Below are 56,671 nucleotides of genomic sequence, written 5' to 3'. Positions count from 1 at the left end.
CCGTGCGGGTGGAGATGCCGAACACCGCGGCCGCGGCACCCATCTCGTAGGTGACCACGTGCGCGTCGGCGTCGCAGAGCACCTCCTGGCCGGGCTCGCACACCAGCCGCATGCCGATCTGGTTGCCCATCGTCCCGGACGGGACGAACAGCGCCGCCTCGTGGCCGAACAGGTCCGCGACCCGCTCCTCGAGCGCCCGGATCGCCGGGTCCTCGCCGTAGACGTCGTCGCCCACCTCGGCCTCGGCCATCGCCCGGCGCATGCCGGGGGTGGGGCGGGTGACGGTGTCGGAGCGGAGGTCGATGAAGGAGGTCATCCCGTCAGGCTTTCCGGCCCCGCTGCAGGGGCCCGCCGTGAGCGTGCGAACGGTGGGGGGCAGCGGGGTCCTTCATCCACGCAGCATCTCCGCCACGAGGAAGGCCAGCTCCAGCGACTGCCCGGTGTTCAGCCGCGGGTCGCAGGCGGTCTCGTACCGGCTGTTGAGGTCCTCGTCGCTGATCTCCATCGCCCCGCCGAGGCACTCGGTGACGTCCTCGCCGGTGAGCTCGACGTGGATGCCGCCGGGCCAGGTGCCCAGCGCGCGGTGCACGTCGAAGAAGCCGAGGACCTCGTCGACGATGCGGTCGAAGTGCCGGGTCTTGTAGCCGGTCGAGGACTCGTGGGTGTTGCCGTGCATCGGGTCGCACTGCCACACGACCTGGTGGCCGCTGGCGGTGACCTTCTCCACGATCGGCGGCAGGACGTCGCGGATCTTCCCGTTGCCCATGCGGCTGATCAGCGTCAACCGGCCAGGGACGCCGTGGGGGTCCAGCCGCTCGACCAGCTCGGTGGCCTGCTCCGGGGTGGTGGAGGGCCCGATCTTGACGCCGATCGGGTTGGCGATGCGGGACATGAACTCCACGTGCGCGCCGTCGAGCTGGCGGGTGCGCTCGCCGATCCACACGAAGTGCGCCGAGGCGGCGTAGGGCCGGCCCTCGTGCACCCGCAGCAGCGCGGCCTCGTAGTCGAGGATCAGCGCCTCGTGGCTGTTGTAGAGCTCGACGCCGCGCAGCGCGCTGTCGTCGACCCCGCAGGCCTTCATGAACGCCAGCGCCCGGTCGATCTCGCGGGCGATGACCTCGTAGCGGACACCGGCCGGCGAGTTGGCGACGAAGTCCTTGTTCCAGTCGTGGACGGCGTGCAGGTCGGCCAGGCCGCCGTGCGCGTAGGCGCGGATCATGTTCATCGCCGCGGCCGAGTTGGCGTAGGCGCGCACCAGCCGGTTCGGGTCGGGGATGCGCTTCTCGAGCACCGGCTCCAGCGAGTTGACCATGTCGCCGCGGTAGGACGGCAGGCCCAGCGCGTCGGTGTCCGACGAGCGCGGCTTGGCGTACTGCCCGGCCACCCGGCCGACCTTGACCACCGGCACGCTCGCGCCGTAGGTGAGGACGACGGCCATCTGCAGCAGCGTGCGCGTGGTGCTCTGCAGGTGCGCGTCGGTGTTGAGGTCGAAGGTCTCCGCGCAGTCCCCGCCCTGCAGCAGGAAGGCCCGCCCCTGGGCGACCTCGGCCAGCCGGCCGCGCAGCTCGTCGACCTCGCTGGGCGCCACGATCGGCGGCACGGACGACAGCGTCGTGAGGACGCCGTCGAGGGCGGTGCGGTCGGGCCAGGTCGGCTGCTGGGCGGCGGGGAGCTCGCGCCACCGGTCGAGGCCGGGCACCGGCTGCGGGGAGGGGGACAGGCTCACGCCGTCGAGGGTACGGCGGTCCCCCGCCTCACCCGAAGAACACCTCGGCCTCGGCGTACCGCTCCAGCGGCACCAGCTTGAGCCGCGCGGTGGCCTCCGCGATCGGCACCGGCACGACGTCGGTCCCGCGCAGGGCCACCATGACACCGGAGTGCCCCTCGTGCAGCGCGCCGACCGCGGCCAGGCCGAACCGGGTGGCCAGCACCCGGTCGAACGCCGAGGGCGTGCCGCCGCGCTGGATGTGCCCGAGCACCACCGCGCGCGCCTCCCGGCCGGTGCGCTCCTCCAGCAGCGCGGCCAGCGCCGCGCCGATGCCGCCGAGCCGGACGTGCCCGAAGGCGTCGCGCTCGCCGGTGGCGGTCACCAGGTCGCCGTCGGCCGGCCGGGCCCCCTCGGAGACGACGACGATCGGCGAGTAGCCGGACTCGAAGCGGTGCAGGCAGTGCGCGACCACGGCCTCGACGTCGAACGGGCGCTCGGGCACCAGCACGACGGTGGCGCCGCCGGCCATCCCCGCGTGCAGCGCGATCCAGCCGGCGTGCCGCCCCATCACCTCGACGACCAGCGTGCGGTGGTGGCTGTCGCCGGTGGTGTGCAGCCGGTCGATGGCCTCCATCGCGACGCCGACCGCGGTGTCGAAGCCGAACGTGTAGTCGGTGCCGTCGAGGTCGTTGTCGATCGTCTTGGGCACGCCGACCACCCGCACCCCCTCCCCCGTCAGCTTCGCGGCGACGCCGAGGGTGTCCTCGCCGCCCACCGGGACCAGCGCCTCGATCCCGTGCCGCTCGAGGGTGGCCATCACCCGCGCGGGCCCGCCGTCGATGGCGTAGGGGTTGGTGCGGGAGGTGCCGAGCACGGTGCCGCCACGGGGCAGCAGCCCGCGGACGGCGGACAGGTCCAGGGGGACGGCGTCGTCGTCGAGCAGGCCGCGCCAGCCGTCGCGGAAACCGACCACCTCGTCCCCGGCCCCGATGCCGCACCGGACCACGGCCCGGATGACCGCGTTGAGGCCGGGGCAGTCGCCCCCGCCGGTCAGGATCCCGATGCGCACGACGCCTCCCGGAGGGACGAACCGCAGGTCAGCACGATCCTGCACCCATCCGTGACCGCGGTCACCGTCTGCGCGCCGGAAGCGGCAGGATCGCCGCCGTGGACCCCGCGGAGCTGCTCGCGCTGATGCCCTTCGCCGTCGCCACCGGCGTCGAGCTGGACCGGGCCGGGCCCGGGGAGGTCACCGGCCGGCTGCCGTGGGCGCCGCAGCGGTGCACAGCGGGCGGGGTGCTGCACGGCGGCGCGCTGATGACGCTGGCCGACACCGTCGGCGCCGTCTGCGCCTTCCTCAACCTCCCGCCCGGGGCGTCGACGTCGACCCTCGCCTCGTCGACGTCCCTGCTGCGCGCGGTCCGCGGCGGGACGGCGCACGCCACCGCCCGCCCGCTGCACGTCGGCCGCTCGACGGTCGTCGTCCTCACCGAGGTGACCGACGACGACGGGCGGCCGGTGGCCTCGGTCACCCAGACCCAGGCCGTGCTCGGACCCGCCTGAGTCACGGTCCGCCCCACCCGCCCCGGCCGTCCCACCGCGGCGGGTTCCGGTACAGGACCGGCCGCCTCCTGCCGACGCTGCGGCGCGGTGCCGGGTGCTCTGCCCGGGCCGGGAGGGGGACGACGTGCTCGGACGGTGGGGGATCAGGACGAAGGTGGTCGCGCTGGCCGTCGCCAGCGTGGCGGCGACCGGCGGCGCGATGGCCGGGGTGAGCGCGTGGCAGAGCGCGCGGTTCGCCGACACCACCCAGGAGTCGGTGACCGAACTGGTCGAGGAGAGCGTCGCGCGCACCGCGGCCGGCGTGCAGGACGTCGTCGCCACCCAGGGCCAGTCCACCGCCGCGCGGGTCGACAGCCAGCTCGCCGTCGCCCTCGACGTGCTCGCCCGCTCGGGCGGGCTCACCGTCGGCGGCCCCGGCGGGCCCGTGCACTGGGAGGCGAAGAACCAGCAGTCCGGCGAGGTGACGCCGGTCGACCTGCCCCGGGTGACCGTCGGCGGGCAGTGGCTCGGCCAGAACGGCGACCCGGCGCTGCCCACCGCCGTCGTCGACCAGGTGCAGGCGCTGGTCGGCGGGACCGCGACGATCTTCCAGCGCACGCCGGCGGGCGACATGCTGCGCGTGGCCACCAACGTCACCGGCGCGGACGGCCGGCGCGCGATCGGCACCTACATCCCCGCGGTCGACCCCGGCGGGCGGCCGAACCCGGTGGTCGCGGCGGTCACCTCCGGGCAGACCTACCGCGGCAACGCCTTCGTCGTCGGCTCCTGGTACGTGGCGGCCTACACGCCGCTTCGGGACCGGGCCGGCCAGCTGGTCGGGATGCTCTACGTCGGCGAGCAGCAGCAGGCCATCCCGGCGCTGCGGGAGAGCCTGGAGGCCACGCAGGTCGGCGCGCACGGGCACGTCGAGGTGTGGGGCGGCACCGGTGACCGCGCCGGCACCGTGCTGGTCAGCCCCGACGGCGCCCGCGACGGGCAGGCGCTGATCGACGCCACCGACGCCGACGGCCGCCCGTACGTGCGCGAGATCGTGGACGCCGCCCTCGGCCTGGCGGACGGCGAGCAGGCCACCGTGCACTTCACCGACGCCGAGGCCGGCCCGACCACCGCCCAGGTCGCCTACTACGCGCCGTGGGACTGGGTGCTGGTCACCCTCGCCCGGGACGCCGACTTCACCGGCCCGGTGGACCGGCTCGCCGACGGCCGCGCCGCCATGGTCACCGCGCTGGTCCTCGCCGCCGTCCTCGTCGCGCTGCTCGGCGGGGTCGTCGCCTGGCAGCTCGGCCGGCGGCTCACCGCGCCGCTGCACCAGCTGCGCGCCCGCATGGCCGAGATCGCCGACGGCGAGGGCGACCTGACCCAGCGCACGACGGTCGGAGGCGACGACGAGGTGGGCCAGCTGTCCGCGGCGTTCAACCGGTTCGTGGACAAGGTCGCCGGCACCGTGCGCGACATCGGCGGCTGCGCCCGCCAGGTGGCGGCGTCGGCGTCGGGCGTGGCCGCGGTCGCCGACGGGCTGGCCACCCGCGCCGCCCGCAGCCGCGACCAGGCGCAGGCGGCGCACACCGCGGCCAGCGACATCAGCGCCGGCGTGTCCGCGGCCGCGGCCGGCGCGGAGGAGATGGGCCTGTCGATCACCGACATCGCCCGCAGCGCCGCCGAGGCCGCGCAGGTGGGCCGGCAGGCCGCCGAGCTCGCCCGCCGGACCGAGGGCGCGATCGCCGCCCTGGGGACGAGCTCCGCGGAGATCGGCGAGGTGGTGCGCGTCATCGCCGCCGTCGCCGAGCAGACCAACCTGCTGGCGCTCAACGCGACCATCGAGGCCGCCCGCGCCGGCGAGGCGGGCAAGGGCTTCGCCGTCGTGGCCAACGAGGTCAAGGAGCTCGCGCAGGAGGCCGCCCGCGCCAGCGACGACATCGCGCGCAGGGTCGAGGCCATCCAGGCCGACACCGGTGCCGCGGTCGGCTCGATCACCCGCATCGCCGAGGTCGTGCACGCGATGAACGACCACCAGCTGACCATCGCCAGCGCGGTGGAGGAGCAGTCGGCGACCACCCGCGAGCTCACCCGCAGCGTCGCCGCGGCCGCCGAGGGCGCGGGCTCGGTGTCCGCCACGCTCACCACGGTCAGCGCCGACGCCCGCGACAGCGCCGACGACGTCGACCGGGCGCACGCCGCCGCGGTGGAGCTCGACGGGCTCTCCCAGGAGCTCACCCGCCTGCTCGCCGTCTTCACGGTGTGACGGTGCACCTCCGCGGAAGTGCACGGTGCACTTCCGCGGAGGTGCACGGGGACGGAGGCCGCCCGGGCCCGCCGCTCAGCGGGGCCGGGCGGCCTCCATCGCCTGCCAGCGGGCGAGGTTGTAGCGCGCGTCGACCAGCGCGTCGTGCGTGCCGGCGGGCTTGGGCGGCAGCTCCGGCCGGCCGAGGTCGTCCCACCGCTGCCGCAGCTCCCGGGTGAACCGCGGCACCGCCCGCGGCAGCGCGGTCATCGGCCCCCACAGCTGGGCCAGCGCCACGTGGTCGTAGGCGGCGAACCACGCCCACAGCTCGACCTCCTCCCCCGGGCCGGTGAGGAAGGCGAGCAGGTCGTCGCGGATGCGCCGGCGGCTGCGCCAGGCCCGGTCGGCCGGCGGCGGCAGCTGGTCGAGCACGTTGCGGCGCACCCACGGGATGGCGCGGCGCTCGTCGAACTCGGTGCTGACGGCGTAGAACTCGCGGCCGGTCTCGTCGACGACGCCGATCGAGACGAGGTCGATCGTCGTCCCGTCCTCGATGAACTCGGTGTCGTAGAAGAACCGCCGCACACCGCCCACCGTAGGTGCGCTCAGCCCGCCCGGCGGCCGCCCACCGAGGAGCGGCCGAACTCCTGCCCCTGCAGCGCCGCGACTTCCCGCTCGAGCTGCGGCACGCGGGCGGCCGACAGCCTGACCATCACCTTCTCCGCCACCGCCCCGGTGACCGCCTGGCGCAGCGCCGAGACGACGCCGACCGAGCGCGGCACGAACACCCGGCGGCCGCGGGTCTCCAGGTTCTCCACCAGCGCCTCGGCGCACTCCTCCACCGAGGTGTACGCGCCCAGCGGTCCCGGCAGCCGCCGGCGGGTCGCGGCGAAGGTGGGCAGCGCCGCCTCGGTGTCGCGCACCAGGTCGGTGTCGATCCAGGTCGGGTGCGCGCTGGCCACGGTGACGCCGCGGTGGGCCACCTCCAGCCGCAGCGCGTCGCCGAAGCGCTCCAGCCCGGCCTTCGCCGCGCAGTAGGCGCTCATGCCCGGCAGCACCGTGAACGCGGCGGCGGAGCTGACCAGCAGCACGTGCCCGCGCCGCTCCGCCACCGCCGGCAGCGCGGCGTGCGCGGTGAGCACCGCGCCGGTCAGGTTCACCTCGATCGTGCGCGACAGCGCGTGCGCGGAGCTCGTCATGACGGTGGTCAGCGGGGCGATCCCGGCGTTGGCGACGACGACGTCGAGCCCGCCGAAGGTGTCCACGGTCCGGGCGACGGCGGCCCGCAGCGCCTCGGGGTCGGTGACGTCGCACTCCACCCACAGGTGCTCGGGGCCCAGCTCGTCGGCGACCCGGGCCAGCAGCCCGGGCTCCAGGCCGGCCAGCGCCACCCGGGCGCCGCGGGCGGCGGCCCGGCGGGCCAGCTCGGCGCCGATGCCGCGGGCGGCGCCGGTGACCAGCACCGCCCTCCCGGCCAGCGGGGTGCGGGTCCTCCTGCGGGGCGACAGCGGCATCGGTGCTCCCTCGGGGTCTCGGCGCTCGTGTTGAGCACTGCTCAACGACGGTTGTAGCTTGTTGACCGTTGCTCAGCAAGCCGGACGTCGTAGGAGGAGCACCCGGTGACCAGCACGCTGGACAGGCCCGCCCCGGGCGCCGAGGACACCCGGGAGGTCGGGGTCGCGATCATCGGCACCGGGTTCGCGGGCCTGGGCATGGCGATCAGGCTGCGGCAGCGCGGCGAGGCCGACTTCGTGCTGCTCGAGCGGGCGCACGAGGTCGGCGGCACGTGGCGCGACAACCACTACCCGGGCGCCGCCTGCGACGTGCAGTCCAACCTCTACTCCTTCTCCTTCGCGCCCAACCCGGACTGGCCGCGCTCCTACTCCGAGCAGCCGGAGATCCAGGCCTACCTGCAGGCCACCGCCGACCGCTTCGACGTCCGGCGGCACTGCGTCTTCGGCGCCGAGGTCACCGCCGCCCGCTGGGACGACGCCGCGCGCCGCTGGGACGTCGAGACGACGGCCGGCCGGTTCCGCGCCCGCGTGCTCGTCTCCGCCGCCGGCGCGCTGGCCGACCCGAGCCGGCCCGACATCCCCGGCCTGCGCTCCTTCGCGGGCACGGTCGTGCACTCGGCGCGCTGGGACGACGGCCACGACCTCACGGGCGAGCGGGTCGCCGTCGTCGGCACCGGCGCCTCGGCGATCCAGATCGTCCCCGCCGTCCAGCCGCGGGTCGGCAGCCTCGCCGTCTACCAGCGCACGCCGCCGTGGATCGTGCCGCGCACCGACCACCCGGTGTCCCCGCGGGTGCAGCGGCTGTACCGGCTGGTCCCCGGCTTCCAGCGGCTGGTCCGCGCGGTGCTCTACCTGGTGCGCGAGTTCCTCGTCGTCGGCATGGCCAAGAACCGGCGCTTCCTCGGGCCCGTGGGCCGGGTGGCGAGGGCGCACCTGCACCGGCAGGTCCGCGACCCGAAGCTGCGGGAGGCGCTGACGCCGGACTACACGATCGGCTGCAAGCGGATCCTGATCAGCAACGACTACTACCCGGCGGTGTCGGCCCCCAACGCCGAGCTGGTCACCGCGGGCATCGCCGAGGTCCGGCCGCGCTCGATCGTCACCGTCGACGGCGTCGAGCGGCCCACCGACACGATCGTGCTGGCCACCGGCTTCCACGTCACCGACCTGCCGATCGCCCGGCGGATCACCGGCCGCGACGGTCGCACCCTCGCGCAGGTGTGGGACGAGGGCATGGTGACCAACCGGGGCAGCGCCGTCGCCGGCTTCCCCAACCTGTTCCTGCTGGTCGGGCCGAACGTCGGCGTCGGCCACACGTCGATGGTCTACATGATCGAGTCGCAGGTGGCCTACGTCGACGACGCCCTGCGCACCATGGCCGCCGAGGGCCTGGACGCGCTCGAGACCACCCCGGAGGCGCAGGAGGCCTACCGCGAGCTCATCGCCCGCCGGTCCCGCGGCACGGTGTGGCTGGCCGGCGGCTGCGGCAGCTGGTACCTCGACCGGCACGGCCACAACACCACGCTCTGGCCGGACTTCACCTTCCGCTTCCGGAGGCTGACCCGGCGGCTGGACCGCGAGAACTACGTCGGCACCCCCGCCGGCGCGCCCGCCCGCACCCCGGAGGTGGCCGCGTGAGCACGACCGCTCCCCTGCGGCTGCGCCGCACCGCCGCCGTCGCCACCCCCGACGGCGCCCTGCTGCACGCCACCGTCGACGGTCCCGACGACGCCCCCGTGACGCTGGTCCTCGCGCACGGCTGGACGCTGTCGCAGGCCGCCTGGGACGACGTCGCCGCGCTGCTCACCCCGCAGGTGGCCGACGGCCGGCTGCGCCTGGTCCGCTACGACCAGCGCGGCCACGGCCGCTCCACCTGGGGCACTGCGGACATCTCGATCGACCGGCTCGGCCTCGACCTCGCCGCGGTCCTCGACCGGCTGGCGCCGTCCGGCCCGGTCGTGCTGGCCGGGCACTCGATGGGCGGCATGACGGTCATGTGCCTGGCCGCGGCCCGGCCCGAGCTGTTCGGCGACCGGGTGCGCGGCGTCGCGCTCGTGTCGACGTCGGCCGGCGACCTGCAGTCGCCGCCGCGCACCCGCGCCGAGCGGCTCCGGCAGCGGCTCACCCCCGGCGCGCTGTCGCTCGCGCTGGCCGGCGCGCGCGTCGTCGAGCGGCTGCGCCGGCTGGTGCCGCCGGAGCACCCGCGGCACCGGGCGCTCGTGCGCGACCTGCTCTACGGCGCCGACGCCACCGACGCGATGGTGCGTGCCGGGGCCGGGATCGTGCACGCCACCACCGTGCGGGCGTTCACCGCGTTCCTGCCGGCGCTGGGCGACCACGACAAGTCCGCCGAGCTGGCCGCGCTCACCCGCGTGCCGGTCGAGCTGCTGGTCGGTGACTCCGACAAGCTGACCCCCGTGCGCCACACCCGCCGGCTCGCCGAGGCCCTGCCCGGCGCGCACGTGCAGGTGGTCCCGCGGACCGGTCACATGCTGCCGAACGAGCGGCCGTCCCTGGTGACCGCGTCGATCGCGCGGCTGCTCACCGAGGCCGCGGCGTCCCGGGCCGCCGACTGAGCGGTCCGGCCGTGCCCTCCTCCCCCGCGCGCTCCCGCCGGTCGGCCGCCGACCGGCGGGAGCAGCTGGTCGGCATCGGCCTGCAACTGCTGCCCACGACCCCGGTGCAGGAGCTGACCATCGACGAGGTGGCCCGGCGGGCGGGCATCAGCCGCAGCCTGCTGTTCCACTACTTCCCGTCCAAGCGGGAGTACTACCAGGCCGTGACGCGCGCGGCGGCCGACCTGCTGCGCGCCCACCTCACCCCGCCGGCGGACCTGCCGGCCGCGGAGCGCCCGGCGTGGATGCTCGACCGCTACGTCGGCTGGGTGGAGACCTACCGGGAGTCGCACCTGGCGTTCGTCCGCGGCGCGGCCGGCGGCGACCCGTGGGTGGCCGAGGTCTACGAGGAGACCCGCGAGGCGCTGGTCGACCTCGGCATCGGCGCGCTCGGCGGGCTCGAGGACCCGCTGCGCCGGCAGCTGGTGCGCTCGTGGTTCGCCTTCACCGAGGACCTCGTCCACCAGTGGGTGCGCGAGCCCGCGACCAGCCGCGACGAGCTGCTGGCCCTGCTCACCGACCTGCTCGGCCGGCTCCTCGACCGCTAGCCGGCGAGGGTGTCGGGCGCCCGGTCACCGGCCTCGCCGGCCGGCGGCTGCAGCCGCCCGACGACGTCGGCAGCGCTCGCGCCGGTGGCCTGCATCGACTTCTTGACGGTGGCGCCGTAGACGTCGACGTACTCCTGGCCCGACATCGTCATGATCTCGTACATGATCTCGTCGGTGATGGACCGCTCGACGAAGCGGTCGCCGGCCAGGCCCTCGTAGCGGGAGAAGTCCAGCGGCTCGCCGAAGCGCACGCGCACCCGGACCAGCTTCTTCCCGAACGGCATCCGCCGCGGCCGGTAGACCATCGCCACCGGGATCACCGGCACGCCGGTCTCCAGCGCCATGCGCGCCACCCCGACCTTGCCGCGGTACAGGCGGCCGTCGGGCGAGCGGGTGCCCTCGGGGTAGATGCCCAGCAGCCGGCCCTCCCGGAGCATCCGGAGGCCGGTGCGGATGGCGTCCTCGGCGGCCGTCGCGCTGGCGCGGTCGATGGGCACCTGCCCCGCGCCGGAGAAGAAGGCCCGCTGCAGCCACCCCTTCACGCCGGTGCCGGTGAAGTACTCCTGCTTGGCCAGGAACGTGACCCGGCGCCGCAGCGACAGCGGCATGAAGATCCAGTCCGAGGCCGAGAGGTGGTTGCTGGCCAGGATCGCGGCACCATCGGCAGGTACGTGCTCACGCCCCTCCGCCCGCGGGCGGAACACGAGCTTCACCAGCGGGCCGATGGCCACGAACTTGAGGAACCAGTAGAACAACACGCCTCCCTGTCGGGCTGCCAGACTAGGGATCCGGGTGCCCCGCCGACAATCGGCCCGCGTGTCACGTCGGCCGGACGCCCGCCCGACCCCGGAGGAGGACCACCGTGGCTGCTGACCGGCCGCTCCCCCGGGGGGCCGCGGCGTGACCGGGCCGCGGCGCGGGCGGGGTCGCCGCGACAACGGCCTGGACGCCGCGCTCTGGGCGCCGCTGCGCGACGTCGACCCGCGCGTCGGCGAGCACCTGCTCGACGTGCTGCGCGACGCCGGCATCGCCGCCTACCTCGAGCCGGCCGCCGACGTCGGGCCCTACACCCGCACCGTCTTCCTCCCCAGCCCGCCGGCCGACCGGCTGTTCGTCGACCGCACCCGCCTCGGCGAGGGCCGCTCCCTGGTCGAGCGGCACGCCGACGACCACGCCCCCGCCGGCGGCCCCGCGGCCGAGCGGCGCCCGCTGCGGCGCGACCTCGACGAGGACGCCGAGTGGACGCGCATCGTCGCCGCCTACGAGGCCGAGCACGGGCGCACCGTCGTCGAGGACGCCGACCCCGCGGAGCCCGCCGTCGTCCGGCCCGCCACGCCGCCCCCCGACGACGAGGAGGACGACCCGCTCGCCGAGGAGCACTACGAGCCCCCGCCGGCCCCGCCGGTGCCGATGCCCTCGCCCTCGACCCTGTACGCGGTGCTGCTGGCGGCCGCCGGCGTGGTGCTGGTCGGCGCGCCGGGCGTGCTGGGCCTGCGGACCGAGACCGGCCTGGTGCTCGGCGTCGCGGCCCTGGTCGGCAGCGCCGCCCTGGCGCTGTCCCGGATGCGCGACCGCGACGACGACGGCGACGACGGGGCCGTCGTCTAGCGGCGCGGGCGTCTAGCGACCGGCGCAGACCGCCGCGCGGGCGAGGTCGGCCGCACCGACCAGGCCGGCCGAGGCGCCGAGCGCCGCGGCGACCACCTTCGGGCCGGGCCGGAAGCCGCGGCCGGGCAGCGCCCGCCCCAGCCGCTCGCGCGCCGGGTCGAGCACCATGTCGCCGAGCACGCTCACCCCGCCGCCGATCACGACGACGTCCGGGTCGAGCACGCTGGCGAGGTCCGCGATGCCCTGGCCGAGCCACTCCCCGACGTCGCTCACCAGGCTCAGCGCCACCGGGTCGCCGTCGGCCGCGGCGCGGGCCACGTCCTCGCCGGTCAGCCGCGCCGGGTCGCCGTCGACGCGGTCGAGCAGCCGCGCCGCCGCGGCCGGCGAGCGGGTGGCCACCTCGCGGGCGGTGGTGGCCAGGGCGCTGCCGCTGGCGTACTGCTCCCAGCAGCCGCGGTTGCCGCAGGCGCACAGCCGCCCGTCGGGGACCACCCGCATGTGCCCCCACTCCCCCGCCACCCCGTGCGCGCCGCGCTGCAGCCGGCCGCCGGCGACGATCCCGCCGCCGATGCCGGTGCCGAGGGTGATGCACAGGGCCAGCTCCGCCCCGCGGGCGGAGCCGAAGCGGTACTCGGCCCAGGCGGCGGCGTCGGCGTCGTTGCCCACCCACAGCGGCCGCTGCAGGCGGGCGGCGAGGTCGCGGCGCAGCGAGGTGTGCCGCCAGGCCAGGTGCGGGCTGAACAGCACGACGTCGCCGGTGCGGTCGAACCAGCCGGCCGCGCCGACGCCGACCGCGGCCAGCGGGCCGCCGTGCCGGACGGCGAGCTCCTCGACCACCCCGGCGATCGCGGCCTCGGTCTCGGTCACCGACGCGGTCGGCGTCGAGCGGCGGGCGGTGTCCCGCACCGTCCCGTCCGGCGCGACGACGCCACCGGCCACCTTGGTCCCGCCGACGTCGACGCCGAGCGCGGGCAGTGCGGCGGGGTCGCTCCGGTCGCCGGCCACTCAGCCGAGCTCGATGTGCTGGACCTGCGCCGGCTCCGGCTCCGGCGCCGGGGCCGGCCCGGGCGCGGGCGGCGCCGGCGGCGTGGACACCGACCGCAGCGCCCCGGCGGCGCTGGTCAGCAGGTCGGCGAGCGCCTCGCTGACGTCCGGCCGGCGGGCGACGGCGGCCGCCCGGCACAGCGGGCACCAGCGGCAGTCCCCGCCCGGCTCGTGCTCCCCCGCCGTCCCCTCCGCGGCGGCGCCGGTCTCGGCCCAGGCCTGTCCCACCCCGGCCACCAGCCGCCGCGCCTGATCGAGCCAGTCGGCTCCCTCGGTCACCGTGTCCCCCTGTCGTCCGCCGGGCCGTCCGCCGCACTGCGCGACGGTGCCCCCTCAGCACCGTCCGCCCCGACGGCCGCCAGCAGGTCGGCCGGCCACTGCTGCGGGTCGGCGGCGAAGCCGACCACCAGCCGCGCGGCGGCGCTGCCCGGGTGGGCCAGGGTGCCCGACGTGACCACGCACCGGCGCAGCAGGGCGTCCAGGCGCAGGGAGCGGCGGGTGCCGGCGGCCGTCACCACCAGGTCGTCGTCCCAGCGGGTGAGCCGGACCCCGGCGCGCTCGGCGAAGGGCAGCGGGAGCGTCAGCCGCCAGCCGCCGTCCACGCGCTCGGGTGCGGGCACCGGCGGGACCGACCCGCCGGCCGGCCCGGGCAGGTCGGGCAGGAGCGCGGCGAGCGCCTCGGCGCCGGCCGGCTCGACCGCGGCCTCGGCGACCTCCCGCACCGGCGCGACCCCGGCCAGCGCGGCGAGCGCGGCCTCCTCCTCGGCCGCCCGGGCGACCGCCCAGTCCGCCGGCCCGCCGGGCAGCCGGCGGGCGAGCACGCCCACCGGGCGCTGCCCGTGCACGGCCAGGGCGGTCGTCGCGGCCCGCAGCGCGGCGACGGCGGAGGGCCGCGGCCGGCCCACCAGCCAGACCGCGGTCGCGGCGGGGTCGGTCAGGGGGAGCCGGTCGAGCAGCGCCTCGAGGTCGGGCAGCGCGTCGAGGGCGAGGTCGGCGGCACCCCGGCGCACCGTGCCCGCGCGGACGGCGGCGGTGCGGACGGCGGCGAGCACCCGCACCCGGGTGGTCACCACCTGCTCCAGCCACCAGCGCAGCGCGCCCGGCAGCGCGACGAGCCCCGTGGCGGCGGGCAGCGGCCCGGCGTCGAGGACGACGAGGTCGGTGTCCGGCCGCACCCGGCCGAGCGCCGCGAGGACGCCGAGCTCGCCCGCGCCGGGCAGCGGCACCACCGAGCTCGCCGGCGGCAGCTCGAGGTCGGGCACCGCAGCCGCCGGCCCGGCCACCCGCTCGGCCCACAGCGCCTCGAGCCCGGCCTGCGGCTCGGCGACGACCACCTCGACGCCCGCGGCCGCCGTCCCCTCGGGGACCGGCTGCCGGGTCACGAGCACCACCCGGCGCCCGTCCCGGGCGGCGCGCACGGCGGCCGCGGCGGCGAGGGTGGTCGTGCCGGCCCCGCCGGGGCCGGTGAGGAGCAGGGTGCGCACGCGGGTCAGCCCTCGACGCGCTTCTTGAGCTCCTTGAGCGCGGTGTCGAGGATGACCTTCTCCGCGCGGCGCTTCATCATCCCGAGCATCGGGACGCCGATGTCGACGGCGAGCCGGTAGGTCACCTCGGTGCCGCCGCCGGTCTCGCGCAGCGTGTACGAGCCGTCCTGGCGCTTCATCAGCTTGCTGGTCACCAGGGTCCAGGAGACCTGCCGGTCGTCGTCCCAGGTGTAGTCGAGGACGTACTCGTCGGTGAGGACGGTGGCGTCGATGACGAAGCGGACCCGGCGGGCGCGGCCGTCGGGCCCGCGCTCCTGCACCTCGACGGTCCGGGCCGCGTTCACCCACTGCGGATACGCCTCGAAGTCGGCGATCACGGCCATCACGTCGGCCGCCGGCGCGGAGACGACGATCGACTGGGTGGACTGCTCCGCCATGCGCTGAGGCTAGCCGTTCACCCGAAGGGTGCAGGGTGGGTGGGCCGGGCACGGCTACTCACCGGTAGCCCCAGCCGGTAGATTCGCCGGGACGTGTCCCGTGCGGGGACCGCGGGCAGCGGCGCCCCGGCCGCGCGGGGAGGAGAGGACGGAGAGTGCGCGAGTACAGCGTCCCGGCGACGACCGAGGTGGGCGCCTCGGAGGCGCTCACCGACATGCTGGCGGAGAACGTCGCCGAGCACGGCGACGAGGTCGGCCTGCGCAGGCAGCGGGACGGCCGCTGGGTCGACGTCACCTGGCGGGAGTTCGGCGAGCAGGTTGCCGGCGTGGCCAAGGGGTTGATCGCCGCGGGCGTGCAGCCCGGCGACCGGGTCGCGCTGCAGGCCAAGACCCGCTACGAGTGGACCGTCATCGACTTCGCCATCTGGACGGCCGGAGCGGTCACCGTCCCGGTGTACGAGACCTCCAGTCCCGACCAGGTCGCCTGGATCCTCTCCGACTCCGGCGCGGTCGCCGCAATCGTCGAGAAGGCGGAGCACGCCACCGCCGTCGACTCGGTCCGCGACCAGGCGCCCGACCTCGGCCCGCTGTACGTCATCGAGGACGACGCCGTCGGCACGCTCACCGCCGCCGGCGAGGCCGTCCCCGACAGCGAGCTCGAGGCGCGCCGCGCGACGCTGAACGCCGACAGCCTGGCCACGCTCATCTACACCTCGGGCACCACCGGCCGGCCCAAGGGCTGCGAGCTCACCCACGGCAACTTCCTGTTCGAGGTCGGCAACGGCATGAGCCTGCTCGACCGGTTCATGAACGTGCAGGGCTCGCTGCTGCTGTTCATCCCGCTGGCGCACGTGCTGGCGCGCGTCATGCAGGTGGGCGCGGTGAAGACCCGCACCGTCATCGGCCACACGCCGGACGTGAAGAACCTGGTCGAGGACCTCGGCGGGTTCAAGCCGACGTTCGTGCTCGCCGTCCCGCGCGTGTTCGAGAAGGTGTTCAACCAGGCCAAGGCGAAGGCCGAGGCCGACAGCCCGGTCAAGGGGAAGATCTTCGACCGGGCCGCCCAGGTGGCCATCGCCTGGTCCCGCGCCCAGGACACCGGCGGCGCGGGCCTGAGGCTCCGCGTCCAGCACGCGCTGTACGACCGGCTCGTCTACAGCAAGCTGCGCGCCGCGCTCGGCGGCCGCTGCCTCGGCGCCATCTCCGGCGGCGCCCCGCTCGGCGAGCGGCTCGGCCACTTCTTCCGCGGCGCCGGCGTCACCGTCTACGAGGGCTACGGCCTCACCGAGACCACCGCCGCCGCCTCGGTCAACCACGACCGCGCGCTGCGGATCGGCACCGTGGGGCGGCCGCTGCCCGGCGTCTCGTTCCGGATCGCCGACGACGGCGAGATCCTGATCCGCGGCGGCGTCGTCATGCGCGGCTACTGGAGGAACGAGCAGGCCACCGCCGAGGCGATCGACCCCGACGGCTGGTTCCACACCGGCGACATCGGCGAGATCGACGCCGACGGCTTCACCCGGATCACCGGCCGCAAGAAGGAGATCCTGGTGACCGCCGGCGGCAAGAACGTCGCCCCCGCGGTGCTCGAGGACCGGCTGCGCGCCCACCGGCTGGTCAGCCAGTGCATCGTCGTCGGCGACCAGCGGCCGTTCATCGCCGCGCTGGTCACCCTCGACGCCGAGGCGCTGCCCGCGTGGCTGGAGAGCAAGGGCAAGCCGGCCGACACCCCGCCGTCGGCGCTGGTCGACGACCCCGAGGTCAGGGCCGAGCTCGACGCCGCCGTCGCCGACGCGAACAAGGCGGTGTCCCAGGCCGAGGCGATCAAGAAGTACCGCGTCCTCACCACGGACTTCACCGAGGACAACGGGATGCTGACGCCGAGCCTGAAGCTCAAGCGCGCGGTGGTCATGAAGGAGTTCGACCAGGAGGTCGAGGCCCTCTACAGCCGCTGAACCGACCGGCCGAGCCCCGTCCCGCCACGCGCGGGGCGGGGCTCAGTCGTCCGCGGGCTCCAGCAGGGCGGCGAGGTCGGCGGCGATCGTCGTCCACGACCAGCGCCGCTCCACCCACGCCCGCCCGGCGGCGCCCATGGCGCGGGCGCGGGCGGGGTCGTCGAGCAGCGCGGTGACCGCGGCGGCGACCGCGTCCGCGGACCGCGGGTCGCGGACGACCGTGCCGGTCTCGCCGTCGCGCACCGCCTCCGGCGCTCCGCCCGAGGTGCCCGCGACGACGGGCAGCCCGACGGCGGCGGCCTCCAGGTAGACCATGCCCAGGCCCTCGACGTCCAGGCCGCCGCGGCGGGTGCGGCAGGGCATGGCGAACACGTCGCCCGCCGCGTAGTGCTCGGGCAGCCGGTCCGGGGGCACCGGGCCGGTCAGCAGCACCGAGTCGCCCAGCCCCCCGTCGGCCACCGCGCGGCGCAGCCGCCCCTCGTCGGGACCGCCGCCGACCAGCAGCAGCCGGGCGCCCGGGTGCCGGTCCAGCACCTGCGGCCAGGCGGCCACGAGCACGTCCTGCCCCTTGCGCGGCACCAGCCGGGACACGCAGACGACCACCGGCCCCTCCCCCAGCCCGTGCCGCCGCCGCACCGCGGTGCCGTCGACCGCGGGCGTGAACCGGTCGACGTCGACCCCGGGCGACAGCTGCGCCAGCCGGGTGCGCCCGCCGAGGGCCGGCTCCAGGCGGCTGCGGGTGTACTCGCTGATGTAGGTCAGGACGTCCAGGCCCCCGGCGATGCGGCGCATGAGCTGCCGGGCGCCGGGCAGCGCGACCCAGCCGGTCTCGTGCCCGTGGGTGGCGCCGACCAGGTGCCGCACCCCGGCGTCGCGGAGGGCCGGCGCCAGCAGGCCCAGCGGCGCGGCGGCGCCGAAGAAGGCGGTGTCGCAGCCGTGCTCGGCGGCCAGCGCCGTCGCGGCGCGGGCGGTCGCCGGGGTGGGCAGCAGCATCGCGGTCCGCTGCCGGACCACGGGATACGGCAGCCGGGCGTCGTACTCCTCCCACCCCGGTGAGCGGGAGGCCAGCACGACGACGGAGTCCGGCGGGCGGCGCTCGAGCAGCGCCGCGACGAAGGTCTGGATGCCGCCCTGCCGCGGGGGGAAGTCGTTGGTGACGACGAGCGTACGGCCGCGGTCGCTCACCGGTCGTCCAGCCGCAGCCAGTCCCCCGCCATCGCGACCCGCTCGGCCGCCGTCGGGTGCGAGCCGAAGAACCACTGCCACGCCGCCGGCGGGCTCGGGTCGGCGACGTTGGTCTCGGCCAGCCGCCGCTGCATCTCGACGAAGGCGGCGGCGTCCCGGGTGAGGTCGAGCGCGTGCAGGTCCGCCCGGGCCTCGACGTGCCGCGAGACGAGGTTCTGCACCGGCGTCGCGACCAGGGACCCGACCGCGACGAGGAACAGCACCAGCGGCACCACGCGCGGGTCCCCCGCCGAGTCCGCACCGGCCCGGCGCAGCAGCGGCGCCCAGGTGAGCAGCCAGCCGAGCAGGGCGACGGCCGCGGCCGCGCCGAGCGCCCCGATGAGCGTGCCGGTCAGGACGTCGTCGGTGGCGACGTGCCCGAGCTCGTGGGCGACGATCGACTCGATCTCCTCCGGGGGGACGTCGGCCAGCAGGGTGTCGTAGAGGACCACCCGGCGGGTGGAGCCGAACCCGGACACGTAGGCGTTGAGCGACGTCGTCCGCCGGGATGCGTCGGCGACCAGGACGTCCTCGACCGGGGAGCCGCTCGCCTCGGCCAGCCGCAGCAGGTCGGTGCGCAGCTCGCCGGCCGGCAGCGGCGTGAAGCTGTTGAACGCCGGCTCGATGACCACCGGGTAGAGGAAGGAGCCGGCGACGACCAGCGCGGCCGCGCCGCCGGCGGCCCACGCCCACCAGGTGCGCGGCGCGCGGCGGGCCAGCGCGACGAGCACGAGCAGGCCGAGGGCGGTGAGCCCGGCGTCGATGGCGGTGGAGACCGCGACGTCGCGCAGCCACAGCGGCCAGGAGCGCGTGGACAGCCCGTAGCGGTGCCGCACCACCTCGCCGTAGGCGGAGATCGGCAGCGTCACCAGCCGGCCGACGACCACCAGCGCGACCGTGCCCAGCAGCACGGTGAGGGGCCGGCGGCGGCCTCCCGCGCGGCCGACCGCGGTCACCAGCCGGCTGCCCAGGCGGGTGAGGCCGAGCAGCGCGGAGACGGCGAGCCCGAGCACCAGGTTGGTCAGCGACGCGGGACGGATGTCGGCGGCGAGGGCCTCGGCGCGGCGGACGACCTCGGCGGGCAGCCCGGCGTCGTCGGTGACCGGGGACGCGCCGCCGGGCGGGGTGGGCAGCAGCGTCCAGGGCGTGCGGATGGCGATGACGACGACGAGCGCCGCGCCGAGCACGAGCGCGACCAGCAGCGCGGCGCGGCGGGAGCCGGTGCGGTCGGGGCGGGTGGCCGCGGGGCCGGGGCGGGTGCTCGTCCCGCCCGCCCTGCTCACCCGGCCGATCCTAGGCGCGCGCCGGCGCCGCACCGCGGTTCCCCTCCACGGACGCCGAGGGCCGGCGACCCGGACGGGTCACCGGCCCTCGGCCCGTGGGGTGCTGGAACGGCCGCCCTCCAGGAACCCTCCGCCTGCGCGTTGGGGAAGGGTGGTCCTTCGTCTAGGCGACGCGGCGCATCGCGGTGATGCCGCCCATCGAGTCGACCGACACGACCTTCACCGGCTGCCCCGACGTGGAGGCGTGCACCATCTGGCCGTTGCCGATGTACATCGAGACGTGGCTGACCGGGCTGTAGTAGAAGATCAGGTCGCCCGGCTGCAGGTCCGCCCGCGAGACGGCGGTGCCCATGCGCGACTGCATGCTGCTGGAGTGCGGGAGGCTGATCCCGGCCGCCGCGTAGGCGTACTGGGTCAGGCCCGAGCAGTCGAAGGCGTCTGGCCCGCCCGCACCCCACACGTAGGGGTCGCCCACCTGGGCCAGCGCCGTCTGCACCGCCGTCTGCGCGGCACCGCTGCCGCCGCTGCCCGCCGACGGCGCCGGGGCCGGAGCGGGGGCCGGAGCGGGGGCCGCGGCCTGCGTGCCGGCCACGGTCGGAGCGCTGTCGCCGCGCGAGCCGCCGGCCGGCTCGTCGCCCGCCTCCGCCTGCGCGCCGGCGGCCAGGCCGGCCTCCTGCGCGGCGAGCGCCGCCTGCCGCTGCGCCTCGGTGAGCGCGGCGAACTGCGCCTGGTAGTCGGCGATGTCGTCCTGGAGCTGCGCCTCCTGGGCGCTCAGGTCGTCGAGGGTGCGCTGCGCCTCGGCCTCGGCGGCCTCGGCGTCGGCCTGCGCCTGGCGGGCGGCGGCCGCCGCCTCGTCCACCTCGTCGAGGACCGAGGTGGTGTGGTCGGCGATCTGACCGAGGGTGGCCAGCGAGGCGACGAAGTCCTCGGCGGAGTCGCTGGTCATCAGCAGGTCGAGCCCGGCGAAGCCGTCGCCGTTGCCGGCGGTGTAGGCGCTGCGCGCCACCTGGCGGATCTGGCCGTCGAGGTCCCGCAGCTGGTCCTGCGCCTCGGCGGCGGCCCGGTCGGCCTCGTCGGCGGCGGCCTGCTGCTGGGCGAGGACCTCGCGGGCCTCGTTGACCTGCTCGGTGACGACCTCGAGCCGGTGGCCGGCCTCGGCGGCGAGCTGGGCGGCCTGCTCCGGGGTGCCGGCCCGCTCGGGGTCGGCGGCCGCGGTGCCGGACAGCAGGCCGAGGGTCAGCGCGGCGGTGGTGCCGACGAGGGTGACCCGGCCGAGGTGGCGGGCCCGCGACGGGCGGTGTGGCCCGGCGGTGCGGGTGGCGGATGTGGACTTCTCGCGTGCATGCCCCAGGACGGGGCGGGGGGTCGCCACGGGCGGCGGCTCTCCGTTTCTTCCTCAGCAACCGCCTACCGAGTTAGCTGACGGGTTCGGGCTGGGAAGACGTGCCCTATCTCGTGCGCCCCGGTCGGGACCGGCGCGCACGAGAACTCACCCCAGTGCTGCGGTGGGTCCCCGGCTCACCTCGCGCACCTCCGGGGAGGGGCGTCCGGTGACTCGGCGGTGTCGGCCGAGGTCACCCCTGCGTCGGGTGACGACCACCCGGCCGGACGGCGCCACAGTACGGACGTGATGCAGTTGTGACAAACGAGGGGTGCGTGGACTGTGAGAACACACACGGTCAGCAGCCGCGCCACTCCGGTGAGTACCCGATCCGGGTGGTCCTCGCCGGTCAGCCCGTGCGCCGGCGCCCGTCCCGCGACGGCCGGTGCCGGAGCGGCGGCACCAGGCCACCCTCGGCCAGTGCCCGCACGGCCCGCCGCTCGACGTCGTCGAGCTCCACGACGACGCCCGGGCGCGGCAGGACGCCGTCGGCGGTCCGGGCCGCCGGGACGGGGGGCACCGGCAGCAGCACGGGGCCGGTGTCCCGCTCCGCGGGCGGGGCGCCCAGCAGGGCGGTGACGACGCAGTCGGCGCAGCCGGCGCCGCGCGCGGTGCACGAGTCGCAGTCGATGAGCATGGCCGTGTCCCTCCGGTGCCCCGGCCGCGCCGCCCGGTGCCGGGCCGCGGTCGGGACGGGTCTCCCTGTCGGTTGCCCGGCACGCTAGGGACGGCCACCGACAGTCCCGGCTCAGCCGCCCGCGTACTCCCAGTGCCACGGCTCCTCGCGGCCGTTGCCGGGGTCGGCCCAGGTCGGGTGCAGCCACCCGAACCGGCCGGCGTTGGCGACCATCCACGCGTACTGCGGCGTGCCGAAGCCGTCGATGCCGCCGCACAGGTCGACCGCCAGCCCCCAGCCGTGGTTGCTGGTGCCCGGGACCGCGGCGAGCGCCGGCTTCTCCCCGTAGAGCCGGACCTGGGCGGCGTAGGTGCGGTAGGAGTCGGTGATGCAGAGCGGCTGCCCGAACGCCGACGCGAACGCCGCGCTCATCGCCCGCCAGGCCGCCGCGGCGTCGCAGCGCAGCGAGTGGCCGCCCACCCCGATCGGGCACAGCGCGCTGGGCGGGATGAGGCCGTTGGGGTAGCCACCCCAGGCCCGGGCGCCGTCGAAGCTCGGCGGGTAGACGGTGTTGCCGCACTCCACCCGCAGGGCGCCGCCGGCCGGGCCGGGGGCGGGCGCCTCCGGCCGCGGGCCGAGGCTCGGCCGGCCGACGTGCAGCACCTGGTCAGCGGGCAGCCGGCGGACGACGACGGCGCCGGCCCGCGCGTCGGCGGCGAGCATGGTCTGCGCGTCCAGCGCGATGCCGACGTGCCCGAGGCCTGCCTCGGGGGTGCCGAGGAAGACCAGGTCGCCGGGCAGGACGTCCGCCGGGTCGACGGGCGTGGTGACCGCGAACAGGCCGGCCTGGTCGCCGGGCAGGTCGATGCCGGCGTCGCGGTAGACGGTGGAGACCAGCGAGCCGCAGTCCCAGGAGTCCGGGCCGGCCGTCCCCGGCGCGTAGGGCCGGCCGAGGGCGTCCATCGCCGCGGTGACCGCGGCCAGCGTCTCGGCGGGCAGCACGAGCAGCGACACCGGTTGGCGCGGCAGCTGCGCGGCGCCGCGCTGGGCGCCGCCGGCGGCCGCACCGACCGGGGTGAGCCCCGCGGGCAGGCCCCGCACGGGGTCGAGCAGCTCGGCCGCCGGCGGCGCGGCGACCCCCGCCTCGCGCAGCTGGTCGAGGTAGGCCCGCCAGTTGGCCGCCGTCTGGGTGTTGACGTCGACCTGCTGGCGCTGCAGGTCCGACAGCTGCCGGTCGACGTCGCCGAGCGCGACGTCGAGCTCCGCGGTCACCGCGTCGGCGGCGGCCTCCAGGTCGGCCACCTCCGCGGCCAGCCCATCGGCCCGCTGCTGCGCCTCGGCGAGGACGGCGTCGGCGGAGGTCTGGCGGTCGACCGCGGTCCGCCGCTGCTCCTCGGCGGCGCCGACCACCTCGGCGGTGTGCGCGTCGACGGCCTCCAGGTAGCCCAGCGCCGCGACGACGTCGGCCGGGTCGCCGCCGGTGAGCAGCACCGTGAGCGGGGTCAGCGCGCCCCCGTCGCGGTAGACCGCCGACGCGTACTGCGCCACCACCGCCCGGTACTGCGCCAGCTCGCCCTCGGCGGCGTCGACCGTGGCGCGGGCGGCGTCGACGTCGGCCTGCGCGTCGGCCAGCTGCTGCCGCGCGGCGGCCACCTCGGTCTGCCGCAGCTGCAGGTCGGCCTGGACCTCGGCTGCGCGCTGCTGCAGCCGGTCCAGCGCCTCGCTGTCGAGGACCCCGCTGGTCCCGCCGGGCTGGTCGCTGGGCTCCGCTGCCGCCGGGGCCGCGAGCAGGACGGCCGCCACCGCCGTGACCAGCACGGACACCACGCCCCGCCGGGTGCGCCCCAGGGAACGCGTGTGCATCGGACCACCTCTGCTGCTCCGGACCCCGCTGGTCCGTCCGGGGATCGTCGTCTCCGCGGAGCCGCTGCCGCAAGCACGACGCGCCCCACCGGTCCCCCGGTCGGGCGAGGACTCCCCCGGGCGCGCGTCCCCGGGACTGTCCGACCCCCGGCCTACCGTCCCGCCGTGCTCTTCCCCGCCAGCGGCACGGGCTCCTCGGGACCGCGCCACGAGCAGGCACCCGCCCACGGCGAGCGGCCGCTCCCCCGCGCCCCCTACGTCCAGGCGAGCATCGACGACCTGGGCACGCCGCTGGCCGGCGTCACCTTCGTCGTCGTCGACCTGGAGACCACCGGCGGGTCGCCGAAGGACAGCGCGATCACCGAGATCGGGGCGGTCAAGGTGCGCGGCGGCGAGGTGCTCGGGGAGTTCCAGACGCTGGTCGACCCCGGCTGCGAGGTCCCGCCCTACATCAGCGTGCTCACCGGGATCACCACGGCGATGGTCGCCACCGCCCCGCGGATCGACGCCGTGCTGCCGGCCTTCCTGGAGTTCGCCCGCGGCGCCGTCCTCGTGGCGCACAACGCCCCCTTCGACCTCGGGTTCCTCAAGGCGGCGTGCGAGCAGACGGGCACGCCGTGGCCCGCCGCCGCCTCGGTCGACACCGCGGTCCTCGCCCGGCGGCTGCTCTCCCGCGACGAGGTGCCCAACTGCAAGCTGGCCACCCTGGCGCCGTACTTCTCCGCCTCGACCTCGCCCTGCCACCGGGCCCTCGACGACGCCCGCGCGACCGTCGACGTCCTCCACGGCCTGTTCGAACGACTCGGCCCGCTCGGGGTGACGTCGCTGGAGGAGCTGCACGGGCTCACCCGCCAGGTCGACCCCGTGCGCAGGAAGAAGCGCCACCTGGCCGACGGCGTCCCGTCCGGGCCGGGCGTCTACGTCTTCCGCGGGCCGCGCGAGGAGCCGCTCTACGTCGGGACGTCGAACGACCTGCGCACCCGCGTGCGCAGCTACTTCTCCTCCGGCGAGCAGCGCAGCCGCATGACCGAGATGGTCGCGCTGTCCCAGCGCGTCGAGGCCATCCCGTGCGCGCACGACCTCGAGGCCGCCGTCCGGGAGCTGCGGCTGATCGCCGAGCACAAGCCGCGCTACAACCGCCGGTCGCGCTTCCCCGAGCGCGCGCTGTGGCTGCGGCTCACCGAGGAGCCCTTCCCCCGGCTGTCGACCGTGCGGCGGGTGCGGCCCGACGCGGGGCTCTTCCTCGGCCCGTTCGCCGACCGGCGCGCCGCGGAGATGGCCACCGCCGCCATCCACGAGGCGCTGCCGCTGCGGCAGTGCACCGCCCGGCTGTCCCCACGGGTGCACACGAGCACCTGCGCCCTGTTCGGCATGGGCCGCTGCGGCGGCCCGTGCGCGGGCCACCAGTCGGTCGAGGAGTACGCCGCGATCGCCGCGGTGCTGCGCGCCGCGGTGGCCGGCGACCCGAGCGCCCTGGTCGCGCCGCTGCTGGACCGGGTCGACCGGCTGTCGGCCGCCGAGCGGTTCGAGGACGCCGGGGTGCTGCGCGACCGGGTCGCGGTCCTCGTGCGCGCGGTGCGCCGGCGGCAGCGGCTGGAGTCGCTGGCCGCCGTCCCGGAGCTGACCATCGCCCGGCCCGACGGCGCCGGCGGGTGGGCGCTGTCGGTCGTCCGGCGGGGCCGGCTGGTCGCGGCCGGGTGCGCGCCGCGCGGGACGTCGGTCCGCGAGACCCTCGCCGTCCTGCGCGCCACCGCCGAGACCACCCCCGACGACGGCGGGCTGGCCGCCACGGTCGACGAGACCGAGCTGGTCGTGCGGTGGATGGAGAAGCCCGGCACCCGGCTGGTCGAGGTCACCGGCACGCTCGCCTGCGTCGCCCCGGGCACCGGCGGGCTCAGCGGGTTCCTCGCCCGGGTGGAGGCCGGCCGGGCGCTGCGCGACCCGTTCCACGACGGCCGCCAGCTGGGCACCCGCGCCCGCCCCGAGCGGGTCGCTCCCGACGCACCGTCCGCCGCGGGCCCGGCGCCCGGCGGCCCGGTGACGTACTGGAACGGCCCTCCTGCAGGGGCCCGCGCCGAGCGGAGCGAGGCGTGGGGGGCAGGAGAGTCCTTCAACTAGCATCCGGGGCGTGATCACCGCCATCGTGATGGTCGACGCGGCCACCGACGCGATCCCCGAGGTGGCGGCCGCGATCGCCGACCTCGACGGCGTGAGCGAGGTCTACTCGACCGCCGGGGAGGTCGACCTGATCGCGATCGTGCGGGTCCGCGAGTTCGACCAGGTGGCCGAGGTGATCGCCGGGCGCATCAACAAGGTGCCCGGCGTGCTGGAGACCGAGACGCACATCGCCTTCCGCGCCTACTCGCGGCACGACCTGGAGGCGGCGTTCTCCCTGGGCCTCGAGGGCGGGTGACCGGTCTCAGCGGCCGGCGGCCTCGCGGCTGACGGCCACCCACCGGTCCAGCAGCGCGGCGGCGCGGCCGTCGTCGACCGCGGCGGCGGCCCGCGCGATGCCCGCGCCGAGCAGGTCCCCGAGCTCCCCGCCGCGCTCGTCGAAGGCGGCCAGCGCCGCGGCGGCGTTGAGCAGGACGGCGTCGCGCACCGGCCCCCGCTCGCCGTCGAGCACCCGCCGGAACACCGCCGCGTTGTGCGCCGGGTCGCCGCCGCGCAGCGCGTCCGGCCCCGTCGGGGCGATGCCGAGGGCGGCCGGGTCCACCCGCCCGGGCGTCACCGCGCCGTCGCGGGCCACCCACACGCTCGACGTCGTCGCCGTCGTCAGCTCGTCCAGCCCGTCGTCGCCGCGGAACACCAGCGCGCGGGCGCCGCGGCCGGCGACCACCTCGGCCAGGACCGGGGCCATCCGCGGGTCGGCGCAGCCGATCGCGGCGGCCACCGGCCGCGCCGGGTTGGTCAGCGGCCCGAGGAAGTTGAAGACGGTCCCGATGCCCAGCTCCCGCCGCGGCGCCGCGGTGTGCCGGAAGCTCGGGTGGAAGACCGGCGCGAAGAAGAACCCGATGCCGGCCTCCTGGACGCAGCGGGCGACGGCCGGGGCCGGCAGGTCGATGACGACGCCCAGCGCCTCCAGCACGTCGGCCGCTCCCGAGGACGACGACGCCGCCCGGTTGCCGTGCTTGGCCACCGGCACGCCCGCGGCCGCGGTGACGACGGCGGCCATCGTCGAGATGTTCACCGTGTGCGCGCCGTCGCCGCCGGTGCCGACGACGTCGACGGTGGGCACCGGCACCTCGACCGGCGTCGCGCGCTCGAGCATCGTGGCGGCGAGCCCGGCGACCTCCTCCGGCGCCTCGCCCTTGGCGCGCAGGGCGACGGCGAACCCGGCCACCTGCGCCGGCGTCGCCTCGCCGGACATCACCTCGCGCATCGCCCACGCCGTGTCCGCGGCGGTGAGGTCCTGGCGAGCCAGCAGGCGCGTCAGCAGACCGGGCCACGTCGGCCCGGCGGTGGTGCCCGCGCTCACCGCGAGACGGGACGGCGGCCCGCGTGCGCGCGCAGCAGGCCGGCGACGACCTCGGGGGCGGCCAGCGGGTCGACCGGGAACGCGAGCGTGGCGTCGGCCTGCGACCAGTGGGCCAGCCAGCGGTCGGGCTGGCGGGCGATCAACACGCACAGGGCCGGCCGGTCGGCGACCTCGACGGTCAACTGGCGGGACAGCGCCAGGCCGCCGGTCGGCTGCGCCTCGCCGTCGAGGATGCACAGGTCCACGCCGCCGCCGTCGACGGTGTCGACGACGTCCTCCCCGGTGGCGCACTCGATCCAGGTCAGCGGTCCGACGTCGGGCGCCGGCCGGCGGCCGACGGCGGTGCGGACGGCCTCGCGGACCTCGGGCCGGGAGCTGTAGACCAGGACGGTGGCCGGCGCGTCGCTCACGTCCGGCAGCCTAGTGCCCGCGCGGCTCCCGTCCGGGTGGACGCGGACCCCCGTCCGGGGGACGGTCTCGGGCCGGTCACGGCGCGGCCACGCCGTGCCACCCACGGTCTGTGCACGTCGGCGGCCGATGCCATGATGGGCGGCGTGACAACGGCCCCCGTGGCGAGCAGCACCTTCGACACCTCGCGGGTGCACTCCCTGACCCGACCGAACATGGTCAGCGTCGGCACGATCATCTGGCTCTCCAGCGAGCTGATGTTCTTCGCCGGGCTGTTCGCCATGTACTTCACCGCGCGGGCGCGCGCGACCGAGGGCTGGCCCCCGGAACCCACCGAGCTGAACCTGCCGTACGCGCTGGTCTTCACGCTGATCCTGGTGGCCTCCTCGGTCACCTGCCAGATCGGCGTGTTCGCGGCCGAGAGCGGCAACGTCTACGGCCTGCGCCGGTGGTTCACGATCACGTTCGTCATGGGGCTGGTCTTCGTGCTCGGCCAGGCGAACGAGTACCGGGTGCTCGTCACCGAGCACGGCACCAGCATCTCGAGCAGCACCTACGGCTCGGTCTTCTACCTGACGACCGGCTTCCACGCCCTGCACGTCATCGGTGGCCTCGTGGCCTTCATCTACGTGCTCATCCGGTCCACCATGGGCCGCTTCACGCCGGCGCAGGCGACCTCGGCGATCGTGGTCTCCTACTACTGGCACTTCGTCGACGTCGTGTGGGTCGGGCTCTTCGCCACGATCTACCTGATCCGCTAGGGAACCGGTGTCCACCACGAACCCGCAGTCCGACACCCTGCCCGACGAGGAGCCGCGGCGGTCGCGCTGGTCGCGCCGTCCGTCCGAGGGGACCCCGGCTGCCGCCGCCCGCGCCCGCCGCCGTTCCAAGCAGCGCCGCCGCGTCGGCAACGTCGCCGCGCTCATGGCCGGGCTGGTCCTGACCGGCGCGCTCTACTCGACCCTCGCCCCGGGCGCCCAGGCCGCCGACGAGGGCAGCGAGTCCAGCGCCGAGGCCGCCGGCCGCGAGCTGTACGAGCGCAGCTGCATCAGCTGCCACGGCGAGAACCTCGAGGGCGTGCCCAACCGCGGCCCGTCGCTGATCGGCGTCGGCGAGGCCGCCGTCTACTTCCAGGTGCACACCGGCCGCATGCCGCTGGTGCGCCAGGCCGAGCAGGGCCCCGACAAGCCGGCCGTCTTCTCCGACGAGGAGATCGACCAGCTGATGGCCTACGTCCAGGCCAACGGCGGCGGTCCGACCCTCCCCTCCGGGGACCTGCGCGACGGCGACCTGGCCGCCGGCGGTGAGCTGTTCCGGCTCAACTGCTCGCAGTGCCACAACTTCGTCGGCCAGGGCGGCGCGCTCTCGTCCGGCAAGTACGCGCCGAGCCTCGAGGACTCCAACGACCTCGAGATCTACACCGCCATGCTGACCGGCCCCGAGAACATGCCGGTCTTCGGGGACAACCAGATCACCCCCGAGGAGAAGCGGGCGATCATCAACTACGTGCAGACGATCACCGACATGCCCGACCCGGGTGGCGCGGGCATCGGCCGCATCGGCCCGGTCAGCGAGGGCCTGGTCATCTGGACCGTCGCGATCTCCGCGCTGATGTTCGGGATCTTCTGGATGGGGAGCAAGGCGTGACCACGCACGACACCCGCCCCGGCTCGACCGGCGGGGCGGACACGCCGGGCCCGCTGCACGGCGGCCCGGACGACGACTACACCCCCGAGCAGCTCGCGGCCCTCCCCCGCGAGGAACTCGACCGCCTCGGCGCCCGGTACGACGGCGTGCAGGTCCTCCACGTCGAGCCGGGCCCCGAGCCCGGGTCGGCGGTGGAGCGGCGCGCCGTCCGCCAGGTCGGCCTGATGTTCGGCCTGGCCGGGCTGTCCGCGTTCGCCTTCGTCGTCGTCTACGCCGGCGCCGGCTGGTTCCTGCCCGACTGGCAGTGGGAGCTGGGCAGCAGCACCTTCAGCACGCTCTACACCCCGCTGCTCGGCGCCCTCATGGGCCTGGCGTTCACCTTCTTCGGCGTGGGCCTGGTGCTCTACACGAAGAAGCTGCTGCCGCACGAGACGGCGGTGCAGGACAAGCACGACGGCTCGCACTTCGACCGCGTCACCACCGGCGCCACCCTCGTCGGCGGGCTGCACAACAGCGGCCTGAAGCGGCGCAAGCTCCTCACCCGCAGCCTGCTGTTCATGGGCGGCGGCCTGGGCCTGATGCTGATCGCCCCGCTCGGCGGCCTGATCAAGAACCCGAACCGGGGCAACCCGCTGGGCACCACCTCGTGGGCCGAGGGCGTGCGACTCGTCCGCGACGACGGCACCCCGATCCGCCCGGGTGACCAGGTGCCCGGCTCGCTGGAGACCGTCTTCCCCGCCGTCCCCGGCGGCAACCGGCAGTCCGACGCCGCCACGATGCTCATCCGGCTGCGTCCCTCGCAGCAGGTCGAGGAGGTCCCGCGCGAGGGCCAGGAGGGCTTCGGCTACGGCGACTACGTCGCCTTCTCCAAGATCTGCACGCACGCCGGCTGCCCGGTGTCGCTGTACGAGCAGGAGACCAGCCGGATCCTCTGCCCGTGCCACCAGTCGCAGTTCGACGTGACGCAGGGCGCCAAGCCGGTCTTCGGGCCCGCCACGCGGTCGCTCCCGCAGCTGCCGATCACGGTCGACGACGAGGGCTTCTTCGTCGCGCGCAGCGACTACATTGAGGCCGTGGGTCCCACCTACTGGAACCGGGAGCGCATCTGATGGCTCGCACCGTCACCGCGCCGGGGGCGCCCACCACGCGCCTCGGCAAGGCCGCTGTCGAGGTCGACGACCGGCTCATCGTCGCCGGTCCGCTCCGCCGGACGCTGAACAAGGTCTTCCCCGACCACTGGTCGTTCCTGCTCGGGGAGATCGCGCTCTACTCGTTCATCATCCTGCTGCTCACCGGCACCTACCTGACGTTCTTCTTCCAGGCCTCGATGACCGAGGTCACCTACGACGGCTCGTACGCGCCCCTGCGCGGCGTGCACATGTCGATCGCCTACGCCTCGACGCTGGACATCTCCTTCGACGTCCGCGGCGGCCTGCTCATGCGGCAGATCCACCACTGGGCGGCGCTGCTGTTCATGGCCGCGATCGTCTGCCACATGCTGCGGATCTTCTTCACCGGCGCCTTCCGCCGGCCGCGCGAGACCAACTGGCTGATCGGTGTCGCGCTGCTGATCCTCGGCATCTTCGAGGGCTTCGCCGGCTACTCGATGCCGGACGACCTGCTCTCGGGCACCGGCCTCCGGATCATGTCGGCGATCATCCTGTCGATCCCGGTCGTGGGCACCTGGGTGCACTGGGCGGTCTTCGGCGGTGACTACGTCGGCGAGCTGATCGTCGGGCGGCTCTACATCGCCCACGTGCTGCTCATCCCGGCGATCATCCTGGCGCTGATCGCGGTGCACCTGCTGATCCTGGTCAAGCAGAAGCACACCCAGTTCCCCGGCCCGGGCCGCACCGAGCACAACGTGGTCGGCAACCGGCTCTTCCCGACCTTCGCCGGCAAGGCGACCGGTCTGCTGCTGGTGGTCTTCGGTGTCTGCGCCGCCCTCGGTGGCCTCGTGCAGATCAACCCGGTGTGGCTGTGGGGCCCGTACAACCCGGCGCAGGTGTCCTCGGCGTCGCAGCCCGACTGGTACGTCATGTTCCTGGACGGCTCGACCCGTCTGTTCCCGGCCTGGGACATCTACCTGCCGGGCAACTACAACATCCCGGCGCTGTTCTGGCCGACGGTCGTGCTCCCGGGCATCATCTTCACGCTCCTGCTCGCCTACCCGGTGCTGGAGCGGAAGCTGACCGGCGACACCGCCTCGCACCACCTGCTCCAGCGTCCGCGCGACGTGCCCGTGCGCACCTCGCTCGGCATGATGGCGATCGCCTTCTACGTGGTGCTGCTGCTGTCGGGTGCGAACGACGTCATCGCCGACAAGTTCCAGATCAGCCTCAACGCGATGACCTGGATCGGTCGCATCGGCCTGATCGTCCTGCCGCCGATCGCGTACGTGCTCACCTACCGGATCTGCCTCGGTCTGCAGCAGCACGACCGCGAGATCCTCGAGCACGGCATCGAGACCGGTGTCATCCGCCGGCTGCCGCACGGTGAGTTCATCGAGGTCCACCAGCCCCTCGGCCCGGTGGACGCGCACGGCCACAGCCAGCTGGCCTACGGCGGCGCTCCGGTGCCCAAGAAGATGAACCAGGTCGGTGGCGCGCGCCGCGCCATCCGCGGGTTCTTCTCGCCGATCGAGGAGCCGGCGGCGGTCGAGCTCGAGCAGCGCGGCGAGGAGCGGGGCCTGTCCGCGGCCGAGCCGGACCGCGAGCTCACCACCAGCGGCCGTCCCGCCGACGGCGGGCGCCCGGCCGAGGGTGGCCGTCCCGCGGAGGGGGGCCGGCCGTCCGAGGGTGGCCGCCCGCAGGAACCGCGCGACTGACGCGAGGCACTCAGGCCGCACGGCACTGAGCACGCAGGGCCCCGGTGGAGCACTCCACCGGGGCCCTGCTGCATTCCCGGGCAGCACCGCGGCGGCCGCCTCGGCGCTGCCTTACGCGGCCGCTCGCCGATGCCCCACCCCCCGCCCGGCGGGAGCGGCACCGACGGCCTCACCGACGTAGTCGCCTCCCCTGGCCGGCGACCGGGAGGGACCGGGCCGTCGCACAGCACGGAGACGTCCCCGGCCAGGCGCAGGTCCGCCCAGGAGACCCTGCTGTCCCTGCCCGGGCCGGGCCGGCCGCTCCCCGTCCTGGCGGCTCCACCCCCACATGGCTTCACGTGAGGCCTCGCGCAGGAACACCGTGGCGGCGACGTCGCCGTCCCGGTCGACGGCCAGGGGCACGTGACGGGCCCGGCGGCTGGGACGCGCGCTGCCGAGAGCCTGGCGCCCCCAGCACCGCCGGGCCCTCGGCCAGGGCGCCACAGGTCACGTCGCGGAGGCTCCGGGCGGCGTCGGCCCCGGGGGGCGGCATCCCGGATGCTGCGGAGAGGGCGCCCGTCATCGCGCGGCACACGGGGCCGGGCACCACTCCCTCGCCTGACTCCCGCGGCTCGCCTCCGAGGACCTCACGGGGCGGCTCGCGGCCGGGGGACGCACGAGGGCCCCCTCCCGCGGTGCGGGAGGGGGCCCTCGTCAGCGGGCGGGCGTCAGCTGGACTGCGCGTTCTGCCCGACGTAGAACTCGAACAGCAGGCCGCCGATGGTCACGAGCAGGCTCACGACCCCGATGATGATCAGCCAGTCGTACCAGAAGGCCAGACCGAGGCCCGTGACGGCCGCGGCCGAGGCCAGGGCGAACGGCCAGTAGCTGGCCGGCGGGAAGAAGCCGAGCTCACCGGCGCCCTCGGCGATCTCGGCGTCCTTGCGGTCCTCGGGCCGGGCGTCGATGCGGCGGGAGATGAACCAGAAGAAGCCGCCGATGAGGCCGGTGAGACCCCCGGACAGGATCAGCGCGGTGGTACCGATCGGCTCCTGTGCCCAGAAGCCGTACACGGCCGCGGCGACGATGCAGAACACCGCGATGAGGTTGAAGATGAGCGCCTCGACCTTCACGGCCGTCCTCCCTGCGCAGCGTCGGTGCGGTGGTCCTCGGTGCCGGCGGACACGTCAGTCGGCCGCACGCTGGTAGTAGCCGTCGCCCACGCGGAACGGCTCGGTCGTGGTGGCCTCGCCGTCCTGGCCGATGCTCTCGAGCGCCTCGCGGGTGTCCTGACCCGACTCACGGGCGGCCAGGTAGGCCTCGTAGTCCTCGGCCTCGACGATGCGGACCTCGAAGTTCATGTACGCGTGGTACGAGCCGCAGAGCTCCGCGCAGCGCCCGACGTAGGCGCCCGTCTCGTTCGGGTGCAGCTCGAAGACGTTGTCCCGGCCGTTCTCGTTGCCCGGGATGACGTCGAGCTTGAAGAGGAACTCCGGCACCCAGAACGAGTGGATGACGTCGGCGGAGGCGACCTCGAAGCGGATGTCCTGGTCGACCGGGAGCACGAGGATCGGGATCTCGTCGGTCGCGCCGACGGTGCTCACCGGCTCGCCGTCGGGACCGGTGGTCTCCGGGTAGACGAACTGCCAGTTCCACTTGAAGGCGTTGACCGCGATCGTCGTGTCGGGGTCGTCGCTGCGCTCCTGCACGTCGTTCTGCACCGAGACGGTGAAGAAGAACAGGGCGGCGATGATGATGAACGGGAAGATCGAGTACGCGATCTCCAGCGGCAGGTTGTACGCCGTCTGCCGCGGCAGGTCGTCGCCCTTCTTCCGGTGCATGACCACCGACCAGATGATCAGGCCCCAGACGATGAAGCCGACGATCAGCGCCGCGATGACCGAGCCGGTCCACAGCTGACGGATCTCCGTGGCTTCCTCGGTCACGCCCTCGGGGAACCCGAAGCGCCAGAACTCGTTGTTGAGGTCGCACCCGGTGAGGGTGAGCACCCCCAGGAGACCGAGCGCGGCGACCCGCGCGAGCCTGCTGCGTCGAGCCACTGCTCGCTGCCTCCTCGTCCTCCACCCGGCGGTTCCCCGGGCGGCTCTCCCGGCGCGGCCGCGGGCGGGTACCCGCCCTGGTCCGTGCGCCGACCTCAGTCTGGGCCGAGACTATCCGACCCCGCACGGCGGCCGACCACCGGAGACCCGGTACCGGCGGGTCGGCCGGGACCGCCGGGACGCCGGTGACCGGCCGCCCGTGGCCCTGCTCACCGTGCCGCCTCGCCGGCGGCGGGGGCGGTTAGAGTCGAGGGCGTGTGGACGCGGCTGCTGACCCCCCGGTGGGTGCTGCTGCACCTGCTGGTGGCCGCCCTGTTCGTGGCCACGTTCTTCCTCGGCTACTGGCAGCTGTCCAAGGCCGAGAACGGTGGCGGCGCGGTCAACTGGAGCTACGCCCTGCAGTGGCCGCTGTACGGGTTCATGGGCCTGTGGTTCTACGTCCGGATGGTCCGCGTCGAGCTCAACCGCCACCCCGACGAGGACGAGCCGACCACCGCCGTCGTGCTGTACCAGCGGCCGCGGGTGGACACCAGCGGGGACCCGGAACTGGCCGCCTACAACGCCTACCTCGCCGAGCTCAACGAGCGGGCGCTCGGCCAGCGGGGTCCCGGTGGCCGCTGAGCCGCAGCAGGTGACGCTGACCCCCCAGGTGGCCGGCGCGCTCACCCGCTACCGCGTCATGGCCTACGCCGTCGGCGTGATGCTCCTGGTGCTCGTCGCCGTCGCCATCCCGCTGCGCTACGCGGCCGGGGTGCCCGAGGTGTCCGCGGTCGTCTCGCCCGTCCACGGGCTGCTCTACATCGTCTACCTCCTGACGGCGTTCGACCTGGCCCTCAAGGCGCGGTTCACCGCCAAGGGCACCCTGCTGGTGCTGCTGGCCGGCGTCGTCCCCCTCGTGTCGTTCGTCGCGGAGCGCCGGGTGACCACCCGCGTCCGCGCCGGCCGTCCCCTCTGACCGTCCTCCTCACGCTCGGGAGAACTCCGCATGTGCGGCCTGCTGGCCTACCTGTCCACCGACGCGCCCCGGGTCGCCGAGCGGCACGTCGACGACGTCCGCGAGGCGCTGCACTGCCTGCACCACCGCGGCCCCGACGACACCGCGGTCTGGTCGGACGAGAACGTCGTCCTGGGCTTCAACCGGCTGTCGATCATCGACGTCGAGGGCAGCCCCCAACCCCTCCCCTACGCCGGTGACCGCTACCGGATCCTCTTCAACGGGGAGATCTACAACTACGTCGAGCTGCGCGAGGAGCTGCAGGCCGCCGGCGCGCAGCTGGCCACGCACGGCGACACGGAGACGATCGTCGCGGGCTACCACCTGTGGGGCCAGGACGTCGTCCGGCGGCTGCGCGGGATGTTCTCCTTCGTCATCTGGGACACCGAGACCCGCACCGCCTTCGGCGCCCGCGACCCGTTCGGCATCAAGCCGCTGTTCACCGCGCGCCTGGCCGACGGCGGGCTGGTCTTCAGCTCGGAGAAGAAGGCGCTGCTGCAGCTGCTCGGCGGGAGCGCTGCCGCGGGCGGGGTCGACCCGGCGTCGCTGCAGCACTACCTGACGCTGCAGTACGTGCCGGAGCCGGCGACGCTGCACCGCGGCATCCGCCGGATCGAGAGCGGCACGACCTTCACCGTCGTCGACGGCGAGCTGTCCACCGCGCGCTACTTCCACCCCGCCTGGACGCCGCAGCCGGTGCCCGCCGGCGGGGAGCAGGAGCTCTACGACCGCATCGCCGAGGTGCTCGACGAGTCGGTGGCCAAGCACATGCGGGCCGACGTCACCGTCGGGTCGTTCCTGTCCAGCGGCATCGACTCCACCGCGATCGCCGCGCTCGCGCACCGCTACAACCCGGACCTGCTGACGTTCACGGTCGGCTTCCAGCGGCAGGCGCAGTCGGAGATCGAGATCGCCGCCGAGTCGGCGTCGATCCTCGGCGTCAAGCACGTGCCGGTCGAGGTCACCGCCGAGCAGTTCGCCGCGGCGATCCCCGAGGTGGTCTGGTACCTCGACGACCCGGTCGCCGATCCCGCGCTCGTGCCGCTGTACTTCGTGGCCCGTGAGGCGCGCAAGCACGTCAAGGTCGTGCTGTCCGGCGAGGGCGCCGACGAGCTGTTCGGCGGCTACACCATCTACCGCGAGCCGATCAGCCTCGCGTGGGCGTCGAAGCTGCCGCCGGCCGCCCGCCGGGCGATGGCCCGGATCGCCGACGTGCTGCCCGAGGGCGTCCGCGGCCAGGACCTGCTGCGCCGGGCGTCGATCCCGCTGGAGCAGCGGTACTACGGCAACGCCCGCAACCTGCGCGACGACGAGCTGGCCGCGCTGCTGCCCGGCCGCGACCCCGACCTGTCGCACGTGGCGGTCACCGAGGACCTGTACCGGCGCACCCGCGAGGCCGGCTACGACGACGTGACGGCGATGCAGTACGTGGACCTGTTCACCTGGCTGCGCGGCGACATCCTGGTCAAGGCCGACAAGATGACCATGGCCAACTCGCTCGAGCTGCGGGTGCCGTTCCTCGACCCCGAGGTGTTCGCGATCGCGAGCTCGCTGCCGGTGGACCAGCGGGTGCCCCGCCGCGGCGACGCCACCAAGTACGCGCTACGCCAGGCCATGCGCCAGATCGTGCCGCCGCGGATCATGAACCGCCGCAAGCTCGGCTTCCCCGTGCCGACGGCGGACTTCCTCGCCGGCCCGCTGCACGAGTGGGCCCGCGAGATCGTCACCTCCAGCCAGACGCAGGAGTGGCTCGACCGCGACGTCGTCCTCGGCCTGCTCGACCGGCTGCGCGCCGAGGAGGTGCCGAGCAAGCGGATCGCCCGTCAGCTGTGGTCGGTGCTGGTCTTCATGGTGTGGCACGGGATCTTCGTCGAGGAGCGGATCGTCGTCGACGTCCCGGAGACGGTCTACCCCGTCAAGCTCTGACGCGGCCTGCCGACAACGCAGAGCGGCGCCCGTCCCCAGGTGGGGACGGGCGCCGTTCTGCGTTCAGGCGCGGGCGCTCAGTGGAACGAGTCGCCGCACGCGCAGGACCCCTGCGCGTTCGGGTTGTCGATCGTGAAGCCCTGCTTCTCGATGGTGTCGACGAAGTCGATCACCGCGCCACCCAGGTACGGGCCGCTCATCCGGTCCACGATGACCTCGACGCCACCGAACTCGTAGGTCTGGTCGCCGTCGAGGAACCGCTCGTCGAAGAAGAGCTGGTAGCGCAGGCCGGAGCAGCCACCGGGCTGGACGGCGATGCGCAGACGCAGGTCGTCGCGGCCCTCCTGGTCCAGCAGCGCCTTGACCTTCGAGGCGGCCGGCTCGCTGAGCAGCACGCCGGTGCTGCCGGGGGTCTCGGTGTCCTGCACCGTCATGTCTTGTCCTCCCACATCCGAGGGCGTCCGTTGCGGCAGTCCCTGCCGCGGGTCAACACCGCCGTGGCGGGCCCTCTTCCCACTGTACGGCGCGCACCGCGGGAGGCCAGTCCCTCGCGGGCACGCACGTAGACTCGCGGGCGTGAAGCTCCGCCTGCCCGGGCGCCGGGACCGCGCCGCCGAGACCGCCCCGGACACCGCCGCCGACCTGACCGAGCAGCAGCTGGTGAAGGCCGGCGGCAAGGGCCGCCCGACGCCCAAGCGCGCCGAGGCGCAGGGCCGCCGTCCCGGTCCGCCCCCGCCGCCGCCCACCACGCGCAAGGAGGCCTACGCCCGCATGCGCCAGCAGCAGGCGCAGCGGCGGGCCGACACCCGCGCGGGCATGGCGCGCGGCGACGACGCCTACCTCCCGGCGCGCGACCGCGGCCCGGTGCGCAAGCTCGTCCGCGACATGGTCGACGCGCGCCGCAACGCGGGCAGCTTCTTCCTGCCGGTCGCCGCGCTGGTGCTGGTCGGGTACTTCATCCCGAGCCCGGCGGTGCAGAACTACACGGTCTTCGTCTGGTTCCTGTTCTTCCTGGTGATCATCGTCGACTCGGTGTTCCTGGGCCGGCGCATCTCGAGGACGGTGCGGCAGCGCTTCCCCGACCAGCCGCACCGGATGAAGGGCCTGGTCTGGTACGGCGTCAGCCGCGCGACGATGATCCGCCGCTGGCGGTTCCCGAAGCCCGAGGTCGCGGTCGGCGCCGAGGTCTAGCCGGCACTAGCGTCGGGGCACGTGGAGTACCGACGCCTCGGCCGTTCCGGCCTGACCATCTCCGAGATCGCCTACGGCAACTGGCTCACCCACGGGGGCCAGGTCGAGGAGGACGCCGCGCAGGCCTGCGTGCGCGCCGCCCTCGACGCCGGCATCACGACCTTCGACACCGCCGACGTCTACGCGGGCACCCGCGCCGAGTCGGTGCTCGGCCGTGCCCTGGCCGGCCGGCGCCGCGAGGGCCTGGAGATCTTCACCAAGGTCTACTGGCCCACCGGCCCCGGCCCCAACGACCGCGGCCTGGGCCGCAAGCACGTCACCGAGAGCTGCGACGCCTCGCTGCGGCGGCTGCAGACCGACCACATCGACCTCTACCAGGCGCACCGGTACGACCCGACGGTGCCGCTCGAGGAGACGATGACCGCCTTCGCCGACCTGGTGCGGGCGGGCAAGGTCCTCTACGTCGGGGTCTCGGAGTGGCGGGCCGAGGAGATCGCCGCCGGCGCGGCGCTGGCCCGCGACCTCGGCATCCAGCTGATCAGCAACCAGCCGCAGTACTCGATGCTGTGGCGGGTCATCGAGGACGAGGTCGTCCCGACGTCGCAGCGCGAGGGCGTCTCGCAGATCGTCTGGTCGCCGCTGGCCCAGGGCGTCCTCACCGGCAAGTACCGGCCGGGCGAGCAGCCGCCGTCCGACAGCCGGGCCGGGCACGAGGAGGCGGGCCGGTCGATGCGCGGCTTCCTGCGCGACGACGTCCTCACCCGCGTGCAGGAGCTGCGGGCGGTCGCCGACGACCTCGGCCTGTCGATGGCCCAGCTCGCCGTCGCCTGGGTGCTGCAGAACGACAACGTGGCCGCGGCGATCATCGGCGCGACCCGCCCGGAGCAGGTGCACGACAACGTCAAAGCCGCGGGCGTGCGCCTGGAGGACGACGTGATGGCGCGCATCGACGAGGTGCTCGGCGACGTCGTGGAGCGCGATCCGGCCAAGACCGCCCGCGGCTGACCCCTGCCCCGGCCTGGACCTCCACCTGAGGTTCAGGCCGGGGCCAGCGCCATCGGCCCGTACGCCTTGGTGTCGCCGTCGAACAGGCTCACCGTGGCCACGCCCCGGGCCAGCAGGTCGCGCCAGTTCTCCCCCAGCCACGACTCGGCGTCGCCCTGGTTGTCCGCGGGCGGCACCTCGACGCCGACCGCGGCCGGGTCCAGGGTCGCGCCGGTCGGGTCCTCCAGCCGCCACGTCCAGCTCATGGCGCGAGGGTAGTGACCGCGCCGCCGGCCCGCGTCGTGTCCGCGGTGTGACCACCTGCGGGGTTACGCCGCCGATCTCCCCGGGCATGGGAGGTCATCGACCGCCCCGTTCCCCGGAGGACCGATGACCGTGCCCCCCGCGGGCGCCTCGCGCGCCGCACCCCCGCCGCCGTCGACCGACGAGGCCTCGACCGGCCAGCTGATCGGCCAGCTGACCGAGCAGGTCTCCCGCCTGGTCCGCGACGAGGCCCGGCTGGCCCAGGCCGAGATGACCCAGAAGGCCAAGCGCCTGGGCATCGGCGCCGGCCTGTTCGGCGGCGCCGGCCTGTTCGGCTTCCTGGGGCTGTGCGTGCTGGTCGCCACCGCCGTCCTGGCCCTGGACGTCGTCCTGCCCGCCTGGCTCGCCGCCCTGATCGTGGCGGTGGTGCTGTTCGCCGTCGCCGGGATCCTGGCGCTGGTCGGCAAGAAGGACGTGCAGAAGGGCACGCCGCCGGTGCCCACCGAGGCGATCGCCAGCACCAAGGCCGACATCGCGACGGTGAAGGAGAGTGCGCGCCGATGAGCACCCCGACCGGCGGCTCCCGCCCCGAGGACGCCGCGGCGAACGGGGCGACCGACCCCGAGGCCATCAAGGCGGAGATCGAGGCGACCCGCGAGCAGCTCGGCCGCACCGTCGACGAGCTCAGCCACCGCCTCGACGTCCCCGCCCGGGCCAAGGAGGGCGCGGCCCGGGCCAAGGACACCGCCGTCGAGACCTACCGCGAGAGCCCGCCTGCCGTCATCGGCGCCGGCGCTGCGCTCGCCGGCCTGGTCGGGCTGGTCGTCTGGCGGCGGCGCCGCAAGCGCCGCCGGGCCGGGGCCGCCGCCACCGGGTCGGCGGCCGCCGTGGCGCAGGCCCGCGCCGAGGCCCACCGGGCCCGCAAGGAGGCCGCCCGCGAGGCGGCCCGGGCCCGCCGGGCGGTGGCGAGGAACGCGCGGAGGACGAAGCAGCTGACCCGGAAGGCCGCGAGGAAGGTGCGCAGGTGAGCAGCAAGGGCGCAAAGCTCGTCTACCGCCCGGTCGGCCTGGTCGGGGGCATCCTCGCCGGCGTCGTCTCCGGGGCGGTCTTCAAGCAGGTGTGGAAGCGCATCTCCGGGGAGGACGACGCCCCCGACGCGCTGCAGAGCGAGTACCGCATGCGCGAGGTGGTCCTCGCCGCGGCGATCCAGGGCGCGATCTTCGCCGCCACCAAGGCGGCGATCGACCGGGCCGGGGCGCGCGGCTTCACCAAGCTCACCGGCAGCTGGCCGGGCGACTGACGCCGGGACGACGGCGACCGACGGGAGGGGGGCCTGGCATGTCCGGGACGAGGCAGCGCGACAGCGCGGTCGACCGGATCCGCGAGCGGGTCGAGGAGAAGGCCGCCCGGCGGGCGGCCGCGCGGGAGGCGGCCGAGCGGGCCGCCCGCGGCGAGGAGGCGGCCGAGCGGGCCGCCCGGGGCGAGGAGGCGGCCGAGCCGGGCCGGGTGCCACCCGGCGGCCCGACCCCGGCCGAGCTGCCCGGGATGCACGCGGACAAGCCCACCGAGATCCCGGCCCGGGGCTGGAAGCAGATCGTCAAGCGGGCGTGGGCGGAGAACAACGCCGACAACATGCCGATCATCGCCGGCGGCGTCGCGTTCTTCGCCTTCCTCGCGATCTTCCCGGCGCTGATCGCGACGATCTCCATCTACGGCCTCGTGGCCTCCCCGGAGACCGTCGCCCGGCAGGTCGAGAGCCTCTCGGCGCAGCTCCCCGACGAGGCGGCCGCCCTGATCGGCGACCAGCTCACCGCGATCACGCAGAACAGCGGCGGCGCGCTGTCGGTGTCGCTGGTGATCTCGGTGCTGGCGGCGCTGTGGTCGGCGTCCGGCGGCACGGGCAACGTGATCACCGCGGTGAACATCGCCTACGACGAGGTGGAGACCCGCGGGTTCGTCAAGCGCAAGGCGATGGCGCTCGGGCTCACGCTCGGCGCCATCGTGTTCGTGCTGGTCACCTTCACGCTGGTCGCCGTCGTCCCGGCGGTGCTCGACGCGCTGCCGCTGGGCGTCGTCGGGACCGTCCTGGCGCAGGTGGTGCGCTGGGTGCTGCTGCTCGGGGTGTTCGCCGGCTCGCTGGCGGTGCTCTACCGGGTGGCGCCCGACCGCGACGCGCCGCAGCTCAAGTGGGTCAGCCTCGGCGCGATCGTGGTCACGGTCATCTGGGCGCTGGTCAGCCTGGGCTTCAGCTTCTACGTCAACAACTTCGGCTCGTACGACAAGACCTACGGCGCCATCGCCGGCGTCATCGTGCTGATGCTGTGGCTGTACCTCACCTGCTACCTGGTCCTGCTGGGCGCGGAGATCAACTCCGAGGCCGAGCACCAGACGGCCGAGGACACCACCGAGGGCCCGCCGGTCCCCATGGGCCAGCGCAACGCCACGATGGCCGACGAGCTGCCCGACCCGCCGGAGCCGACGAGGGAGTCCAAGCAGAAGGCCTGAGGGCCTCCCCCAGCGGGCGCCCTCCTCAGCGCACGTGCGAGGGCACGAACGGCGGCCGGACGGCGACGACGGGCTGCGGGCGGCCGCGGACGTCGACGGCGAGGGGCGTGTCCGGCGCGACGCCGGCCGCGGCGTCGAGCAGGGCCAGCGCGATCCCGGTGCGCAGCGTCGGGGAGAACGTGCCGCTGGTGACCTCGCCGACGCGGCGGCCGGCCTCGTCGAGGACGTCCATGCCGGGACGCGGGATGCCGCGGCCGGTGGCGCGCAGGCCCCACAACAGCCGGGTCGGGCCGTCCTCGCGCTCGGCCAGCAGTGCCTGCCGGCCCCAGAAGGCCGGCTTCTTCCACCCCACCGCCCAGCCGCTGCGCGCCTGGTTGGGGGTGATCTGCCGGGACAGCTCGTGGCCGTGCAGCGGGTAGCCCATCTCGGTGCGCAGGGTGTCCCGCGCGCCGAGCCCGCACGCGCGGATGCCCTCGGCGGCGCCGGCCTCGAGCAGCCGGTCCCACAGCGCGCCGGCCCGCTCGGCGGTGACGAGCAGCTCGTAGCCGTGCTCGCCGGTGTAGCCGGTGCGGCAGACGGTGACCTCCTGTCCCTCCCCGCCCGCGAAGGCCATGTAGTCCAGCTCCGCGGCCAGCCCGGCAGCCTCCAGGACGGCGGCCGAGCGCGGCCCCTGCACGGCGAGGACGGCGACCTCCTCGTGCCGGTCGGTCACCGTGACGCCGGCCGGCGCGGCGGCGGCGATCCGCGCGAGGACCTCCTGGGCGTTGGCGGCGTTGGGCACGAGGAGCACGTCGTCGGGTGAGTGCAGGTAGACGATGAGGTCGTCGACCACGCCGCCGGCGTCGGCCTCGCCGTCGGGGACGCAGCACAGCGTGTACTGCGCCTGCCCGGGCCCGATCCGCCCGAGGTCGTTGGTCAGGCAGGCGTCCACCAGGGCCGCGGCACCGGGCCCGCGCACGGTGCCGGTGCCCAGGTGCGAGACGTCGAACAGGCCCACCGCCTCGCGCACGGCGGCGTGCTCCGCGAGCACCCCGCCGCCGGCGTACTCGATCGGCATCGACCAGCCGCCGAAGTCGGCCAGCTTGGCGCCGGCCGCCACGTGGCGGTCGTGGAGGGGCGAGGTCCGCGCGGTCACCCCCGCACGCTATCCGGCGACGTGCCGGAACCGGCCCCCGTGCAGGGGCCCGCGCCGAGCCTGCGAGGCGTGGGGGGCACGGGGGTCCTTCTAGGATCGAGCGGTGCCGCCCACGATCACCGCCACCGACCGCCCGCTCGAGAAGACCCCCGCCGACGCCGTCGTCGTCGGCATCGGGAAGGGCTCCTCCGGCCCGCTGCCCACACCGGGCGCGGAGGCCGTGGACCGCCTGCTCGGCGGCCGGCTGCTGCCCGCCCTGGCCGACCTCGGGGCCCGCGGCACCCAGGACGAGGTCACCCGGGTGGCCAGCCTCGGGCAGGGTCCCTTCCCCGTCGTCACCGCCGTCGGACTCGGCGTCCCCGAGGCCACCGGCGGCTACTCCCCCGAGGCGATCCGCCGCGCCGCCGGCGCCGCCAGCCGCGCGCTGACCGGCCGCGGTTCGGTCGTCACCCTGCTGGCCGCCGTCGGCGGGACCCCGGACGCCGAGCGGCTGCACGCCGTCGGCGAGGGCGCACTGCTGGGCGCGTACGAGTTCACCGCCTACAAGTCCGACCTGCCCGCCGACCGGCCCACGCCGCCGCGCGAGTTCACCGTCGTCGTCCCTGACGCCGGCGCGGCGAAGGCCCCGCTGGCGCGGGTCCGCGCCGTGGCCGACGCGGTCGCGCTGGTGCGCGACCTGGTCAACACCCCGCCCAACGACCTCTACCCCGCCGAGCTCGCCGCCCGCGGCGCCGCCGCGGGCAAGGCCGCCGGCCTGAAGGTCGAGGTGCTCGACGAGGACGACCTCGCCGCCGGCGGCTACGGCGGCATCCTGGCCGTCGGGAAGGGGTCGGCGCGCGGCCCGCGGCTGCTGCGGCTGACCTACACGGGCAAGAAGGCGGAGAAGAAGGTCGCCCTGGTCGGCAAGGGCATCACCTTCGACAGCGGCGGCCTGTCGATCAAGCCCGCCGCGAAGATGGACGAGATGAAGAGCGACATGGCCGGCGCCGCGGCCGTGATCGCCACCGTCTGCCTGGTCGCCCAGCTCGGCCTGCCGGTCGAGGTCACCGCCACCGTCCCGATGGCGGAGAACCTGCCCAGCGGCACCGCCTACCGCCCCGCGGACGTGGTCACCTTCCGCAACGGCAAGAAGGCGGAGATCACCAACACCGACGCCGAGGGCCGGGTGATCCTGGCCGACGCGATCGCCCGCGCGGCCGAGGACTCCCCCGACGTCCTCCTCGAGACCTCGACGCTGACCGGCGCGCAGCTGGTCGCCCTCGGCGCGCGCACCGCGGGCGTCATGGGCAGCGACGACATGCGCGACGCCGTCGTCGCGGCCAGCCGGCGCAGCGGCGAGCCGATGTGGCCGATGCCGATGCCGGAGGAGCTGCGGCGCGGCATCGACTCGCCGGTCGCCGACTTCGTCAACGCCAACGCCGACCGGATGGGCGGCATGCTCGTCGGGGCGCACTTCCTCGCCGAGTTCGTCCCGGCCGGGCTGCCCTGGGCGCACGTCGACATCGCGGGGCCCAGCTTCAACACCGGCGCACCCTGGGGCTACACGCCCAAGGGCGGCACCGGGATGCCCGTCCGCACCCTGCTGGCCACCATCGAGGACCTGCTGACCCGCTGACCTCGCGTGCGGCCGGGGACCCCGGCCGCACGCGGCACGCACCGCCCTCGACCTGCCCTGTCACCCGGAGTGGCAGGATGGTCGAGGACCATCCCCCACCCGTTCGGGTGGGGCAGGCCGAGAGCATCGAGGAGCACGTCGTGAGCGCACCCACCACCCCCGCCGACCTGGTCATCCTCGGTGGTGGCTCGGGTGGCTACGCCGCCGCGCTGCGGGCCGCGGAGCTGGGGATGTCGGTCGTCCTGATCGAGAAGGACAAGGTCGGCGGCACCTGCCTGCACCGCGGGTGCATCCCCACCAAGGCCCTGCTGCACGCCGGTGAGGTCGCCGACCTGGCCCGCGAGGGCGAGCAGTTCGGGGTGAAGACCTCGCTGGCCGGCATCGACATGGACGGCGTCAACTCCTACAAGGACGGCGTCATCTCCCGGCTGTACAAGGGCCTGCAGGGCCTGATCAAGAGCCGCAAGATCACCTACGTCGAGGGCGAGGGCCGGCTGGTCTCCCCCACCGCGGTCGCGGTGAACGGGCAGACCTACGAGGGCCGCCACGTGCTGCTGGCCACCGGCTCCTACTCGCGCTCCATCCCCGGCGTCGAGCTCGACGGCGTCCGTGTCATGGACAGCGAGCAGGCGCTCACGCTCGACCGCGTCCCGACCTCGGCGATCATCCTGGGCGGCGGCGTCATCGGCTGCGAGTTCGCCAGCGCCTGGAAGTCCTTCGGCGTCGACGTCACGATCATCGAGGGCCTCAAGCACCTGGTGCCGCTGGAGGATGAGAACTCCTCCAAGCTCCTCGAGCGTGCCTTCCGCCGCCGGAAGATCAACTTCGAGCTCGGGAACATGGTGTCCTCGGTGCAGTCCACCGAGAACGGCGTCAAGGTCACCCTGCAGAACGGCAAGGAGTTCGAGGCGGAGATCGTGCTGGTCGCCATCGGCCGCGGCCCGGTCAGCCAGGGCCTCGGCTACGAGGAGGCCGGCGTCGCGATGGACCGCGGCTACGTGCTGGTCGACGAGTACTGCCAGACCAACGTCCCGACCATCTCCGCCGTCGGTGACCTCATCCCGACCCTGCAGCTGGCCCACGTCGGGTTCGGCGAGGGCATCCTCGTCGCCGAGCGGCTCGCCGGCCTCCCGGTCGTGCCGATCGACTACGCCGGCGTCCCGCGGGTCACCTACTCCGACCCCGAGGTCGCCTCGGTCGGCCTGACCGAGACCCAGGCCCGCGACAAGTACGGCGACGTCGAGACCCTCGTCTACGACCTGGGCGGCAACGGCCGCAGCCAGATCCTCAAGACCCAGGGCGCGGTCAAGCTGATCCGTCAGAAGGACGGACCGGTCGTCGGCGTGCACATGGTCGGCAGCCGGGTCGGCGAGCTCGTCGCCGAGGCGCAGCTGATCTTCAACTGGGAGGCCCTGCCCGACGAGGTCGCCTCCCTGATCCACCCGCACCCCACGCAGAGCGAGGCGATCGGCGAGGCCCACCTGGCCCTGGCCGGCAAGCCGCTGCACGCCCACAGCTGAGCCGGCCGGCTCCGCTCTCCGTCTCCCCCACCCGCGCCACCACGAAGGAGCCCCGCCCCGATGCCGACCTCCGTCACCATGCCCGCCCTGGGCGAGAGCGTCACCGAGGGCACGGTCACCCGCTGGCTGAAGCAGGAGGGTGAGCAGGTCGAGGTCGACGAGCCGCTGCTCGAGGTCTCGACCGACAAGGTCGACACCGAGATCCCCTCCCCCGCGGCGGGTGTCCTCACCAAGATCCTCGTGTCCGAGGACGAGACCGTCGAGGTCGGCGCCGAGCTGGCCGTGATCGGCGGCGACGGTGACGGCGCGGGTGCCGGCGGTCCGGCCTCCGCCGAGGACGCCACCACCCCGCAGACCCCGGTCGAGCAGGTGGAGGACGCCGGCCCCGGCGCCGCCGACGAGCCGCAGCCCGCTCCCGCCGCCGAGGCCCCGGCCCCCGCCGACCAGGGCGGTGGTCAGGGCGGTGGCGAGGGGACGCCGGTGACCATGCCGGCGCTCGGCGAGAGCGTCACCGAGGGCACCGTCACCCGCTGGCTCAAGGCGGTCGGCGACGAGGTCACCGCGGACGAGCCGCTGCTCGAGGTCTCGACCGACAAGGTCGACACCGAGATCCCCGCCCCCGTGTCGGGGACGCTCCTGTCGATCACCGTCAACGAGGACGAGACCGTCGAGGTCGGCGCCCAGCTGGCCGTGATCGGGTCCGGTGCCGCCGGTGGTGGTGCCCCCGCTCCCGCAGCGCCGGCCCCCGCCCCGCAGGAGGCCCCCGCCCCGCAGGAGGCCCCCGCCTCGCAGGAGGCCCCGGCTCCCGCCCCTGCCCCGGCTCCGGCGCCGCGGCAGGAGCAGCAGCCCGCGCCCCAGCCGCCGGCCGCGCCGCCGTCGGTCCCTGCCGGGGCCGACTACGGGTCCGGCGAGGCCGAGACCGTCCGCGCACAGCAGAGCAGCCAGCCGTCGCAACCCGCGCGGGCGGAGGCCCCGGCGCCCGCGGCTCCGGCCGACGGTGGCGGCACCTACGTGACGCCGCTGGTGCGCCGTCTGGCCGCCGAGCACGGCGTCGACCTGGCCGGCGTCACCGGCACCGGCGTGGGCGGCCGCATCCGCAAGCAGGACGTCCTGGCCGCCGCGGAGGCCGCCTCCGCCCCGGCCACGGCTCCGGCCGCCGCCCCGGCTCCGGCCGCCGCCGGCCGGGCCACCACGCCGTCGCCGGCGGCCCAGCCGGACACCTCGCTGCGCGGCCGCACCGAGAAGATGTCCCGCCTGCGCGGGGTCATCGCCCGGCGGATGGTCGAGTCGCTGGCGGTCAGCGCCCAGCTGACCACCGTCGTCGAGGTCGACATCACCCGGATCGCCAAGCTGCGCGACCGGGCCAAGCGGGACTTCGAGGCCCGCGAGGGCGTCAAGCTGTCGTTCCTGCCGTTCTTCGCCAAGGCGGCGGTCGAGGCGCTCAAGGCCCACCCGGCCGTGAACTCCTCGGTCGACATGGAGGCCGGCACGGTCACCTACCACGACCAGGAGAACCTGGGCGTCGCCGTGGACACCGAGCGCGGCCTGCTCGTGCCGGTCATCCACGGCGCCGGTGACCTGAGCATCGGCGGGCTGGCCCGCAAGATCGCCGACCTGGCCGAGCGCACCCGCCTGAACAAGGTGACCCCGGACGAGCTGGGCGGCGGCACGTTCACGCTGACCAACACCGGCAGCCGCGGCGCCCTGTTCGACACACCGATCATCAACCAGCCGCAGGTGGCGATCCTGGGCACCGGCACCGTGGTCAAGCGCCCCGTCGTGGTGCAGGACCCGGACCTCGGCGAAGTCATCGCGGTGCGCTCGATGGTCTACCTGGCCCTCACCTACGACCACCGGATCGTCGACGGCGCCGACGCCGCGCGGTTCCTCGGCACGGTGAAGGAGCGGCTGGAGGCCGGACAGTTCCAGGGCGAGCTCGGCCTGAGCTGACGTCCCCCGCTCGGGCCCCGGCGCACGCGCCGGGGCCCGACGTCGTACCGGGCAGGGGGGACGAGGAGGGTCATGAAGATCGCCGTCACGGGGGCCTCCGGCCTCATCGGGTCGACGCTGGTGCCGGCGCTGCGCGCCGACGGGCACGAGGTCATCCGGCTGGTCCGCCGCACCCCCCGCACCGCCGACGAGCACCGCTGGGACCCCCAGCACCGGCGGATCGACCCGGCGCTGCTGCGTGACGTCGACGCGGTGGTCAACCTCGCCGGCACGCCGATCCGGCCACGCCCGTTCACCGAGGCCTACCGGCGGGACCTGCTGACCAGCCGGGTGGACAGCACCACCACGATCGCCGAGGCGCTCGCCGCCGCGGCCGCCGAGGACCCCTCGCGCCGGCGGGTGCTGCTGTCGGCCTCCGCGGTCGGCTACTACGGCGACACCGGGGACCGGGTGGTCGAGGAGGACGCCCCGCCCGGGGACGACTTCCTCGCCCGCGTCTGCGTGCAGTGGGAGGCCGCCACCGCCCCCGCGGCCGCGGCGGGCGTCCGGGTGGTCACGCTGCGGACCGGCCTGGTCGTCGGCCGCGGCGCCATGCTCGTGCGCATCCTCGGCACGGTCTTCCGGCTCGGCCTCGGCGGCCGGGTGGGGTCGGGCCAGCAGTACTGGCCGTGGGTGAGCCTGGACGACGAGGTGGGCGCCATCCGCTTCCTGCTGACCGCCGACGAGGTGTCCGGGCCGGTCAACGTCACCGGTCCCGACCCCGTGCGCAACGACGAGTTCGTCCGGGAGCTGGGCCGGGCCGTCCACCGGCCGACGGTCCTGCCGGTGCCCGGCTTCGCCATCCGCTCGGCTCTCGGCGAGTTCGGGCGCTCCAGCGTCCTCGCCGGGCAGCGGGCCGTGCCCGCCCGGCTGCTCGCGGCCGGCTACCCGTTCCGGCACCGCGACCTGCCCGCCGCCCTCAGCAAGGCGCTCGGCCGCGACTGACGCCGCCGCCGGCCTCACGCCAGCCGCCCCGCGGTCCCGATCCGCCAGCCACCGGCCCCGGGGACCAGCAGCATCGTCACCGGGGCCTCCCCGCGGCCGGCCTCCGTGCGCAGCACCGGGCCGTCCGGAGCCGTGGCCGCCACGACCGCGTACTCCGGCCAGCTGTCGACCAGCCGCACCTGCACGGACCCGTCCCCGGAGGTCGCGGGCTCGACCGTCACGTCGGAAACCGACGGGGCGAAGCCGCGCAGCACCTCACCGGCGGTGGTGAGCGTGCTCAGGTACGCGCGGTCGGCGGCCAGCAGCGGGCTGTCGGGTGTGTAGACCTCGTCCAGCAGCGCCGGCGAGCCGGTGGTGAACGCCCGCGCGCGACGGTCGTAGAGGTCGGTGAGGACGGCGGTCCAGTCGACCTGCTCCGTCGACGGTGGCGGGGCGGGGGCCGGGGCGGAGGACGGCGTAGGGGCGGAGGACGGGACCGGAGCCGTGGACGGTGCCGGGACGGCGGGGTCCGGAGTGGCCGCGGCCGCCGGCGCCGCCGGTCCGCCGGGCCCGGAGCGGGTCAGCGCCAGCCCGAGCGCCACCGCGCCCAGCACCAGGGCGGCGACCGCGATGCCGGCGGCCGCCCGCCGCACGAGCGGTCCTCCCGGCCACCCGGACCGGCCCGACGGAGCGCGGACCCCGGCGGGCGCGGGCCGGCGCCGGCCGGGCACCTGGTGGGTCAGCTCGGTGCGCGGGCCGCGGCCGGTCCGGGCCAGCTCGGCGTCGGGGATCCCCGGTGCCGGCAGCCGCACCGGCTCCGGGCGGCAGGCGTGCCGCAGGTCGAGCGCGAAGGCCGCCGCCGTCCCCCGCGCGTACGGATCGGCCGACAGGCCGCGGCCGACCACCTCGAGCAGCGCGGGCGGCGTGCCCGGGGCCAGCTCGGCGAGGTCGGGCAGCTCGCCCGCGGCGGCGACGGCGAGGGTGTCGGCGGGCGTCGCGGCGTTCCACGGCGGGACGCCGGTCAGCGCGTGGAAGGCGGCCGCGGCGACACCGAAGACGTCCGAGGCCGGGCCGGGCGCGCTCCCGCGGGCGACGGCGGGGTCGACGTAGGCCGGCGTCACCTCACCAGCGGCGTCCTCGCCCAGCACCCGCGCCACGCCGAGGTCGGTGAGCACCGGCCGCCCCTCGGCGGTGAACACGACGTTGCCCGGGGACAGGTCGCCGTGCACGACGCCCTGCTCGTGCGCGCAGGCCAGCGCCGCGGCGACCGGCGCCAGCGCGGTGACCACCTCGCCGGGGCGCAGCCGGCCGCGCCGGGCCAGCAGCGCCGCCAGGCTGCCGCCCTCGAGCAGGTCGAGGACGAGCGCCACCCGGGCCGGGCCGCCGCGGCGGGGCTGGTGCACCACCTCGTGCAGCCGCACCAGGTGCGGGTGGTCGAGCGCACCCAGCAGCGCCGCCTCCCGCGCCTGCCGCCCGGCGTCGCCGGCCACGAGCAGCTTCACCGCCACCGGCGCGCCGCCGTCGCGGGGCCTCGCGCGCCAGACTTCGCCCGCCCCGCCCTGGCCGAGCAGCCGGTCGAGCCGGTAGCCGGGCACGACGGGCGGCACCGGGGCGGCGTCGGGGCCGGCACTGGGCGAGGAGGTGGCGGGCACGGCGGGGACCGTAGGCCGCGCCGCCCCCGTCCCGCATCCGCCGTCCACAGGCCCGGGCGGCGTCCACAGGCGCCGTCCCGGACGGGTGCCCGGCGCCGACTGCACCTAGGTTCGGGCCATGTCGCTGCCCGCCCGTGCCGAGGTCGTCGTCGTGGGCGCCGGGCTGGCCGGCCTGTCGGCGGCCACCCGCCTGGCCGCCGCCGGGGTCGACGTGCACGTCCTGGAGGCCTCCGCCTCCGCGGGCGGCCGGCTGGCCACCGAGCGGGTCGACGGCTTCGTCGTCGACCGCGGCTTCCAGGTGTTCAACACCGGCTACCCGCGCGCCGCCGACCTCGACCTGCCCGCCCTCGACCTCGGCTTCTTCACCCCCGGCGCGATCGTCCGCGTCGGGGGCCGTGCACACCGGGTCGCCGACCCCCGCCGCCGGCCGTCGGCGGCGGCGGACACGCTGAGAGCACCGGTGGGGTCCCTGCCGCACAAGGCGGCGATCGCCGCGTTCTCCGCGCGCGCCGGGTACTGGCCGGTCCCGCGCCTGGTGACGGCCCCGGAGACCTCCGCGGCCGAGCACCTCCGGCGGGCCGGGGTCGGCGCCACGGCCCTGGAGCGGTTCTTCGGGCCGTTCTTCGCCGGCGTGCTGCTCGAGGACCGGCTGGAGACCTCCAGCCGCTACCTGGACCTGCTGTGGCGCAGCTTCGTCCGCGGCGGCACCGGCCTGCCGGCGCGGGGCATCCAGGCGATCGCCGAGCAGCTTGCCGCCCGGGTCGGTGAGGGGCGCGTCCACCACGGGGTCCGGGTCACCGCGGTCTCGGGCAGCTCGGTCGACAGCGACGCCGGCCCGGTGCGCGCCGACGCCGTCGTGGTGGCCACCGACCCCGACACCGCGGCCGTGCTCGTGCCGGCGGTCGAGGCCGCGGCGCCCCGCCAGGTGACGACCCACTACCACGTGCTGCCGGCCTCGCCGTGGCCCGAGCCGCTCATCGTCCTGGGGACGCCGGGCGGCCGGCTGGTCAACAGCGCGGTGCTCACCGACGCCCAGCCGGCCTACTCCCCCGACGGCCGCGCCCTGGTGGCCAGCAGCTCGCTCGTACCCACGCCGGAGGCCGAGGTCCGCGAGGAGGTGGCCCAGCTGCACGACGTCGCCACGGCGGACCTGCAGCACCTGACCACGGTCACCGTGACCGGGGCGCAGCCCGCGGCGTTGCCCCCGCTGCGGCTGCGCCGCCCGGTCGACCTCGGCGGTGGCCTGTACGTCTGCGGCGACCACCGGGACACCCCGTCCATCCAGGGCGCCATGGCCAGCGGCCGCCGCACCGCCGGCGCGGTCCTGCGCCGGCTGCGGCCCGCGACCGCCTCGACAGCCGCGGCCGGAGCCGCCTGATGCCCGCCACCGCCCCGACGATCCTGGCCACGAGCATCGGCTTCGACTCCCGCGGCCGAGGGCCCTACGACTGGGCGCCGGGCCCGGTGTTCGACCTGGCCGTCGAGCTCGCCGGGGCGCCCGCGCAGCCACGCCTGTGCTACCTGGGCACCGCCACCGGCGACGACCCCGCGCGCCTGGCCGGCGTGTACGGCGCCTTCGCCGGCAGCGCGGTCCGGCTCAGCCACCTGAGCCTGTTCCCGATGCCCACCGTCCCCGACGTGCGGGCGCACCTGCTGGCGCAGGACGTCGTCTGGGTCGGGGGCGGCAGCGTGGCCAACCTGCTGGCGGTGTGGCGGGTGCACGGGCTCGACGAGGTGCTGGCCGAGTGCTGGCGGGCCGGGGTGGTGCTCGGCGGGGTGTCGGCGGGGTCGCTGTGCTGGCACGTCGGCGGCACCACCGACTCCTACGGTCCCGACCTGCGGCCGGTGACGAACGGGCTGGGCCTGCTCCCCACCTCCAACGGCGTCCACCACGACTCCGAGGAGCAGCGGCGGCCGCTGTACCAGCGGCTGGTCGCCGACGGGACGCTGCCCGCCGGGCACGCCACCGACGACGGCGTGGGCCTCGTCTACCGCGGCACCGCGCTGGTCGAGGCGGTGGCCGACCGGCCGGGCAAGGCCGCCTACCGGGTGGAGCGCGGCCCGGACGGCACCGCCGTCGAGACCCGCCTCGAGCCCCGGCGGCTGCGGTGAGCGCGGGCCTAGGCTGGGAGCTGTGACCGAGTTGCGCGTCGTCCGGGCCGGCACCGTCCCCTACGAGGAGGCCTGGGCGCGCCAGCGCGAGATCCACGCCGCGCGGATCGCCGGGGAGGCGCCGGACACGCTGCTGCTGCTGGAGCACCCGTCGGTCTACACCGCGGGCCGGCGCACCGAGCCGCACGAGCGCCCGCTCGACGGCACGCCGGTGGTCGACGTCGACCGCGGCGGCAAGATCACCTGGCACGGGCCGGGCCAGCTGGTCGGCTACCCGATCGTCGCGCTGCCCGACCCGGTCGACGTCGTGGCGCACGTGCGCCGCCTCGAGGACGCGCTCATGGAGGTGTGCGCCTCGGTCGGCGTCGAGACGATGCGCGTCGACGGGCGCAGCGGCGTCTGGGTGGCCGCCGATGCCCCCGGGCCCGGCAGCCGGTTCCGGCCCGAGCGCAAGATCGCCGCGATCGGCGTGCGCGTCGCGCGCGGGGTGACCATGCACGGGTTCGCGCTCAACTGCGACCCCGACCTCGGCGCGTTCGGCGCGATCGTCCCGTGCGGCATCGCCGACGCCGGGGTCACCTCGCTCAGCGCCGAGCTGGGCCGCGACGTCCCGGTGGCCGAGGTGGTCGACACGGTGGAGGCGGCGATGCGGCGGGTGCTCACCCTCGCCCCGGCCGCCTGATGGCCGGCCTGCCGCACAGCACCTACGTCAGCCTGACCACGTTCCGCCGCACCGGGGAGCCGGTGCCCACGCCGGTGTGGGCCGCCCCCGACGGCGACGGCCTCGTCGTCTGGACCCGTGCGGACTCCGGCAAGGTCAAGCGGCTGCGGCACACCGCCCGGGTCACCGTGGCCCCGTGCGACGTCCGCGGCCGGGTGACGGGGCCGGTCGTCGAGGCCACCGCCGAGCTGCTGGAGCCGCACGAGTGGCGGCAGGCGCGGGCCGCGCTCGCCCGCCGCTACGGCTGGCAGTGGCGGGTCTCCTACGCCAGCTCGAAGCTCTGGCAGCGGCTCACCCGCCCGGGCACCGAGCGGCACGCCATGATCCGCGTCCGCCCCGCCTGAACCGGGGGTCCAGGCGGGGCCCGGCGGCCTCAGGCGGCGGCCTCAGGCGACCACCTCAGGCGACCACCTCAGGCGACGACCTCAGGTGACGACGAAGTTGACCAGCCGGCCCGGGACGGCGATCACGCGCCGCACCGTCCGGCCGTCCAGCTGCGCGGCGACCTTCTCGTCGGCCCGCGCCGCCTCCTCCAGCGCCGCGGCGTCGGCGTCGGCCGGCACGGTCACCTGCGCCCGCACCTTGCCGTTGACCTGGACGGCGACCTGCACGGTGTCCTCGACCAGCCACCGCTCGTCGGCCACCGGGAACGGCGCCCAGGCGATCGAGTCGGCGTGCCCGAGCCGCGCCCACAGCTCCTCGGCCAGGTGCGGGGCCAACGGGGCCACCAGCAGCACCAGCGGCTCGGCCACCGCCCGCGGCACCGGGGAGTCGGCGCCGTAGGCCGCGGTCAGCGCGTTGGTCAGCTCGGCGATCCGGGCGATGGCGACGTTGAACCGCAGCGTCGCCATGCCGTCGCGCACGCCGGCGATCGCCTTGTGCAGCGCCCGCAGCACGTCCTCGGAGGGAGCGGCGTCGTCGGTGGCCCGGACCGCGCCGGTCTCCTCGTCGACGACGACCCGCCAGATCCGCTGCAGCAGTCGCTGCGAGCCGACGACGGCCTTGGTGTCCCAGGGGCGCGACTGCTCCAGCGGCCCGGTCGACATCTCGTAGACCCGGAACGTGTCGGCCCCGTACGCGCCGATCATCTCGTCGGGCGTGACCATATTCTTCAGGGACTTGCCGATCTTCCCGTACTCGCGGTTGACCGGCTGGCCCTCATAGAAGAACTTGCCGTCCTCCTCCACCACGTCGGCGGCGGGCACGTAGAAGCCGCGCTCGTCGGTGTAGGCGTAGGCGGAGATGTAGCCCTGGTTGACCAGCCGCCGGAACGGCTCCTCGCTGGACACGTAGCCCAGGTCGTGCAGCACCTTGTGCCAGAAGCGGGCGTAGAGCAGGTGCAGGACCGCGTGCTCCATGCCGCCGACGTAGAGGTCCACGCCGCCGACGTCGCCCGGCGACTGCGGGCCCAGCCAGTACCGCTCCAGCTCCGGGTCGACCATCTGGGTGTCGTCGCCCGGGTCCAGGTAGCGCAGGTAGTACCAGCACGAGCCGGCCCAGTTGGGCATCGTGTTGGTCTCGCGCCGGTAGGGCTTCGGCCCGTCGCCCAGGTCCAGCTCGACGGTCGTCCACTCGGTGACCCGCGACAGCGGCGGCTCGGGCTGGGAGTCGGCGTCGTCGTCGGCGAAGGTCTTCGGCGAGTAGTCGTCGACGTCGGGCAGCAGCACCGGCAGCAGCGACTCGGGCACGGCGCGCGGCAGTCCGTCGGCGTCGTACACGATCGGGAACGGCTCGCCCCAGTAGCGCTGCCGGCTGAACAGCCAGTCGCGCAGCTTGTAGGTGGTCGTCGCCTCGCCGTGCCCGGCCGCCACCAGCCAGTCGGTCATCCGGGCGATGGCGGCGGCCTTGTCGGTCAGCCCGTCCAGCGAGACCTGCTCGTTCGACGAGTTGATCATGGGGCCGCTGCCGGTGTACGCGCCGCCGTCGAAGTCGGCGGGCGGCTGCACCGTGCGCACGATCGGCAGGCCGAAGGCCTGCGCGAACTCCCAGTCGCGGGTGTCCTCGCCCGGCACGGCCATGATCGCGCCGGTGCCGTAGCCGGTCAGCACGTAGTCGGCGATGAAGACCGGCAGCTCCGCCCCGGTGACCGGGTTGACGGCGGTGGCGCCCAGCCACACGCCGGTCTTCTCCCTGCTCTCGTTCTGCCGGTCCAGCTCCGAGCGCCGCGAGGCCTGTCGCTGGTACTCGCGCACCGCCTCGGCCGGGGTCGCCGCGCCGCCGGTCCACCGCGGGTCGGTGCCGTCGGGCCACGCGTCGGCGGTCAGCGTCTCCACCAGCGGGTGCTCGGGCGCCAGCACCATGTAGGTGGCGCCGAACAGCGTGTCCGGGCGGGTGGTGAAGACCTCGATGGTCTCGTTCCCGCAGCTGAAGCCGATCCGGGCACCGGTGGAGCGGCCGATCCAGTTGCGCTGCATCTGCTTGACCGAGTCCGACCAGTCCAGCCGGTCCAGGTCGGCCAGCAGCCGCTCGGCGTAGGCGGTGATCCGCATCATCCACTGGGTCAGCGGACGCCGGAACACGGGGAAGTTGCCGCGCTCGGAGCGGCCGTCGGGGGTGACCTCCTCGTTGGAGAGCACCGTGCCCAGGCCCGGGCACCAGTTGACCGGCGCCTCGTGCAGGTAGGCCAGCCGGTGGGCGTCGACGACCTTCCGCTTGTCGACGTCGGACAGCTCGGCCCACGGCCGCCCCGAGGGGTTGGTGCCCGGCGCGGGCTCGCGGGTGCCGGCGTCCAGCTCGGCGACCAGCTCCTCCACCGGTCGGGCCTTCCCGGCCTCCTCGTCGAACCAGGCGCCGAAGATCTTCAGGAAGATCCACTGGGTCCACCGGTAGTAGCCCGGGTCGATCGTGGCGAAGGTGCGGCGCTCGTCGTGGTCGACGCCCAGCCGGCGCAGCTGCGCCCGGATCGCCGCGATGTTGGCCTCGGTGGTGATCCGCGGGTGCTGCCCGGTCTGCACGGCGTACTGCTCGGCGGGCAGGCCGAAGGCGTCGTAGCCCATCGGGTGCAGCACGTTGTCGCCGTCCATGCGGCGGAACCGGCTGGTGACGTCGGTGCCCAGGTAGCCCAGGGGGTGCCCGACGTGCAGGCCCGCACCCGAGGGGTACGGGAACATGTCCATGATGAAGGTCTTGGGCCGGCCCGCGACCCGCTCGAAGCCCTCGGACAGGCGGCCCACCGGGTTGGGCGTGTGGAACGTCCCCTCCCGCTCCCACCGGTCCTGCCACTCCAGCTCGATCCGCTGGGCGAGGGCCGGGGTGTAGCGGTGCGGGGGGACGCCCTCCTCGGCCGGCTCGGTCGTGGGCTGGCTGGCCGTCTGGCTCATCGCGGTGCTCCCGGTGTCATCCGTCGGCGGACATGAAAAGACCCCTCGCACAGGAGGGGTCGCCGTGCTGACTGAGCGCTCAGGTCAGCACGGCCGGAGAAGCAGGCGTCCGCCGGTCACGCCCCCGAGTCTACCGCCCGGGGACTCACCCGGAGGGGTCGGTCGGGCGCTCCGGACTGCACCCGGACGGCGGACGGACCGTTGTCGTCCTCGTGCGGCGCGCTCAGGTGTCCCTCCGGCGTGGGGGGGGGGGGGGGGGGGGGGGGGGGGGGGGGGGGGGGGGGGGGGGGGGGGGGGCGCGGGGGGGGGGCCGAGGGGGGCCCCCCGCCCCGCGCCCGCGGCGCGGGCCCGGGCCC

General features: G+C 75.4%; 54 protein-coding genes and 1 riboswitch (1 of these 55 cut by a window edge). Of the genes, 30 read left to right on the top strand and 24 right to left on the bottom strand.

The genetic code is table 11. From position 1 onward, the window contains the following. The 3 genes from ACI79B_RS05920 to ACI79B_RS05910 form a co-directional block, all read right to left on the bottom strand. Window positions 1-316, bottom strand: partial view of a threonine aldolase family protein gene (locus ACI79B_RS05920; RefSeq protein ID WP_456926602.1) — the 5' portion only. The gene continues 695 nt to the left of window position 1, outside the view; 316 of the gene's 1,011 nt are visible here — the first part of the coding sequence; its start codon is at window positions 314-316; the stop codon falls past the left edge of the window. A gap of 72 nt (window positions 317-388) precedes the next feature. Then, complete coding sequence (locus tag ACI79B_RS05915; protein ID WP_456926601.1) at window positions 389-1,726, bottom strand: class II 3-deoxy-7-phosphoheptulonate synthase; 1,338 nt, start codon at window positions 1,724-1,726, stop codon at window positions 389-391. A gap of 28 nt (window positions 1,727-1,754) precedes the next feature. After that, window positions 1,755-2,777: an ATP-dependent 6-phosphofructokinase gene (locus ACI79B_RS05910; protein WP_456926600.1), complete on the bottom strand. Its 1,023-nt coding sequence runs from the start codon at window positions 2,775-2,777 to the stop codon at window positions 1,755-1,757. 98 nt (window positions 2,778-2,875) lie between these two features. On the opposite strand from ACI79B_RS05910, the gene ACI79B_RS05905 reads away from it, so the two are divergent. Together ACI79B_RS05905 and ACI79B_RS05900 are read left to right on the top strand one after the other, a co-directional pair. After that, a complete protein-coding gene (locus tag ACI79B_RS05905; RefSeq protein WP_456926599.1) occupies window positions 2,876-3,271 on the top strand; it encodes a PaaI family thioesterase in 396 nt (131 codons plus the stop codon). A gap of 124 nt (window positions 3,272-3,395) precedes the next feature. Beyond that, window positions 3,396-5,513: a methyl-accepting chemotaxis protein gene (locus tag ACI79B_RS05900; RefSeq protein WP_456926598.1), complete on the top strand. Its 2,118-nt coding sequence runs from the start codon at window positions 3,396-3,398 to the stop codon at window positions 5,511-5,513. 75 nt (window positions 5,514-5,588) lie between these two features. On the opposite strand, the gene ACI79B_RS05895 is transcribed toward ACI79B_RS05900, so the two are convergent. Both ACI79B_RS05895 and ACI79B_RS05890 read right to left on the bottom strand, forming a co-directional pair. Then, entirely contained in the window at window positions 5,589-6,077 is a 489-nt protein-coding gene (locus ACI79B_RS05895) for a polyadenylate-specific 3'-exoribonuclease AS (RefSeq protein WP_456926597.1), read from the bottom strand. A gap of 20 nt (window positions 6,078-6,097) precedes the next feature. Then, complete coding sequence (locus ACI79B_RS05890) at window positions 6,098-7,006, bottom strand: short-chain dehydrogenase/reductase (RefSeq protein ID WP_456926596.1); 909 nt, start codon at window positions 7,004-7,006, stop codon at window positions 6,098-6,100. A 105-nt stretch (window positions 7,007-7,111) separates the two neighbouring features. Here ACI79B_RS05890 and ACI79B_RS05885 point away from each other — a divergent pair, with 105 nt between their 5' ends. Genes ACI79B_RS05885 through ACI79B_RS05875 form a run of 3 tightly spaced genes read left to right on the top strand, consistent with a single transcriptional unit; the run spans window position 7,112 to window position 10,169 of the window. Next, the gene (locus tag ACI79B_RS05885) at window positions 7,112-8,644 is read left to right on the top strand and encodes a flavin-containing monooxygenase (RefSeq protein WP_456926595.1); all 1,533 of its coding nucleotides are present in this window, start codon (window positions 7,112-7,114) and stop codon (window positions 8,642-8,644) included. Continuing rightward, window positions 8,641-9,582, top strand: a complete 942-nt coding sequence (locus tag ACI79B_RS05880; RefSeq protein ID WP_456926594.1) for an alpha/beta fold hydrolase — start codon at window positions 8,641-8,643, stop codon at window positions 9,580-9,582. Before ACI79B_RS05885 ends, ACI79B_RS05880 begins: the two co-directional genes overlap by 4 nt. Before the next feature lie 11 nt (window positions 9,583-9,593). Then, a complete protein-coding gene (locus ACI79B_RS05875) occupies window positions 9,594-10,169 on the top strand; it encodes a TetR/AcrR family transcriptional regulator (protein ID WP_456926593.1) in 576 nt (191 codons plus the stop codon). Here the strand turns inward: ACI79B_RS05875 and ACI79B_RS05870 are convergent. Beyond that, the gene (locus ACI79B_RS05870; protein WP_456926592.1) at window positions 10,166-10,927 is read right to left on the bottom strand and encodes a lysophospholipid acyltransferase family protein; all 762 of its coding nucleotides are present in this window, start codon (window positions 10,925-10,927) and stop codon (window positions 10,166-10,168) included. The genes ACI79B_RS05875 and ACI79B_RS05870 overlap by 4 nt on opposite strands. A gap of 142 nt (window positions 10,928-11,069) precedes the next feature. On the opposite strand from ACI79B_RS05870, the gene ACI79B_RS05865 reads away from it, so the two are divergent. Then, window positions 11,070-11,777, top strand: coding sequence for a hypothetical protein (locus ACI79B_RS05865; protein WP_456926591.1), 708 nt, complete (start codon window positions 11,070-11,072; stop codon window positions 11,775-11,777). Window positions 11,778-11,789: 12 nt separating this feature from the next. On the opposite strand, the gene ACI79B_RS05860 is transcribed toward ACI79B_RS05865, so the two are convergent. The 4 genes from ACI79B_RS05860 to ACI79B_RS05845 are packed head-to-tail and all read right to left on the bottom strand — an operon-like array spanning window position 11,790 to window position 14,742. After that, a complete protein-coding gene (locus ACI79B_RS05860) occupies window positions 11,790-12,782 on the bottom strand; it encodes an ROK family glucokinase (protein WP_456926590.1) in 993 nt (330 codons plus the stop codon). Then, on the bottom strand, window positions 12,783-13,100 hold the full coding sequence (locus tag ACI79B_RS05855; protein ID WP_456926589.1) for a hypothetical protein: 318 nt from the start codon (window positions 13,098-13,100) through the stop codon (window positions 12,783-12,785). After that, complete coding sequence (locus ACI79B_RS05850) at window positions 13,097-14,305, bottom strand: ArsA-related P-loop ATPase (protein ID WP_456926588.1); 1,209 nt, start codon at window positions 14,303-14,305, stop codon at window positions 13,097-13,099. Before ACI79B_RS05850 ends, ACI79B_RS05855 begins: the two co-directional genes overlap by 4 nt. Window positions 14,306-14,310: 5 nt before the next feature. After that, the gene (locus ACI79B_RS05845) at window positions 14,311-14,742 is read right to left on the bottom strand and encodes an SRPBCC family protein (protein WP_456926587.1); all 432 of its coding nucleotides are present in this window, start codon (window positions 14,740-14,742) and stop codon (window positions 14,311-14,313) included. 155 nt (window positions 14,743-14,897) lie between these two features. Between ACI79B_RS05845 and ACI79B_RS05840 the strand changes: the two genes are divergently transcribed. Beyond that, window positions 14,898-16,697 (top strand): AMP-dependent synthetase/ligase, encoded by a 1,800-nt coding sequence (locus ACI79B_RS05840; RefSeq protein WP_456926586.1) that lies wholly within the window; start codon window positions 14,898-14,900, stop codon window positions 16,695-16,697. A 42-nt stretch (window positions 16,698-16,739) separates the two neighbouring features. Here ACI79B_RS05840 and ACI79B_RS05835 read toward each other — a convergent pair whose 3' ends face one another. The 5 genes from ACI79B_RS05835 to ACI79B_RS05815 form a co-directional block, all read right to left on the bottom strand. Further along, entirely contained in the window at window positions 16,740-17,882 is a 1,143-nt protein-coding gene (locus tag ACI79B_RS05835) for a glycosyltransferase family 4 protein (RefSeq protein WP_456926585.1), read from the bottom strand. Further along, window positions 17,879-19,204 (bottom strand): M48 family metallopeptidase, encoded by a 1,326-nt coding sequence (locus ACI79B_RS05830; RefSeq protein WP_456926584.1) that lies wholly within the window; start codon window positions 19,202-19,204, stop codon window positions 17,879-17,881. The genes ACI79B_RS05835 and ACI79B_RS05830 overlap by 4 nt, the downstream gene beginning before the upstream one ends. Before the next feature lie 163 nt (window positions 19,205-19,367). After that, entirely contained in the window at window positions 19,368-20,576 is a 1,209-nt protein-coding gene (locus ACI79B_RS05825) for a C40 family peptidase (RefSeq protein ID WP_456926583.1), read from the bottom strand. A gap of 16 nt (window positions 20,577-20,592) precedes the next feature. Next, window positions 20,593-20,775: riboswitch (cyclic di-AMP (ydaO/yuaA leader) on the bottom strand. 159 nt (window positions 20,776-20,934) lie between these two features. Then, window positions 20,935-21,222 carry a hypothetical protein gene (locus ACI79B_RS05820; protein WP_456926582.1) on the bottom strand — a complete coding sequence of 96 codons (288 nt, stop codon included), beginning with the start codon at window positions 21,220-21,222 and terminating at the stop codon, window positions 20,935-20,937. A gap of 111 nt (window positions 21,223-21,333) precedes the next feature. After that, window positions 21,334-23,064 carry a D-alanyl-D-alanine carboxypeptidase family protein gene (locus tag ACI79B_RS05815; protein ID WP_456926581.1) on the bottom strand — a complete coding sequence of 577 codons (1,731 nt, stop codon included), beginning with the start codon at window positions 23,062-23,064 and terminating at the stop codon, window positions 21,334-21,336. Window positions 23,065-23,229: 165 nt separating this feature from the next. On the opposite strand from ACI79B_RS05815, the gene ACI79B_RS05810 reads away from it, so the two are divergent. Both ACI79B_RS05810 and ACI79B_RS05805 read left to right on the top strand, forming a co-directional pair. Next, complete coding sequence (locus ACI79B_RS05810; protein ID WP_456926580.1) at window positions 23,230-25,182, top strand: DEDD exonuclease domain-containing protein; 1,953 nt, start codon at window positions 23,230-23,232, stop codon at window positions 25,180-25,182. Window positions 25,183-25,192: 10 nt separating this feature from the next. Next, a complete protein-coding gene (locus ACI79B_RS05805) occupies window positions 25,193-25,477 on the top strand; it encodes an Lrp/AsnC family transcriptional regulator (protein ID WP_456926579.1) in 285 nt (94 codons plus the stop codon). 6 nt (window positions 25,478-25,483) lie between these two features. On the opposite strand, the gene trpD is transcribed toward ACI79B_RS05805, so the two are convergent. Both trpD and ACI79B_RS05795 read right to left on the bottom strand, forming a co-directional pair. Next, window positions 25,484-26,542 carry an anthranilate phosphoribosyltransferase gene (gene trpD / locus ACI79B_RS05800; protein ID WP_456926578.1) on the bottom strand — a complete coding sequence of 353 codons (1,059 nt, stop codon included), beginning with the start codon at window positions 26,540-26,542 and terminating at the stop codon, window positions 25,484-25,486. After that, window positions 26,539-26,952, bottom strand: a complete 414-nt coding sequence (locus tag ACI79B_RS05795) for a hypothetical protein (protein ID WP_456926577.1) — start codon at window positions 26,950-26,952, stop codon at window positions 26,539-26,541. The genes trpD and ACI79B_RS05795 overlap by 4 nt, the downstream gene beginning before the upstream one ends. A 144-nt stretch (window positions 26,953-27,096) precedes the next feature. Between ACI79B_RS05795 and ctaE the strand changes: the two genes are divergently transcribed. From ctaE to qcrB, 4 genes are read left to right on the top strand one after another with little or no spacing between them, the layout of a single operon-like run. Further along, window positions 27,097-27,711 (top strand): aa3-type cytochrome oxidase subunit III, encoded by a 615-nt coding sequence (gene ctaE / locus ACI79B_RS05790; RefSeq protein ID WP_456926576.1) that lies wholly within the window; start codon window positions 27,097-27,099, stop codon window positions 27,709-27,711. Between the two features lie 7 nt (window positions 27,712-27,718). After that, window positions 27,719-28,597: a cytochrome bc1 complex diheme cytochrome c subunit gene (qcrC, locus tag ACI79B_RS05785; protein ID WP_456926575.1), complete on the top strand. Its 879-nt coding sequence runs from the start codon at window positions 27,719-27,721 to the stop codon at window positions 28,595-28,597. Further along, window positions 28,594-29,706: a cytochrome bc1 complex Rieske iron-sulfur subunit gene (qcrA, locus tag ACI79B_RS05780; protein WP_456926573.1), complete on the top strand. Its 1,113-nt coding sequence runs from the start codon at window positions 28,594-28,596 to the stop codon at window positions 29,704-29,706. The genes qcrC and qcrA overlap by 4 nt, the downstream gene beginning before the upstream one ends. Next, window positions 29,706-31,424 (top strand): cytochrome bc1 complex cytochrome b subunit, encoded by a 1,719-nt coding sequence (gene qcrB, locus ACI79B_RS05775; RefSeq protein WP_456926572.1) that lies wholly within the window; start codon window positions 29,706-29,708, stop codon window positions 31,422-31,424. The genes qcrA and qcrB overlap by 1 nt, the downstream gene beginning before the upstream one ends. A gap of 707 nt (window positions 31,425-32,131) precedes the next feature. Here qcrB and ACI79B_RS05770 read toward each other — a convergent pair. Together ACI79B_RS05770 and ctaC are read right to left on the bottom strand one after the other, a co-directional pair. Then, a complete protein-coding gene (locus ACI79B_RS05770) occupies window positions 32,132-32,536 on the bottom strand; it encodes a cytochrome c oxidase subunit 4 (protein WP_456926571.1) in 405 nt (134 codons plus the stop codon). A 54-nt stretch (window positions 32,537-32,590) separates the two neighbouring features. Next, window positions 32,591-33,463, bottom strand: a complete 873-nt coding sequence (gene ctaC / locus ACI79B_RS05765; RefSeq protein WP_456926570.1) for an aa3-type cytochrome oxidase subunit II — start codon at window positions 33,461-33,463, stop codon at window positions 32,591-32,593. A 255-nt stretch (window positions 33,464-33,718) separates the two neighbouring features. Between ctaC and ACI79B_RS05760 the strand changes: the two genes are divergently transcribed. Genes ACI79B_RS05760 through asnB form a run of 3 tightly spaced genes read left to right on the top strand, consistent with a single transcriptional unit; the run spans window position 33,719 to window position 36,383 of the window. Further along, window positions 33,719-34,084 carry a metalloprotease gene (locus tag ACI79B_RS05760; protein ID WP_456926569.1) on the top strand — a complete coding sequence of 122 codons (366 nt, stop codon included), beginning with the start codon at window positions 33,719-33,721 and terminating at the stop codon, window positions 34,082-34,084. Then, complete coding sequence (locus ACI79B_RS05755) at window positions 34,074-34,418, top strand: DUF3817 domain-containing protein (RefSeq protein ID WP_456926568.1); 345 nt, start codon at window positions 34,074-34,076, stop codon at window positions 34,416-34,418. Before ACI79B_RS05760 ends, ACI79B_RS05755 begins: the two co-directional genes overlap by 11 nt. Window positions 34,419-34,448: 30 nt before the next feature. Continuing rightward, a complete protein-coding gene (asnB, locus tag ACI79B_RS05750) occupies window positions 34,449-36,383 on the top strand; it encodes an asparagine synthase (glutamine-hydrolyzing) (protein ID WP_456926567.1) in 1,935 nt (644 codons plus the stop codon). Window positions 36,384-36,460: 77 nt separating this feature from the next. Here asnB and ACI79B_RS05745 read toward each other — a convergent pair whose 3' ends face one another. After that, the gene (locus tag ACI79B_RS05745) at window positions 36,461-36,817 is read right to left on the bottom strand and encodes a HesB/IscA family protein (protein ID WP_091367274.1); all 357 of its coding nucleotides are present in this window, start codon (window positions 36,815-36,817) and stop codon (window positions 36,461-36,463) included. A 142-nt stretch (window positions 36,818-36,959) separates the two neighbouring features. Here ACI79B_RS05745 and ACI79B_RS05740 point away from each other — a divergent pair, with 142 nt between their 5' ends. Both ACI79B_RS05740 and ACI79B_RS05735 read left to right on the top strand, forming a co-directional pair. Further along, window positions 36,960-37,574, top strand: coding sequence for a DUF3043 domain-containing protein (locus ACI79B_RS05740; protein WP_456926566.1), 615 nt, complete (start codon window positions 36,960-36,962; stop codon window positions 37,572-37,574). A 21-nt stretch (window positions 37,575-37,595) separates the two neighbouring features. Beyond that, the gene (locus ACI79B_RS05735; protein ID WP_456926565.1) at window positions 37,596-38,579 is read left to right on the top strand and encodes an aldo/keto reductase family protein; all 984 of its coding nucleotides are present in this window, start codon (window positions 37,596-37,598) and stop codon (window positions 38,577-38,579) included. 32 nt (window positions 38,580-38,611) lie between these two features. Here the strand turns inward: ACI79B_RS05735 and ACI79B_RS05730 are convergent, their stop codons facing one another. Next, complete coding sequence (locus tag ACI79B_RS05730) at window positions 38,612-38,824, bottom strand: hypothetical protein (protein WP_456926564.1); 213 nt, start codon at window positions 38,822-38,824, stop codon at window positions 38,612-38,614. A gap of 124 nt (window positions 38,825-38,948) precedes the next feature. Here ACI79B_RS05730 and ACI79B_RS05725 point away from each other — a divergent pair, with 124 nt between their 5' ends. From ACI79B_RS05725 to ACI79B_RS05710, 4 genes are read left to right on the top strand one after another with little or no spacing between them, the layout of a single operon-like run. Then, entirely contained in the window at window positions 38,949-39,386 is a 438-nt protein-coding gene (locus ACI79B_RS05725) for a phage holin family protein (RefSeq protein WP_456926563.1), read from the top strand. After that, window positions 39,383-39,850: a DUF3618 domain-containing protein gene (locus tag ACI79B_RS05720; RefSeq protein ID WP_456926561.1), complete on the top strand. Its 468-nt coding sequence runs from the start codon at window positions 39,383-39,385 to the stop codon at window positions 39,848-39,850. The genes ACI79B_RS05725 and ACI79B_RS05720 overlap by 4 nt, the downstream gene beginning before the upstream one ends. Beyond that, window positions 39,847-40,122 carry a DUF4235 domain-containing protein gene (locus ACI79B_RS05715; RefSeq protein WP_387989205.1) on the top strand — a complete coding sequence of 92 codons (276 nt, stop codon included), beginning with the start codon at window positions 39,847-39,849 and terminating at the stop codon, window positions 40,120-40,122. Before ACI79B_RS05720 ends, ACI79B_RS05715 begins: the two co-directional genes overlap by 4 nt. A gap of 38 nt (window positions 40,123-40,160) precedes the next feature. Beyond that, window positions 40,161-41,327, top strand: a complete 1,167-nt coding sequence (locus tag ACI79B_RS05710; RefSeq protein WP_456926559.1) for a YihY/virulence factor BrkB family protein — start codon at window positions 40,161-40,163, stop codon at window positions 41,325-41,327. A gap of 25 nt (window positions 41,328-41,352) precedes the next feature. Here ACI79B_RS05710 and gcvT read toward each other — a convergent pair whose 3' ends face one another. Further along, window positions 41,353-42,462: a glycine cleavage system aminomethyltransferase GcvT gene (gcvT, locus tag ACI79B_RS05705; RefSeq protein ID WP_456926558.1), complete on the bottom strand. Its 1,110-nt coding sequence runs from the start codon at window positions 42,460-42,462 to the stop codon at window positions 41,353-41,355. 103 nt (window positions 42,463-42,565) lie between these two features. Between gcvT and ACI79B_RS05700 the strand changes: the two genes are divergently transcribed. The 4 genes from ACI79B_RS05700 to ACI79B_RS05685 all read left to right on the top strand — a co-directional run bounded on the left by ACI79B_RS05700 (window position 42,566) and on the right by ACI79B_RS05685 (window position 48,531). After that, complete coding sequence (locus ACI79B_RS05700) at window positions 42,566-44,077, top strand: leucyl aminopeptidase (protein ID WP_456926557.1); 1,512 nt, start codon at window positions 42,566-42,568, stop codon at window positions 44,075-44,077. A 140-nt stretch (window positions 44,078-44,217) separates the two neighbouring features. Next, window positions 44,218-45,597: a dihydrolipoyl dehydrogenase gene (lpdA, locus tag ACI79B_RS05695; protein ID WP_456926556.1), complete on the top strand. Its 1,380-nt coding sequence runs from the start codon at window positions 44,218-44,220 to the stop codon at window positions 45,595-45,597. A gap of 60 nt (window positions 45,598-45,657) precedes the next feature. After that, window positions 45,658-47,547: a 2-oxoglutarate dehydrogenase, E2 component, dihydrolipoamide succinyltransferase gene (sucB, locus tag ACI79B_RS05690; RefSeq protein ID WP_456926554.1), complete on the top strand. Its 1,890-nt coding sequence runs from the start codon at window positions 45,658-45,660 to the stop codon at window positions 47,545-47,547. Window positions 47,548-47,619: 72 nt separating this feature from the next. Continuing rightward, on the top strand, window positions 47,620-48,531 hold the full coding sequence (locus ACI79B_RS05685; protein ID WP_456926553.1) for a TIGR01777 family oxidoreductase: 912 nt from the start codon (window positions 47,620-47,622) through the stop codon (window positions 48,529-48,531). A gap of 14 nt (window positions 48,532-48,545) precedes the next feature. Here the strand turns inward: ACI79B_RS05685 and ACI79B_RS05680 are convergent, their stop codons facing one another. Beyond that, window positions 48,546-50,162: a serine/threonine-protein kinase gene (locus ACI79B_RS05680; protein ID WP_456926551.1), complete on the bottom strand. Its 1,617-nt coding sequence runs from the start codon at window positions 50,160-50,162 to the stop codon at window positions 48,546-48,548. Window positions 50,163-50,280: 118 nt separating this feature from the next. On the opposite strand from ACI79B_RS05680, the gene ACI79B_RS05675 reads away from it, so the two are divergent. Genes ACI79B_RS05675 through ACI79B_RS05660 form a run of 4 tightly spaced genes read left to right on the top strand, consistent with a single transcriptional unit; the run spans window position 50,281 to window position 53,339 of the window. Next, on the top strand, window positions 50,281-51,540 hold the full coding sequence (locus ACI79B_RS05675) for an NAD(P)/FAD-dependent oxidoreductase (RefSeq protein ID WP_456926549.1): 1,260 nt from the start codon (window positions 50,281-50,283) through the stop codon (window positions 51,538-51,540). Then, on the top strand, window positions 51,540-52,274 hold the full coding sequence (locus ACI79B_RS05670; RefSeq protein WP_456926547.1) for a Type 1 glutamine amidotransferase-like domain-containing protein: 735 nt from the start codon (window positions 51,540-51,542) through the stop codon (window positions 52,272-52,274). Before ACI79B_RS05675 ends, ACI79B_RS05670 begins: the two co-directional genes overlap by 1 nt. 22 nt (window positions 52,275-52,296) lie before the next feature. Further along, window positions 52,297-52,956 carry a lipoyl(octanoyl) transferase LipB gene (lipB, locus tag ACI79B_RS05665; protein WP_456926546.1) on the top strand — a complete coding sequence of 220 codons (660 nt, stop codon included), beginning with the start codon at window positions 52,297-52,299 and terminating at the stop codon, window positions 52,954-52,956. Further along, entirely contained in the window at window positions 52,956-53,339 is a 384-nt protein-coding gene (locus tag ACI79B_RS05660) for a PPOX class F420-dependent oxidoreductase (protein ID WP_456926545.1), read from the top strand. Before lipB ends, ACI79B_RS05660 begins: the two co-directional genes overlap by 1 nt. Before the next feature lie 81 nt (window positions 53,340-53,420). Here ACI79B_RS05660 and leuS read toward each other — a convergent pair whose 3' ends face one another. Then, window positions 53,421-56,315 carry a leucine--tRNA ligase gene (leuS, locus tag ACI79B_RS05655; protein ID WP_456926544.1) on the bottom strand — a complete coding sequence of 965 codons (2,895 nt, stop codon included), beginning with the start codon at window positions 56,313-56,315 and terminating at the stop codon, window positions 53,421-53,423. Window positions 56,316-56,671 lie beyond the last annotated feature (356 nt).

It is taken from the genome of Geodermatophilus sp. SYSU D00879 (assembly GCF_054050375.1).
The sequence above is the reverse complement of the archived record's forward strand: the minus strand, read 5'-3'. Positions and strand labels throughout refer to the sequence as shown.

Excerpts from the sequence above, each read along its gene's own strand:
- ACI79B_RS05890 (WP_456926596.1), bottom strand. The coding sequence starts at position 7,006 with ATGCCGCTGTCGCCCCGCAGGAGGACCCGCACCCCGCTGGCCGGGAGG.
- ACI79B_RS05845 (WP_456926587.1), bottom strand. The coding sequence starts at position 14,742 with ATGGCGGAGCAGTCCACCCAGTCGATCGTCGTCTCCGCGCCGGCGGCC.
- ACI79B_RS05820 (WP_456926582.1), bottom strand. The coding sequence starts at position 21,222 with ATGCTCATCGACTGCGACTCGTGCACCGCGCGCGGCGCCGGCTGCGCC.
- ACI79B_RS05815 (WP_456926581.1), bottom strand. The coding sequence starts at position 23,064 with ATGCACACGCGTTCCCTGGGGCGCACCCGGCGGGGCGTGGTGTCCGTG.
- qcrB (WP_456926572.1), top strand. The coding sequence starts at position 29,706 with ATGGCTCGCACCGTCACCGCGCCGGGGGCGCCCACCACGCGCCTCGGC.
- asnB (WP_456926567.1), top strand. The coding sequence starts at position 34,449 with ATGTGCGGCCTGCTGGCCTACCTGTCCACCGACGCGCCCCGGGTCGCC.
- ACI79B_RS05745 (WP_091367274.1), bottom strand. The coding sequence starts at position 36,817 with ATGACGGTGCAGGACACCGAGACCCCCGGCAGCACCGGCGTGCTGCTC.
- ACI79B_RS05730 (WP_456926564.1), bottom strand. The coding sequence starts at position 38,824 with ATGAGCTGGACGTGGCGGCTGGAGGACCCGACCGGCGCGACCCTGGAC.
- ACI79B_RS05725 (WP_456926563.1), top strand. The coding sequence starts at position 38,949 with ATGACCGTGCCCCCCGCGGGCGCCTCGCGCGCCGCACCCCCGCCGCCG.
- ACI79B_RS05720 (WP_456926561.1), top strand. The coding sequence starts at position 39,383 with ATGAGCACCCCGACCGGCGGCTCCCGCCCCGAGGACGCCGCGGCGAAC.
- ACI79B_RS05710 (WP_456926559.1), top strand. The coding sequence starts at position 40,161 with ATGTCCGGGACGAGGCAGCGCGACAGCGCGGTCGACCGGATCCGCGAG.
- sucB (WP_456926554.1), top strand. The coding sequence starts at position 45,658 with ATGCCGACCTCCGTCACCATGCCCGCCCTGGGCGAGAGCGTCACCGAG.
- ACI79B_RS05685 (WP_456926553.1), top strand. The coding sequence starts at position 47,620 with ATGAAGATCGCCGTCACGGGGGCCTCCGGCCTCATCGGGTCGACGCTG.
- ACI79B_RS05675 (WP_456926549.1), top strand. The coding sequence starts at position 50,281 with ATGTCGCTGCCCGCCCGTGCCGAGGTCGTCGTCGTGGGCGCCGGGCTG.
- ACI79B_RS05670 (WP_456926547.1), top strand. The coding sequence starts at position 51,540 with ATGCCCGCCACCGCCCCGACGATCCTGGCCACGAGCATCGGCTTCGAC.
- ACI79B_RS05660 (WP_456926545.1), top strand. The coding sequence starts at position 52,956 with ATGGCCGGCCTGCCGCACAGCACCTACGTCAGCCTGACCACGTTCCGC.
- leuS (WP_456926544.1), bottom strand. The coding sequence starts at position 56,315 with ATGAGCCAGACGGCCAGCCAGCCCACGACCGAGCCGGCCGAGGAGGGC.